General features: G+C 72.3%; 47 protein-coding genes and 2 pseudogenes (2 of these 49 cut by a window edge). 22 read left to right on the top strand and 27 right to left on the bottom strand.

Translation table 11 applies throughout. The features are described 5' to 3' along the window. The 3 genes in view from paaC to paaE are tightly spaced (each overlapping or abutting the next) and all read left to right on the top strand, a layout consistent with a single transcriptional unit that may run on beyond the window. Nucleotides 1-363 carry the end of a 1,2-phenylacetyl-CoA epoxidase subunit PaaC gene (gene paaC / locus IE275_RS02810; RefSeq protein ID WP_189707052.1) on the top strand. It extends 468 nt beyond the left edge of the window, so only the last 363 of its 831 coding nucleotides appear in the window; its start codon lies beyond the left edge, outside the window; the stop codon is at nt 361-363. Continuing rightward, entirely contained in the window at nt 357-872 is a 516-nt protein-coding gene (paaD, locus tag IE275_RS02815; RefSeq protein ID WP_189707054.1) for a 1,2-phenylacetyl-CoA epoxidase subunit PaaD, read from the top strand. The genes paaC and paaD overlap by 7 nt, the downstream gene beginning before the upstream one ends. After that, complete coding sequence (gene paaE, locus IE275_RS02820; RefSeq protein WP_189707056.1) at nt 872-1,975, top strand: 1,2-phenylacetyl-CoA epoxidase subunit PaaE; 1,104 nt, start codon at nt 872-874, stop codon at nt 1,973-1,975. Before paaD ends, paaE begins: the two co-directional genes overlap by 1 nt. Before the next feature lie 88 nt (nt 1,976-2,063). Here paaE and IE275_RS02825 read toward each other — a convergent pair whose 3' ends face one another. Then, complete coding sequence (locus IE275_RS02825; RefSeq protein ID WP_189707058.1) at nt 2,064-2,501, bottom strand: DoxX family protein; 438 nt, start codon at nt 2,499-2,501, stop codon at nt 2,064-2,066. Nucleotides 2,502-2,727: 226 nt separating this feature from the next. Here IE275_RS02825 and IE275_RS02830 point away from each other — a divergent pair, with 226 nt between their 5' ends. Then, the gene (locus IE275_RS02830) at nt 2,728-3,981 is read left to right on the top strand and encodes a serine hydrolase domain-containing protein (RefSeq protein WP_373299159.1); all 1,254 of its coding nucleotides are present in this window, start codon (nt 2,728-2,730) and stop codon (nt 3,979-3,981) included. A gap of 179 nt (nt 3,982-4,160) precedes the next feature. Continuing rightward, nucleotides 4,161-4,805, top strand: coding sequence for a hypothetical protein (locus IE275_RS02835; protein ID WP_189707060.1), 645 nt, complete (start codon nt 4,161-4,163; stop codon nt 4,803-4,805). A 29-nt stretch (nt 4,806-4,834) separates the two neighbouring features. On the opposite strand, the gene IE275_RS46750 is transcribed toward IE275_RS02835, so the two are convergent. The 3 genes from IE275_RS46750 to IE275_RS02850 form a co-directional block, all read right to left on the bottom strand. Beyond that, the gene (locus IE275_RS46750; protein ID WP_189707062.1) at nt 4,835-7,210 is read right to left on the bottom strand and encodes a serine/threonine-protein kinase; all 2,376 of its coding nucleotides are present in this window, start codon (nt 7,208-7,210) and stop codon (nt 4,835-4,837) included. Nucleotides 7,211-7,384: 174 nt separating this feature from the next. Continuing rightward, a complete protein-coding gene (locus tag IE275_RS02845) occupies nt 7,385-9,928 on the bottom strand; it encodes a discoidin domain-containing protein (RefSeq protein WP_189707064.1) in 2,544 nt (847 codons plus the stop codon). Nucleotides 9,929-10,226: 298 nt separating this feature from the next. After that, a complete protein-coding gene (locus IE275_RS02850) occupies nt 10,227-10,658 on the bottom strand; it encodes a MarR family winged helix-turn-helix transcriptional regulator (protein WP_189707066.1) in 432 nt (143 codons plus the stop codon). Nucleotides 10,659-10,794: 136 nt separating this feature from the next. On the opposite strand from IE275_RS02850, the gene IE275_RS02855 reads away from it, so the two are divergent. From IE275_RS02855 to IE275_RS02870, 4 genes are all read left to right on the top strand, one after another. Continuing rightward, entirely contained in the window at nt 10,795-12,201 is a 1,407-nt protein-coding gene (locus IE275_RS02855; RefSeq protein WP_189707387.1) for a DHA2 family efflux MFS transporter permease subunit, read from the top strand. Nucleotides 12,202-12,414: 213 nt separating this feature from the next. Further along, nucleotides 12,415-13,683 carry a PP2C family protein-serine/threonine phosphatase gene (locus tag IE275_RS02860; RefSeq protein WP_189707068.1) on the top strand — a complete coding sequence of 423 codons (1,269 nt, stop codon included), beginning with the start codon at nt 12,415-12,417 and terminating at the stop codon, nt 13,681-13,683. Then, nucleotides 13,676-15,301 (top strand): sensor histidine kinase, encoded by a 1,626-nt coding sequence (locus IE275_RS02865; RefSeq protein WP_189707070.1) that lies wholly within the window; start codon nt 13,676-13,678, stop codon nt 15,299-15,301. Before IE275_RS02860 ends, IE275_RS02865 begins: the two co-directional genes overlap by 8 nt. Further along, entirely contained in the window at nt 15,298-15,747 is a 450-nt protein-coding gene (locus IE275_RS02870; RefSeq protein ID WP_189707072.1) for a response regulator, read from the top strand. Before IE275_RS02865 ends, IE275_RS02870 begins: the two co-directional genes overlap by 4 nt. 75 nt (nt 15,748-15,822) lie before the next feature. On the opposite strand, the gene IE275_RS02875 is transcribed toward IE275_RS02870, so the two are convergent. Next, nucleotides 15,823-16,977: a Gfo/Idh/MocA family protein gene (locus IE275_RS02875; protein ID WP_189707074.1), complete on the bottom strand. Its 1,155-nt coding sequence runs from the start codon at nt 16,975-16,977 to the stop codon at nt 15,823-15,825. Between the two features lie 110 nt (nt 16,978-17,087). On the opposite strand from IE275_RS02875, the gene IE275_RS02880 reads away from it, so the two are divergent. Beyond that, a complete protein-coding gene (locus IE275_RS02880; protein WP_189707076.1) occupies nt 17,088-18,092 on the top strand; it encodes a LacI family DNA-binding transcriptional regulator in 1,005 nt (334 codons plus the stop codon). A gap of 219 nt (nt 18,093-18,311) precedes the next feature. Here IE275_RS02880 and IE275_RS02885 read toward each other — a convergent pair whose 3' ends face one another. From IE275_RS02885 to IE275_RS46760, 5 genes and pseudogenes are all read right to left on the bottom strand, one after another. After that, nucleotides 18,312-18,770, bottom strand: coding sequence for an SRPBCC family protein (locus tag IE275_RS02885; protein WP_189707078.1), 459 nt, complete (start codon nt 18,768-18,770; stop codon nt 18,312-18,314). Nucleotides 18,771-18,928: 158 nt separating this feature from the next. Further along, nucleotides 18,929-19,771 carry a hypothetical protein gene (locus IE275_RS02890; protein ID WP_189707080.1) on the bottom strand — a complete coding sequence of 281 codons (843 nt, stop codon included), beginning with the start codon at nt 19,769-19,771 and terminating at the stop codon, nt 18,929-18,931. Nucleotides 19,772-19,838: 67 nt separating this feature from the next. After that, nucleotides 19,839-20,681 (bottom strand): alpha/beta fold hydrolase, encoded by an 843-nt coding sequence (locus IE275_RS02895; protein WP_189707082.1) that lies wholly within the window; start codon nt 20,679-20,681, stop codon nt 19,839-19,841. Nucleotides 20,682-20,904: 223 nt separating this feature from the next. Beyond that, nucleotides 20,905-21,069: a DUF3237 family protein gene (locus IE275_RS46755; protein ID WP_268255248.1), complete on the bottom strand. Its 165-nt coding sequence runs from the start codon at nt 21,067-21,069 to the stop codon at nt 20,905-20,907. Between the two features lie 41 nt (nt 21,070-21,110). Next, a pseudogene (locus IE275_RS46760) lies at nt 21,111-21,236 on the bottom strand (DUF3237 family protein); the annotation flags it as partial. Nucleotides 21,237-21,377: 141 nt separating this feature from the next. Here IE275_RS46760 and IE275_RS45800 point away from each other — a divergent pair. Next, nucleotides 21,378-21,560, top strand: a complete 183-nt coding sequence (locus tag IE275_RS45800) for an amidase family protein (RefSeq protein WP_229870079.1) — start codon at nt 21,378-21,380, stop codon at nt 21,558-21,560. 75 nt (nt 21,561-21,635) lie between these two features. Then, nucleotides 21,636-22,133, top strand: coding sequence for a hypothetical protein (locus IE275_RS02915; protein ID WP_189707084.1), 498 nt, complete (start codon nt 21,636-21,638; stop codon nt 22,131-22,133). Nucleotides 22,134-22,196: 63 nt separating this feature from the next. On the opposite strand, the gene IE275_RS02920 is transcribed toward IE275_RS02915, so the two are convergent. Together IE275_RS02920 and IE275_RS02925 are read right to left on the bottom strand one after the other, a co-directional pair. Continuing rightward, nucleotides 22,197-23,756, bottom strand: a complete 1,560-nt coding sequence (locus IE275_RS02920; protein ID WP_189707086.1) for a mucoidy inhibitor MuiA family protein — start codon at nt 23,754-23,756, stop codon at nt 22,197-22,199. Between the two features lie 8 nt (nt 23,757-23,764). Continuing rightward, on the bottom strand, nt 23,765-25,900 hold the full coding sequence (locus tag IE275_RS02925) for a DUF4139 domain-containing protein (protein ID WP_189707088.1): 2,136 nt from the start codon (nt 25,898-25,900) through the stop codon (nt 23,765-23,767). Between the two features lie 460 nt (nt 25,901-26,360). Here IE275_RS02925 and IE275_RS02930 point away from each other — a divergent pair, with 460 nt between their 5' ends. From IE275_RS02930 to IE275_RS02940, 3 genes are read left to right on the top strand one after another with little or no spacing between them, the layout of a single operon-like run. Next, the gene (locus IE275_RS02930; RefSeq protein WP_189707090.1) at nt 26,361-27,308 is read left to right on the top strand and encodes a M48 family metallopeptidase; all 948 of its coding nucleotides are present in this window, start codon (nt 26,361-26,363) and stop codon (nt 27,306-27,308) included. A gap of 15 nt (nt 27,309-27,323) precedes the next feature. Continuing rightward, a complete protein-coding gene (locus IE275_RS02935; protein WP_189707092.1) occupies nt 27,324-27,647 on the top strand; it encodes a CU044_2847 family protein in 324 nt (107 codons plus the stop codon). Then, on the top strand, nt 27,640-30,102 hold the full coding sequence (locus IE275_RS02940; RefSeq protein ID WP_189707094.1) for an nSTAND1 domain-containing NTPase: 2,463 nt from the start codon (nt 27,640-27,642) through the stop codon (nt 30,100-30,102). Before IE275_RS02935 ends, IE275_RS02940 begins: the two co-directional genes overlap by 8 nt. Before the next feature lie 71 nt (nt 30,103-30,173). On the opposite strand, the gene IE275_RS02945 is transcribed toward IE275_RS02940, so the two are convergent. The 4 genes from IE275_RS02945 to IE275_RS02960 all read right to left on the bottom strand — a co-directional run bounded on the left by IE275_RS02945 (nt 30,174) and on the right by IE275_RS02960 (nt 34,366). Continuing rightward, nucleotides 30,174-31,994 carry a protein kinase domain-containing protein gene (locus tag IE275_RS02945; RefSeq protein WP_189707096.1) on the bottom strand — a complete coding sequence of 607 codons (1,821 nt, stop codon included), beginning with the start codon at nt 31,992-31,994 and terminating at the stop codon, nt 30,174-30,176. Between the two features lie 244 nt (nt 31,995-32,238). Beyond that, nucleotides 32,239-32,475: a hypothetical protein gene (locus tag IE275_RS02950; RefSeq protein ID WP_189707098.1), complete on the bottom strand. Its 237-nt coding sequence runs from the start codon at nt 32,473-32,475 to the stop codon at nt 32,239-32,241. Nucleotides 32,476-32,658: 183 nt separating this feature from the next. Then, nucleotides 32,659-33,423 carry an AfsR/SARP family transcriptional regulator gene (locus IE275_RS02955; protein WP_189707100.1) on the bottom strand — a complete coding sequence of 255 codons (765 nt, stop codon included), beginning with the start codon at nt 33,421-33,423 and terminating at the stop codon, nt 32,659-32,661. Nucleotides 33,424-33,898: 475 nt separating this feature from the next. Then, nucleotides 33,899-34,366, bottom strand: a complete 468-nt coding sequence (locus IE275_RS02960; RefSeq protein ID WP_189707102.1) for a winged helix-turn-helix transcriptional regulator — start codon at nt 34,364-34,366, stop codon at nt 33,899-33,901. Between the two features lie 108 nt (nt 34,367-34,474). Between IE275_RS02960 and IE275_RS02965 the strand changes: the two genes are divergently transcribed. After that, entirely contained in the window at nt 34,475-34,975 is a 501-nt protein-coding gene (locus IE275_RS02965; RefSeq protein ID WP_189707104.1) for a PaaI family thioesterase, read from the top strand. Between the two features lie 24 nt (nt 34,976-34,999). On the opposite strand, the gene IE275_RS02970 is transcribed toward IE275_RS02965, so the two are convergent. Both IE275_RS02970 and IE275_RS02975 read right to left on the bottom strand, forming a co-directional pair. After that, nucleotides 35,000-36,892, bottom strand: coding sequence for an AMP-binding protein (locus IE275_RS02970; RefSeq protein ID WP_189707106.1), 1,893 nt, complete (start codon nt 36,890-36,892; stop codon nt 35,000-35,002). Nucleotides 36,893-37,317: 425 nt separating this feature from the next. Next, entirely contained in the window at nt 37,318-37,983 is a 666-nt protein-coding gene (locus IE275_RS02975; protein WP_189707109.1) for a hypothetical protein, read from the bottom strand. A 292-nt stretch (nt 37,984-38,275) separates the two neighbouring features. On the opposite strand from IE275_RS02975, the gene IE275_RS02980 reads away from it, so the two are divergent. Further along, nucleotides 38,276-38,677 (top strand): hypothetical protein, encoded by a 402-nt coding sequence (locus tag IE275_RS02980; RefSeq protein ID WP_189707111.1) that lies wholly within the window; start codon nt 38,276-38,278, stop codon nt 38,675-38,677. A 160-nt stretch (nt 38,678-38,837) separates the two neighbouring features. Further along, a complete protein-coding gene (locus IE275_RS02985; RefSeq protein WP_189707113.1) occupies nt 38,838-39,770 on the top strand; it encodes an anti-sigma factor RsbA family regulatory protein in 933 nt (310 codons plus the stop codon). A gap of 122 nt (nt 39,771-39,892) precedes the next feature. Here the strand turns inward: IE275_RS02985 and IE275_RS02990 are convergent, their stop codons facing one another. The 3 genes from IE275_RS02990 to mmsA all read right to left on the bottom strand — a co-directional run bounded on the left by IE275_RS02990 (nt 39,893) and on the right by mmsA (nt 44,074). After that, the gene (locus tag IE275_RS02990; protein ID WP_189707115.1) at nt 39,893-41,002 is read right to left on the bottom strand and encodes a substrate-binding domain-containing protein; all 1,110 of its coding nucleotides are present in this window, start codon (nt 41,000-41,002) and stop codon (nt 39,893-39,895) included. Nucleotides 41,003-41,228: 226 nt separating this feature from the next. Continuing rightward, on the bottom strand, nt 41,229-42,527 hold the full coding sequence (gene mmsB / locus IE275_RS02995) for a multiple monosaccharide ABC transporter permease (RefSeq protein WP_189707117.1): 1,299 nt from the start codon (nt 42,525-42,527) through the stop codon (nt 41,229-41,231). Further along, nucleotides 42,524-44,074: a multiple monosaccharide ABC transporter ATP-binding protein gene (gene mmsA, locus IE275_RS03000; RefSeq protein ID WP_189707119.1), complete on the bottom strand. Its 1,551-nt coding sequence runs from the start codon at nt 44,072-44,074 to the stop codon at nt 42,524-42,526. Before mmsA ends, mmsB begins: the two co-directional genes overlap by 4 nt. Nucleotides 44,075-44,290: 216 nt before the next feature. On the opposite strand from mmsA, the gene IE275_RS03005 reads away from it, so the two are divergent. Then, complete coding sequence (locus tag IE275_RS03005) at nt 44,291-45,535, top strand: ROK family transcriptional regulator (protein WP_189707121.1); 1,245 nt, start codon at nt 44,291-44,293, stop codon at nt 45,533-45,535. 366 nt (nt 45,536-45,901) lie between these two features. Then, nucleotides 45,902-46,639: a DinB family protein gene (locus IE275_RS03010; RefSeq protein ID WP_189707123.1), complete on the top strand. Its 738-nt coding sequence runs from the start codon at nt 45,902-45,904 to the stop codon at nt 46,637-46,639. A gap of 36 nt (nt 46,640-46,675) precedes the next feature. Here IE275_RS03010 and IE275_RS03015 read toward each other — a convergent pair whose 3' ends face one another. The 5 genes from IE275_RS03015 to IE275_RS03035 form a co-directional block, all read right to left on the bottom strand. Further along, on the bottom strand, nt 46,676-47,065 hold the full coding sequence (locus IE275_RS03015) for a hypothetical protein (RefSeq protein ID WP_189707125.1): 390 nt from the start codon (nt 47,063-47,065) through the stop codon (nt 46,676-46,678). Between the two features lie 189 nt (nt 47,066-47,254). Next, nucleotides 47,255-48,676 (bottom strand): lamin tail domain-containing protein, encoded by a 1,422-nt coding sequence (locus tag IE275_RS03020; RefSeq protein ID WP_189707127.1) that lies wholly within the window; start codon nt 48,674-48,676, stop codon nt 47,255-47,257. A gap of 141 nt (nt 48,677-48,817) precedes the next feature. Then, nucleotides 48,818-50,470, bottom strand: coding sequence for a GTPase family protein (locus IE275_RS03025; RefSeq protein ID WP_189707129.1), 1,653 nt, complete (start codon nt 50,468-50,470; stop codon nt 48,818-48,820). Next, nucleotides 50,467-52,461 carry a dynamin family protein gene (locus IE275_RS03030; RefSeq protein ID WP_189707131.1) on the bottom strand — a complete coding sequence of 665 codons (1,995 nt, stop codon included), beginning with the start codon at nt 52,459-52,461 and terminating at the stop codon, nt 50,467-50,469. Before IE275_RS03030 ends, IE275_RS03025 begins: the two co-directional genes overlap by 4 nt. A gap of 91 nt (nt 52,462-52,552) precedes the next feature. Continuing rightward, a complete protein-coding gene (locus tag IE275_RS03035) occupies nt 52,553-54,565 on the bottom strand; it encodes a WD40 domain-containing protein (protein ID WP_189707133.1) in 2,013 nt (670 codons plus the stop codon). 453 nt (nt 54,566-55,018) lie between these two features. Here IE275_RS03035 and IE275_RS03040 point away from each other — a divergent pair. Both IE275_RS03040 and IE275_RS03045 read left to right on the top strand, forming a co-directional pair. Further along, nucleotides 55,019-55,486: pseudogene (locus tag IE275_RS03040) on the top strand (hypothetical protein); the annotation flags it as partial. 326 nt (nt 55,487-55,812) lie between these two features. After that, nucleotides 55,813-56,502, top strand: a complete 690-nt coding sequence (locus tag IE275_RS03045; protein ID WP_229870057.1) for a vitamin K epoxide reductase family protein — start codon at nt 55,813-55,815, stop codon at nt 56,500-56,502. 73 nt (nt 56,503-56,575) lie between these two features. Here the strand turns inward: IE275_RS03045 and IE275_RS03050 are convergent, their stop codons facing one another. Then, nucleotides 56,576-56,796, bottom strand: partial view of a GNAT family N-acetyltransferase gene (locus IE275_RS03050; protein WP_189707391.1) — the 3' end only. Its footprint extends 547 nt past the window's final position; only the last 221 of its 768 coding nucleotides appear in the window; its start codon lies off the right edge, out of view — the gene reads right to left on this strand; it ends in the stop codon at nt 56,576-56,578.

The raw sequence follows: 56,796 nt of genomic DNA on the forward strand, positions 1-56,796 counted from the left end.
GCCACCGCGGACCCGGTGCTCGCCGCCGTCGCCGTCAAGGGCGTGAAGGAGCTGGCCTACCACCGGCAGTGGGCCGCCGAGTGGGCCGTGCGGCTGGGCGACGGCACCGAGGAGTCGCACCGCCGCATGCGGGCCGCGCTGGCGGCCGTGACCCCCTACCTGGACGAGCTGTTCGCGGCGTACGACGTCCGCGACGACGTCCTCGGCGTCCTCGGCCAGGTCATGGACGCGGCCGGACTGGCGCTGCCCGAGGCACCGCCGCTGCCGGGATCGGGCCGGGACGGCGAGCACACCGAGCACCTCGCACCCCTGCTGGCCGAACTCCAGTCCGTCGCACGGGCCCACCCGGAGGCGGCATGGTGACCACCCTGACGGACCCCCGGCACGCCCGGCGGATCGCCGCGCACGTGCCGGACCCCGAGATGCCCATGCTCACCCTCGACGAACTGGGCGTCCTGCGCGACGTCGCGATCGACGCGGACGGGACGGTCGTCGCGAGCCTCACCCCCACGTACTCCGGCTGCCCGGCGATGGCCGAGATGCGCGCCGAGGTGGCCGCCCGGCTGACGGCCGCCGGCTACCCGCGCGTGGAGGTCCGCACGGTGCTCGACCCGCCGTGGACCACCGACTGGATCACACCGGACGGGCGCCGCAAGCTGGCCGAGCACGGCATCGCGCCGCCCGGCCCGGCGCCGCGGACCGCGCCCGGCCCGGTTCCCCTGGTGCTGTCGCCGACGCGCCGCGAGGTGCCGTGCCCGCGCTGCGGCTCGGCGGACACCGAGGAGACCTCCCGGTTCGGGGCCACGTCCTGCAAGGCACTGTGGCGCTGCCGTGCCTGCCGCGAGCCGTTCGAGTACGTCAAGGAGATCTGATGGCAGACCTGTTGAGCCCCGCCCCGGTCCGGGCGGCCCGGCGCCGGCCCGCCTTCCACCCGCTGCGCGTGGCCGCCGTCCAGCGGCTGTGCGAGGACGCAGTCTCCGTCGCCTTCGAGGTTCCGGAGGAACTGGCAGGGGAGTTCGCCTTCGCCCCCGGACAGTCGCTCACCCTGCGCCGCCAGGTCGACGGACGGGACGAGCGGCGCTCGTACTCCATCTGCGCGCCGGTCGGCGCACAGCCGCGCATCGGCGTGCGGGAGGTGCCCGGCGGTCTGTTCTCCTCCTGGCTGGTCCATGAGGTCGGGCCCGGCGACGTCGTCGAGGTGATGGCACCCACCGGCGCGTTCACCCCCGACCTCACCACGCCCGGACACCACGTCCTGGTCGCCGCCGGTTCCGGCATCACCCCGATGCTGTCCATCGCGGAGTCGGTCCTCGCCGCCGACGACCGCTTCCGGGTCACCCTCTTCTACGGCAACCGCCGCACCGACTCGGTGATGTTCGCCGACGATCTCGCCGACCTGAAGGACCTCCACCCCACCCGCTTCGAGCTGGCGCACGTCCTGTCCCGCGAGCCCCGCGAGGCCGAGGTGCTCACCGGCCGCCTCGACGGCGAACGGCTCGCCGCGCTCGTCGACGGCCTGGTCGACGTCACCGCCGCCGACCACTGGTGGCTCTGCGGCCCGCACGGCATGATCCGCGACGCCCAGCGCGTCCTGACCGGGCTCGGCGTACCCGGCGAACGGATCCACCAGGAACTGTTCTTCGCCGACGACGAGCCGGTACGGGAGGTGCGTCACCAGGACGCCGTCGCCGAGGGCCCGGTCACCCAGGTCACCATCACCCTGGACGGACGCTCCACCACCAGCCCGCTGCCGCGCACGGCGACGATCCTGGACGGCGCCCAGAAGACCCGCCCCGACCTGCCGTTCGCCTGCAAGGGCGGCGTCTGCGGCACCTGCCGCGCCCTGGTCGTCGAGGGCGAGGCCGACATGCGGCGCAACTACGCCCTCGAAACCGGCGAGATCGACGCGGGCTACGTCCTGACCTGCCAGACCTTCCCCGTCTCCGACACCCTCACGGTCGACTACGACAGCTGAGACGGCGCCGGACACGGGGCGGTCCGGCCCGTCGCCGTCGGGGGACACCCGGGGCGACGGGCCGCACGCGGGCCCGCCCCCGGGGCCGTCAGGCCGTCCCGCGGGCGGCCGAGGGCGACGGGGTCTCGCGGCCGAGCAGACCCGACAGGGACAGGGCGCCCGGACCGAAGAACACCAGGAGCAGGAAGCCCCAGCAGAAGAGCACCGGGGCGAGTCCGCCGTTCTGCAGGGGGAAGAGGCCGTCCTTCTGGTGCTCGGTGAAGTAGGCGAACGCCATGATGCCGGAGCTGAGGAAGGCCGCGCTGCGGGTCGCGACCCCGAGCAGCACGAGAACGCCGCACACCAGCTCGATCACCCCGGCGTACCAGAACGGCCAGTCGCCCACCGGACTGGCCTTGCGGTCCAGGATTCCGAAGACCGTCGCAGCGCCCTCACTGGTGAACAACAGGCCCAGGACCATGCGGAACAGGCCCAGCACGAGGGGCTGGCGCGTCGTCAGCCCGTCGCTGAGGCGCGAAGTGGTCATCGGTACTCCTCGAACACGTCGATACGGATGCGGAGGAGGACAGGGATCCTCCCGGTACTCCCTACGTCTGTGAGACCCGATGGGTTCAAGCCGGTCACCGAAAGACCGGACGGTCTCGCGGGGCGCGGGTCGCCGCCGAGTGGCCTGAACCCGGTCAACTCCCGGTCCACGGGCACGGTCCTTTCTGCCGACAGGCACGTACCGGCCCGGCGACGAGGGAGTCCCCATGCCAGAAGCACGTACGACCGCAGCGCGCCGCACCGCACGGCGCACCGGAGCCGTCGCGGCGGCCGCGGCCGGACTCATGGCCGCCACCACCGCCCTCGCGGGTCCGGCCACGGCGTCCCCGGAGGGGGCCGCCGGGGACGCGCCGCCCGCACCTCACGCCGCCACCCGGCAGGCCATGGACGCCCAGGTCACGGCGGGCGTCCCCGGTGTCACCGGCCAGGTCGCCGACGCCCACGGCGTCTGGATCGGCACCGCCGGGGTCGCCGACCTCGGGACCGGCCGTCCCCGCGGCGGCCAGGACCGCTACCGGATCGGCAGCATCACCAAGACCTTCGTCTCGACGGTCCTGCTCCAGTTGCAGGCCGAGGGCCGGATCGACCTCGACGACAGCGTGGACGAATGGCTGCCGGGGCTGGTCGAGGGCAACGGGCACGACGGCGGCCGCATCACCGTCCGCCAACTCCTCAACCACACCAGCGGCGTCTACAACTACACGGCCGACCCCGGATTCCAGCAGACGGTCTTCGGCCCCGGCTTCCTCGAACACCGCTACGACACCTGGTCCCCGCGCCGCCTCGTGCGGCTGGCGATGACGCACGCGCCCGACTTCCCGCCGGGCACCGACTGGTCGTACTCCAACACCAACTACGTGCTCGCCGGACTGGTCGTGGAGTCCGTGACCGGCAGGCCGTACGGCGAGGAGGTCCGGCGCCGGATCATCGGGCCGCTCGGGCTGCGCTCGACCGGCGTCCCGGGCACCGACTCCCGGATGCCGCGACCCGGCGGACGCGCGTACTCCAAGCTCTCCGAGGAATCCACCGGCACGACCTACGACGTCACCGAACTGAACCCGTCCATCGCCTGGGCGGCCGGCGAGATGATCTCCAGCTCGGCCGACCTCAACCGCTTCACCTCCGCCCTGCTGAGCGGCCGGCTCCTCACACCCGCCGGGCTGCGGGAGATGACCGCGACGATCCCGGCCGGCGAACAGCCGCCGGGCTCGGCGACCTACGGGCTCGGGCTCATGCGGCTGAAACTCTCCTGCGGCAAGGAGGTCTGGGGGCACACCGGCGGCATCCACGGCTCGCTGTCCGGCGCGGTGACCACGAAGAACGGGCGGCACTCCCTCGCCTTCAACCTCAACGGCGACTGGACCGGCGACCCGATCGCCCTCATGGAGGCCGAGTACTGCGGAACCACGGCGACCGCCCGGGAGGAAGGGAGCGCGGAGCGGCCGATGCCGCTGCTCTGAGCCGGCGCTCCGCCGGGCGCGGGGTGAGGGGGAGTCCGCGAGCGCCACGGCCGGGGCCGGGCCTCGCGGCCACTCTTCCGCGCCAGGCCGGGTGGCCTCCCTGGGCGGTGCGGGGCACGATGGACCCACCCGGCCAAAGGCCGCCAATCGTTGTGAAACCTGACGAAAGGCCTGATCTCATGAGCGACCGAGTGTCAGAGGCGAAGAGGAAGCCGCCGCGGACCCGCGTCGCCCATGCCCTCGCCGGCCTGGTCGTGCTCGCCACGGGTGCGGCGGGCCTGGTCTCGTGCAGTTCGGACGACGGCGGAGACGGCGACACCTCGGTCACCCCGCGCCCCAGCGCACCCGACACCGCGTCGTTCTCCGGCACCCTGCCGTCCGCCCTCAGCTCGCTCGGTGAGTCCGTCAAGGCGTCCGTCCGCGCGGCGGCCTCGGCCGCGGCCTCCTCCGCCTCGGCGAGGGCCTCGGAGTTCGAGGCGTCGGTGTCGGCGGAGGTCCTGCGCGCCAACCGGGCCGCCGAGACGGAACTCAAGGACGTCGAAGGCCGAGGGAACGCGACAGCCGACGTCTCCCTCAGCGGAAAGCCGAGAGCCGAGACGAGCGGTCTGCTCGCCGTCGTCGTGAACATCAGGAACAGCACGGACGAGACCGCGTCCTACGCCGTTCAGGTCGACTTCCGCGACTCCGACGGAAACGTCGTCGAGACCCGCTTCGTCGGCGCGGAGGACCTCGCGTCCGGCGGCCGCGCGACCCCCCTCGCGATCAGCCGCAAGCCCCCCGAGCCGCCACTGACCGCGGAGATCGCCAAGGCCCAGCGCTACTGAGCGACGGGCCGGAACTCCTCACCGGTACCTCAGGTGCGTACGGCGTAGACCTTCCCGTCGTCGGCGCCGAAGTAGACGACGCCGTCCGCCACGGCCGGTGTGGTCCTGACCGCGTCGCCGGTGGTGAACGACCAGAGCTTGTCGCCGGTGTCGAGGTTCAGCGCGTAGAGGGCGGAGTCGGCACTTCCGATGTAGAGGGCGTCCTCGGCGGCGACGGGGGACGACGCGACGCCGTCACCGAGGGAGAACGACCACTTCTCCCGTCCGCCGTCCACGTCCAGGACGTGGACGGCGTCGTCCCCGCCACCGACGCAGACGACGCCGTCCAGGACCAGCGGTCTCGTCTCCGGTACGCCGCCGGTGGAGAACTGCCAGTTCTTCTCACCGCTCGCGGCGTCCACCGCGTACAGATGGCCGCTGTCGGCGCCCATGTAGACGACGCCGTCGTCCACCGCGGGGGAGCCCGGTGCCGAGGAACCGCCGATGTGGAACGACCATTTCTGCCGGCCGGTCACCGAGTCCAGGGCGTAGAGGCAGCCGCAGTCGCTGCCGACGTAGACGGTGCCGTTCGCGACGGTCGGGGACGAGCGCACGTCGGCGCCGGTGTCGTAGGTCCATTCCTTGGTGCCGGTGGTGGCGTTCACGGCGTGCAGGTTGCCGTCGTCGCTGCCGATGTAGACGGTGCCGTCGGCGACGGTCGGGGACGAGCGCACGTCGGCGCCGGTGTCGTAGGTCCATTCCTTGGTGCCGGTGGTGGCGTTCACGGCGTGCAGGTTGCCGTCGTCGCCGCCGATGTAGACGATGCCGTTCGCCACCGTCGGCGACGACCGCACATCGGCGCCGATGTGGTACGACCACTTCTCGTCGCCCGACCCGGCGTCCAGGGCGTAGAGGCAGCCGCAGTCGCTGCCGATGTAGACGACGCCGTCCACCCACGCCGGCGACGAGCGCACGATGTCGCCGGTGTCGAAGGCCCAGAGCTTTTCACCGGCCGGCTCGGTGACGTCTTCGGAGGAGTTCACCGAAGGGGAACCGGAGGAGGGGTCCGGGGTCGGCTTCGTCGAGGGATCGCCGTCCCCGCCGAGCATCTTCCAGCCGGCGTAGGCGCCGCCGAGCCCGGCCGCGGCCGCGGCCGCCGACAGTCCGAGGAGCAGGCTCCGGCGTGAAGGGGAGCGGGACGGCGGGGGGACGGGCGGTCCGGCCAGGACCGGTGGGGGCCATCCCGTCCGGGGCGGGGACGGCATGCGGGGCGCCGGTGGCCCCCAGGGCTGCGGCGGCGCCCGGTGCACGACCGGAGCGGCCGGCGGTGGCGTCGTGGGAGGCGGCGGGGCCGGCGAGGCGGTCCTCTCGTGGCCGCTGCCGGCTGTTCCCGCGGCGCCCACCGGGGTTGCCGGGGCGGCGGGCCTGTCGGAGGCCGGCGGCCGGGGAACCGGCTCCGGCCCCGGTGTCGGCTCCGGTGCCGGTGCCGGCAGTGGGGGAGGGGTCCGGGGCAGGGCCGCGGACGTCTGCTCGCGCACCTCCTGGGCGACGGTCGCCGGCATCCACTCCGGCTCCTCGGTGAGCAGGCCCTCCCCGCCCGCGGCGCCGCCCGCCTCGGCCAGGCGTCCCAGGAGCGCGGCCACACCGGGGCGGCGGGCGGGGTCCTTGGCGAGGCAGTCGGTCACGATGTCGCGGAGTACGGGCGGCACCCGGGTCAGCTCGGGGGCCTCGTACACCGTGCGGAAGTTCAGCGCGTTGGCCGGGCCGGTGCCGAACGGGCCGGTGCCGGTGGCCACATAGACGAGGACGGCGCCGACGGAGAACACATCGCTCGGCGTGCCCACCGGTTCGCCGGTGAGCTGCTCGGGGGACATGAAGCCGGGGGTGCCGACCACCGTGCCCGCGTGGGTCAGCTGGGTGAGCATGGTGACCTCGACCGCGCGCGAGATCCCGAAGTCGATCACCCGCGGGCCGTCGACGGCGAGCAGGACGTTGGAGGGCTTCAGATCCCGATGGATCACGCCCGCCCCGTGGATCGCCTCCAGCGCCTCCGCGAGGCCCGCCCCCAGCGCCAGGGTCGGCTGCTCCGGCCACGGGCCGTGCTCGGACAGGGCCTCGCCCAGCGACATGCCGGGCACGAAGACGGTGGCCAGCCAGGGCGGTGAGGCCTCCGGGTCGGCGTCGACGACCCCGGCCGTGAACGCCCCGTTGACGCGTCGTGCGGCGGCCGTCTCCCGCGCGAACCGCCGCCGGAACTCCTCGTCGCCCGCGAGCTCCGGGCGCACCACCTTGACCGCGACCGGCCGGCCCCCGGGCGAGCGCCCCAGATACACCTGGCCCATACCGCCGGCGCCGAGCCGCGCCACGATCCGGTACCGCCCGACGAGTCGTGGGTCGCCTGCTTCCAGGTCTGCGAACGTCCCCATCAGCACTGTTCCTCTCCCCCGACGGCACGGCCCCGCCGGACCCTGCCGAGGAACAGCATCTTCCCGGATCACCGCTGCCGGCTCAATCGATTCCTGTGTTCGGGAAACAACTGCTGCGGGCCGAAGGATCGGCCCGCAGCAGGTCGGTGTCGGAGCGGGATCACCCGCCGGGGGTCACGGGAACTGGGTGATCTTGGACGGGACGGTGTCGGTGCCGGAGGTCGGTGCTCCGGTGTCGTTGACGACGTGGGCGTACTGGCCCTTGCCTCCCAGTGAGATCACCTGGAGGCTGTGCAGCCTGACACCGGTCCTGACGGGCACCTGGAAGCCGTGGTGCTGCACGATGGTGGGGTCGGAGGTGTAATTGCAGTAGCTGCCGAGACCCCACGCCTCGTGCTCGTTCACGGTGTCGGCGACCTTGTAGGCGGCGTAGCCGACGATGCCGTCGTGGGTGATGGCGGCGGCGTTGGGGGCGTCGTAGGCCTTCTCGTTCTGGAAGAAGATCGTTCGGCCGCGTTCGCCGTTCCACAGGACGTCGTACTTGTTGAAGTGTTCGACGAACAGGCCGGTGGCGAGGACGTCGTCGCCGTTGACCCGCAGTCCGTAGTCGGCTCGGTTGGTCTCCCAGCCGACGCCCTCGCCGTGGTCGGCGCGCCAGATCCAGGTGTGGTCGATGACGACGTCGTCGCTGTTGACCACCACGGAGTCGGTCGCCAGTCCCGGGCCCGCGCCGCCGATGCGGATGAACACGTCCTGCATCGTGGTGGGGTTGGCGGAGTGGTCCGCGGCCGCGCCGGCGGGGCCGATCCGCAGCAGGGTGTCGGACCTCGTGGCACCGGCGTCGATGAGGAACCCGGCGAGCCGGACGCCGTCGACGTCCGCCACGTGCAGGGCATCGATGCCGCCGTCGGGGATGATCGTGGCCAGGCCCAGTCCGAGCACCACGGTGTTGGCGCGGGTGACGTCGATCGTCTGGTCGAGGTGGTAGACGCCGGGCGTGAAGAGCAGGTTGAGGCCCTGGGCGAGCGCGGTGTTGATGGTGGCGGCGGTCGCGCCGGGCTTGACGACGTAGAACTGGCTCAGCGGGAGCGAGGTGCCGGCGTTGGCGGGCCAGGACACGCCCCGGGCGTTGGTGCGCTTGGCGGGGACGAAGACCTTGTAGTCGTTCCCGTCGAGGTAGAGGAACGGCTTCTCGCGGGAGATCGGGGTGGTGTCCAGCGTGGTGTAGGGGCCGCTGTCGAAGTTGGTGGCCGGGGCGCCCTGGACACCCGTGAACGTCATGTTCCACACGCCGTTGGTCCACCCGCCGACCGAGCTGTCACGGGTGTACCACTGCTGCTGCGAGTACGGGCCGACCGTGCCGTCGATCTTCGAGTCGGCGATGTAGCCGCCGGAGGCCCAGCCGTAGCCGTTGGGGGCGAGGTTGAGGCCGCCCTTGACGTGGATGCGGCGGAACGGCGCGGCCTGGGCGACGGCCCAGCGGTCGGTGCCGTTGGACGGCGTGATGGCGAGGTTCTCCGCCGAACGCCAGAAGTTCTGCGTCGCGTTGCCGTTGAACCAGCCCGCGTCGACGGTGATGTCACCGTTGATCTGGGTGTCGTCGGGGTTGAGCCCGAGGCCGGAGATCGAGGTGTAGAAGCCGAGTTGGGCGTTGATGCCGTTGTAGGTGCCCGGCTTGAGGAGGAACTGGTAGCGCCCGCTCCCGAACTGCGCGGACTCCTGCTGGGCGAAGACCTGGTCGAACTTCTGTTGCAGGTTGGGCGTGGAGGGGTCCACGACGATCACGTTCGGGCCCAGGTCGCCGCCGCCCTCGACCGGGGGCGTGCCGCCGCCTCCGGTGTGGACGGCGAACTCCCACAGGGAGTAGCCGTAGGGGGTCGCGCGCGCGGTCCCGAGGACGCGGACGTACCGGCCCGAGCCGCTGACGTCGTAGGAGGCCCGGCCCCCGGTCGCGCCGGTGACGGTCTTCAGGGTGGTCCAGTTCTGGCCGTCGGCGGAGGCCTGGAGCTGGAAGTCCCTGGCGTACGCCGCCTCCCAGTTCAGGTCGACCTTGCAGAGGTCCTGGACCGAGCCGAGGTCGACCCTGAGCCACTGGGGGTCCGACGCCTGGCTGGACCAGCGGGTGGAGTCGCTGCCGTCGAAGGCGGCCGAGGCGGGGGTGCCGGCGTTCTCCGTCGACGAGGCGGAGGAGGCCTTGCCCTGGGCCGCGTTCGCGGTGCCGCAGGTGCCGGGCTGGGTTCCGCCGGTGGTCCCGAACACCTGGAACTCCCAGAGGGAGTAGCCCCAGGGGGTCGCCCGGTGAATGCCCTGCATCCGCACGTAGCGGCCCTGTCCGGAGACGGCCAGGGTGTCGGTGCCGCCGTCGCCGTCGGTGACGGACCGCAGGTCGGTCCAGGAGCTGCCGTCGGCCGAGGACTGGATCTTGTAGTCCTTGGCGTAGGCCGCTTCCCAGGTGAGGACCACCTGGTTGATGGAGGCGGTGGTCCCGAGGTCCACCTGGAGCCACTGGTCGTCGGTGGCGGCCGAGGACCAGCGGGTCCCCGTGTCGCCGTCGACGCCGGCGGCCGCGGGGGTGCCGGCGTTCTCGGTCGAGGAGGACGTGGCCGTCCTGCCCTGGGACAGGTTGGTGTCGGCGGCCGCTGCCGACGGCGCTATGACGGGCAGGGTGATCAGCGCCGCCGTGCTGGCGAGCGCGACACCCAGGGATCTGAGTCTCATGCCATGTTCCCTTGCGGGTGCGAGGAGGGATGGTCGCGTACGGGCGCCGTGCCGGGACCGTTGTGCGCGTGCGGGAGGTGGGGAGGAGCGACGACGTGGGCACAGCACTTAGTTCACGACTTGATTTAAATGATGACCTCAGTGATCCGGCAAGCCCTCGGACAGCAGAATTCCTGCAAGTTGTGCACGCCGTCGGCGTGTTGACACGGCGTCCGCGTTCAGTGCGTGACGTCGGGAAGCGGGGCGGCGCCGGTGCGGGGCGCGGTCCGCACCCCGCGGATCCGGCCGCGGACCGCCGTCAGGCCGTGGCCTCGCGGATGCGGGCGAGCAGGTCCCGCAGGAGAGCGCGGTCCTGTGCGCCGAGCCCCGCCGTCGCCTCGGCGAGCGCGCGGCCGTCCACCTCCTCTGCCTCGCGATGGCACTCCAGGCCCTTGTCGGTCAGCCGCAGCAGGAACGCGCGGCGGTCGTGCGGGTGGCGTACGCGCTCCACCAGGCCGTCCCGTTCCAGGCTGTCGACGATGCTGGTCGTGGTCCGTGGCGCGACGCCCGTCATCTCGCTCAGGTCCCGCATCCGCAGCGGCTGTTCCGCCCGCGCGAGCATCCGCATCGCGCGCAGCCGGGCGACCGAGGCGCCGCCGGTCCGCAGCCGGGCCTCCACGAACTGGCGCAGCTGGTGGGTCGTCTCGTACAGCTCGTCGACCAGGACGTCGCTGCTGCCTTGCACTGCCATTGCCGCTCCCGTGCTCCGAAAAACCCGATTCTATGAGTACCCACATAGTGAGTATGCTCAGCATGTGCCGTTCATCAGTCGCCTCCGCCTGCCCGTCCGTTCCCGCCCGCTCAGTCAGCGGCTGGTCGTCCCCGTCATGTGTGCCAGCGTCACCTTCATCGCGATCGTCGACGGAGCGATCACCACGGTCGCGCTTCCCTCGATCGCCGGCCAGTTCCGGCTGACGACGGCCGCTCTCGACGGAGTGGTCGTCGTCTACCCGGTCTGCCTGGCCATGGCCATCCCGGCCTCCGCCTGGCTGGTCGAACGGTTCGGCGGCAAACGGGTCCTGCTCACGGCACTCGGCGCCTTCCTCGGCTCGTCACTGCTGTGCGGGGCCGCCGCCGACCTCACCCAGCTCGTCGCCTTCCGCGCCGTCCAGGGACTGTCCGCGGGTGTGCTCTTCCCGGCCTCGGCGGCCCTGCTCTTCGCCACCTTCAACTCCTCCGAACAGGTGCGGATCTCCCGCTACATGATCATTCCGCAGCAGATGGCCCCCGCCGCGGCTCCCGTCCTCGGCGGGTTGCTGGTGGACCACCTGTCCTGGCGCTGGGTCTTCTACGTCAACCTGCCGGTGGGCATCCCGGTCGTGCTGTTCGGCGTCGTGTTCCTGGCGGAGCACCGCGGCCGGCCGCCCGGCCGCTTCGACCTGACCGGCCTGCTGCTGACCGCCGCCGGACTGGGCGCCGCGATGTTCGGCATCAGCGAAGGCCCCAACCGCGGCTGGTCGTCCGTCGCCGTCGTCACCGCCCTCGTCCTCGGCGCGGTCCTCCTAGCCGCCGCGGTCGTCTTCCAACTGCGCACCGCCGAACCGCTCCTGAAGCTCCGTCTCTTCGCGGACCGCCTCTTCCGCGACACCAACCTGATCAACCTCGTCGGCCTCGTCCCGATCCTCGGCGCCATGTACCTCGGCCCGCTCTTCCTCCAGCAGGCCCAGGGCCGCACCGCCGTGGAGTCCGGCACCAGCACCTTCCCCGAGGCCTTCGGTGTGCTCCTGACCGTCCAGATAGTCGGAGTCCTCTACGCCCGCGTCGGTCCCCGGATCATCGTCGGCTGCGGACTGGCCGGCGTCAGCGTGGTCCTCCTGCTCTTCGCCACCTGCGACGAGGACACCAACCTGTGGACCTTCCGCGCCTACATGTTCCTGCTCGGCGTCGCCATGGGCGGCGTCTTCATGCCGACGACGGTGGCCTCGCTCGCCAACATCGCCCGGCAGGACCTGGCGCAGGCGTCCACGCTCAACACCGTGGTGCGCCAGACCGGAGGCGCCCTCGCACCGGCGGCGGTGACCACGGTCCTCGTCCTGAGCACCCCCGCGGCCGCCGTCGCCGATCCGCCGGTCGGCGCCTATCAACACGCGTATCTCGCCCTGGCGTTCGTCGCCGCGGTGACCGCGGTCTTCGCCTTCACCCTTCCGGACGCCCCGGCCCGCGCCGCGGCGGGAGGCACCGCCGCGTCGAGCCGGTCCGCCCTCCGACGGCCCCGGCACGAGAAGACCGGCTGAAGGACGCCGCACGGGCGCCCGCCCGCCGGGCACCGGGGCACACGGGAGGCCACGGGCGGGAGTCGGTCCCCGCGGCCCCAGGGGCCGGCATCCCGCCCGCGCGCACGCGACCTTCGGAACGGGGCCGAACGGCTGATAGCGTGACGGCGCTCATGACGGGTTGTCGGCCGGCAGCGGATGGGGGCAGGCGCGCAGGGTGGGGAAACCAGGGCGATGGTGAGGCCGGAAGCGGAGACCGTCGGTTCGTCCTCGCCCCGGCGCGAGGACACCGACGTGGTGTGGCAGTGGCGTGAGCCGTCCGTCCTGCTGGTCGAGGACGACTCGGGCGACGCCCTGCTGGTGGAGGAACTGGTCGCCGACAGCGCCTTGAAGATGCGCCTGCGGTGGGTCCGGTCGATGGCCGACGCGCGGGAGGTGCTGGCCCGGGAGACACCGGACTGCGTCCTGCTGGACCTCAACCTCCCCGACGCCCACGGCGTGGAAGCGGTCTCGCAGATCCGGACGCACGCCGACCAGGTCGCGGTCGTCGTCCTCACCGGTCTGGCCGGGGAGGAGACCGGCCTCGCCGCGGTGGCGGCCGGCGCCCAGGACTACCTGGTCAAGGGGCGGGTCGAGCCGGACCTGTTCGGACGGGCCGTCCGCTACGCCATCCAGCGCAAGCAGGCCGAGCAGGCGGCGGTGGCCCTGCGGGCCAGCCAGATGCAGGCCCGGGAGAACGCCCGGCTGGAACGGGGCCTGCTGCCGCGTCCACTGCTGCGCGGCGACGGCGTCGAAGCCGTCGCCCGCTACCGCCCCGGCCGCTCCCAGGCCCTCCTGGGAGGCGACTTCTACGACATCGTGCAGAGCACGGACGGCACCGTGCACGCGGTCGTCGGGGACGTGTCCGGGCACGGTCCCGACGAGGCGGCCCTGGGCGTGGCCCTGCGGATCGCCTGGCGGACCCTGGTGCTCGGCGGTGTCGCGGGGGCCGAGCAGCTGACCCGGCTCGAGGAGATCCTCGTGGCCGAGCGGGCCCGGAGCGAGGTGTTCGCCACGCTCACCAGCCTCACCGTCGCACCGGGCGCACGCCACGTCAGGATCACCCGGGCAGGACATCCGGGGATGCTGCTGCGCACCCCCTCCCGGGTGCGCTGGGTGGAGGTTCCGGGCGGGCCCGCGCTCGGCGTCGTGCCCGGTGTCGCCCGCTGGCCGGTCGAGGAGCTTCAGGTGCCGGACGGGGCAGCCGTGGTGCTGTTCACCGACGGTCTGTTCGAGGGGTACGTCGGCCGGGGCAGGGAACGCCTGGGCGAGGACGGGCTCCTGCGCCTCGCGCGGGACATCGCCGCGCCGGCCGCCGAGGACTTCGTCGACGAGCTGATCGGGCGGGCGGAGGAACTCGCGGAGGGCCAGGGCGGTCTGGACGACGACGTCGCGGTCCTGCACCTGCGGTGGAACGGGAACGCGCGACCGACGCGGGACGGGGCCGGAGAGCGGAATGGATAGGCGCGAAACCGGCACACGGTGGAGCGGCAGCCGGCTGACCGTGCAGGGCTGGTTCCATCTGGCGCTGTCCGTGATGGTGCTGCTCGTGGTCGTCGGCACCGTGGTCGGGGCGCGCCTGCTGAGCCAGACCGGGGACACCAGTGACGAGCTGGCCGATCGCGTCCTGCCCGCCCAGACGGAGGCGTACCGGTTGCAGTCCGCGCTGGTGAACCAGGAGACGGGCGTACGGGGCTACGCGATCGCCGCCGACCCGCAGTTCCTCGAACCGTACGCGCAGGGCAAACGGGACGAGACCCGCTCGGCCGCCCGGCTGCGCCGCCTCATAGGCGACCACGCCACGCTCCGCGCGAATCTGGACGCGGTCGGGAAACAGGCCGCCGACTGGCGCCGCACCTACGCCGAACCCCTGGTCGCCGGCGTCACCGTGGGCCGGCCCGGGAAGATCGACGCGGCGACGGCAGAGCGGGGCAAGAAGGCCTTCGACCGGCTACGGGCCCTGGTCGCCGTGCAGAACACCGACCTCGCGCGGGCCGTCCGCGACGGCAAGGACCGACTGGAGCACGTACGGACCCAGCGCACCGTCATCCTCAGCGCCATGGTGGCGATGTTCCTGCTGACCGGCGCGGTGCTGGCGGTGCTGATCCGGCTGCTGGTCGCCCGCCCGCTGGCGGAGCTGCGCGCGTCCTCCCGGAGAGTGGCGCGCGGGGACTTCGGCCATGTCATCACCGGCGGGGGACCGAGGGACCTGACCGCCCTCGCGCAGGACGTGGAGTACATGCGGCTCCAGATCGTCACGGAACTCGACGCCTCCCGCGACCAGCAGGAGAACCTCGCCCGGCAGACGGCGGCCCTCGACGACCAGGCCGTGGAACTGCGCCGTTCCAACGCGGAACTGGAGCAGTTCGCCTACGTGGCCTCGCACGACCTCCAGGAACCGCTGCGCAAGGTGGCCTCCTTCTGCCAGCTGCTGGAGAAGCGGTACGGGGACGAGCTGGACGACCGGGGACGGCAGTACATCGACTTCGCCGTCGACGGCGCCAAGCGCATGCAGGTCCTCATCAACGACCTGCTCACGTTCTCCCGCGTCGGGCGCGTCAACGACGCCCGGCTGCCCGTCGACCTCGACGAGGCCCTCGGCAGGGCCCTCACCAACCTGGACACCGCCCTGACCGAGACCGGCGCCCGCCTCGAACGGCCGGAGGAACTGCCCGAGGTCGTCGGGGACCCCATGCTGCTGGCCATGCTCTGGCAGAACCTGGTCGGCAACGCCGTCAAGTTCCGTCATGCCGACCGCACCCCGCACATCCGCATCACCTGCGACCGGCATCCCGAAGAGCCCGACACCTGGCTCCTGACCGTCACGGACAACGGCATCGGCATCCCCCAGGAGTTCGCGGAGAAGGTCTTCGTCATCTTCCAGCGGCTGCACGGCCGCGACGCCTACGGCGGCACCGGCATCGGGCTCGCCCTGTGCAAGAAGATCGTCGAGTACCACGGTGGGCAGATCTGGATCGACACCGCCCACAGCGAGGGCACCCGCTTCCGCTTCACCCTGCCGGCTTCCCCCGCCGAGAAGCCGGCCGCCCCCCACGACACCGACGAGAAGGCCCTGACATGACCACTCCCGCCGCCGCCCCCATCGACGTCCTCCTGGTCGAGGACGATCCGGGCGACGAACTGATGACGCGTGAGGCCTTCGAGGACAACAAGATCGGCAACACACTGCACGTGGCCCGGGACGGGGAGGAGGCGCTGGACTTCCTCTACCGGCGCGGCGGGTTCACCGACGCGCCGAGGCCCGACCTCATCCTCCTCGACCTCAACCTGCCCAAGTACGACGGCCGTCAGGTGCTCGAGAAGATCAAGTCCGACCCCGACCTGTCCCACATCCCCGTGGTGGTGCTCACCACCTCCGCCGCGGAGGAGGACATCCTGCGCAGCTACAAGCTCCACGCGAACGCCTACGTCACCAAGCCGGTCGACCTGGACCAGTTCATCGCCGCGGTACGCCAGATCGACGACTTCTTCGTCCAGGTCGTCAGGCTGCCCCGGACCGGCCTCTGAGCCGCTCCACCCGCCGCGGGCGTACCGTCGCGAGGGCACCGGGCACGGCGCCGGCCGTCCACCGGTGCCGGTCCGTCACGGCAGGTCCACCCATGCTCCCCGCTCGGCCGAGCGGCTCATCGCGTCGAGTGCGAGGGCGCTGTGCACCGCGTCCGCGAGCGTCGCCCCGTACGGGACGCCCTCGGCGACCGAGCGCAGGAAGGCGTGGGCCTCGATGACCTTGAGGTCGTCGTACCCCATGCTGGACGCCGCGCCGGGCTGGAACGCCGCGTACTCGCCGTGTCCCGGACCCACGTACACGGTGCTGACCGGCTGGTCCTGGTAGGTGGTCCCGCGGCTGACACCCAGCTCGCCCATGCGCCGGAAGTCCCACAGGACGGCGCCCTTGGTGCCGTGCACCTCGAAGCCGTAGTTGTTCTGCTCGCCGACCGAGACCCGGCACGCCTCCAGCACACCCCGGGCGCCGGAGGCGAAGCGCAGCAGACAGTTGACGTAGTCCTCGTTCTCCACCGGGCCCAGCTCGCCGCCCGTGGCGCGGGTGTGCCCGGCGGTGGCCCCGGTGGGCCGGGCCCGCTCGGGGATGAACACGGCGGTGTCGGCGGTCAGGGAGGTGATGTCCCCGAGGAGGAAGCGTGCGAGGTCCACCCCGTGCGAGGCCAGGTCGCCCAGGACCCCGCTGCCGCCGCGGTCCCGCTCGTAGCGCCAGGTCAGCGCGCCCTCGGGGTGCGCCGCGTAGTCGCTGAACAGCCTGATGCGCACATGTGTGACCGTGCCGATCTCGCCGGAGGCGATCAGCTCGCGGGCGTACGCCACGGCCGGGGCGTTGCGGTAGTTGAAGCCCACCGTCGCCTGAAGGCCGTTCTTCGCGACGGCGTCGGCCACCGCGCCCGCGTCCTCGGCGGTCAGCCCGACCGGCTTCTCGATCCAGATGTGCTTGCCCGCCTCGGCCATGGCGACGCCGATCTCGCGGTGGAGGAAGTTCGGCGCGGTGATGCTGACCGCCCGCACCCGGGGATCGGCGGCCACCTCCCGCCAGTCGCGGGTGGTCGACGCGAACCCGAACTGCTCCGCCGCCTCCTGCGCCCGGCCCGGCACCTCCTCCGCCACCATCACCAGTTCCGGGCGCACGGCGACCTGCGGGAAATGGTGCGCGATCCGCTGGTAGGCCTGGGTGTGCACCCGTCCCATCCAGCCGAAACCCACGACGGCGACGCCGAGTGACCTCACCATGCCAGCCCTCCTTTGGACCGATCCAGAAACTGGAAGCTCACCCTGAAGTCCATCCATCCAGCTGTCAAGGGCCTTTACAGGGCCGTCCACCGTATGGAACGGTCCATGGCATGAGAACTCCGACCATCCGGGACGTGGCCGAGCGGGCCGGCGTGTCCAAATCGCTGGTCTCGCTGGTCCTGCGTGGCGCGGAGGGGGTGCGACCGGAGAAGCGGCAGGCGGTGCTGGCCGCGGTGGAGGAGCTGGGCTACCGGCCGAACGCGGCCGCCCGCAGCCTGAGCGAGCGGCGCACCCGCACGGTCGGCGTACTGCTCAACGACATGCGCAACCCCTGGTTCGTCGATCTGATCGACGGTCTGCAAGCGCGGCTGTACGACAGCGGACTGCATGTGCTGCTCGGCGACGGCCACCTCAACCGGCGCCTCGGCGAGGATCTCACCCGTACCTTCACCGAACTCCGCGTCGACGGCCTGGTGGCCGTCGGGACCCTGCCCGACCCGGACGCGCTGCGCACCGCCGCCCGGCACGTCCCGATGGTCGTCGCCGGCACCCGCGAGCCGGTGCTGCCGGGCGTGGACATCGTCGCCAACGACGACGAGCACGGCGCCCGGCTCGCGACCGAGCACCTCATCGGCCTCGGACACCGGCACATCGCCCACATCGCGGGGCTCGGTGCGGTGGGCGAACTGCGCCGGCGCAGCTTCGAGGCCACCATGCGCGAGCACGGCCTCGCCGGCACCGCCGTGGTGGAGCAGGGAGACCTCACCGAGGAGGGCGGCTACCGCGCGACCGTTCGGCTCCTCAACCGCGCACGGCGTCCCGATGCGATCTTCGCCGTCAACGACATGACCTGCGTGGGCGCCCTCTCGGCGGCCGAGGAGACCGGTCTCGTCATTCCCCGGGACCTGTCCCTCGTCGGCTACGACAACACCTACCTCGCCCGGCTGCGGCACCTCTGGCTGACCACCGTGGACAACGCCGGCCATGACGTGGGCCGGCGCGCCGCCGGGCGGCTTCTGGACCGGATCGCCGACCCGTCCCGACCCGCCGAGGTCGACCTCGCGGTGCCGCGGCTGAAGGTGCGGGGCTCGACCGCGCCCGCGGGGGCGGCCTGACGCCGAAGGGCTCGGCCCGGCCGGGGGATCACCCGCTCCGGCAGCGACGGAGTCCGCCGGCGAACGCGCTGCATCCGATCGCGCCCGCGGTCCGGAAGAAGGTGGTGGGGCCCCGTCCTGTGATGTTCCCCCGAGCCGGGACGGGTCCCCTCCCAGACAGCACGGCACCGGCCGGCCGGGTGGCAGGCCGTGCGCGGCGCGTGGGTCCGCCCGCCGGGGTCAGCGTGCGGCGATCGCGGCCTCGGCCGCCGCCTTGATCCGGCGGCCGAACGCGTCGGCGTCCTTGCGGGCGGCGCCGAGCGCCAGGCCGACGAGGAGCTTGCCCAGTCCGTGGCCTTCCAGGACGTTGAAGATACGGACCCGGGTGCGGCCGCCCTCCAGCGGTTCGAGGTCGTAGCCGCCCTCGCGCGCCATCACGATGTTCTTCGAGACCTCGGCCCAGCGGATCTTCCCCGGGGCTTCGAGGGCGGTGATCCGGAACTCCCTGCCGGTCTTCATCCCGGCATCCTTGACCGTGCTCCGGAACACCGTGCCGACCGCGGTCGGGCCGTCGGGCATCCGGTCGATCCTGAGCACCCGGGGGCTGAACTGCGGATCGTTGCGCCCGTCGGCGAGGTAGGCGAACACCTCCTCGACCGGCCGGTCGACCTCGACCGTCGCTTCGAACTGTCCCGACATGGACCCTCCCGTCTCTTCGGTCGCGCCGGCGCCCGCGCGTGGTGACGCGCCGCACCGCCCGTCCTGCCGTAGCGACATCGCGACCCTACGCGAGCGGCGGGCGTCGCGCGCGGCGAGTGGCGTAATCGCCGAGCCGGACGGGACTTTGCGGACACGGCCTAAGGGCGTTCGAAGAGCTGGAGGAGGCCGGCGAGGGAGAAGCAGAGGGCGCCGGTGAGGGTGCCCCAGTTGGCGATGTCGGCGTTGACGAGACTGCCGGTCGTGGGGCGGGTGTAGGCGGTGACGGCCGAGACCATGAACAGGACGGAGCCGAGCTGGTTGACGGCGACGATCCACCAGCCCAGGCTGCGCGGCCGGACGCAGCGACGGCCGTGGCAGATCTCGGCGAAGCCCAGATGCCCGGACACCAGGAAGAGGAGGCAGCCGACGATGTCGGGCACCCAGATCAGCCGGTTGACCTGCTGCACGCTCAGGCCCTGGAGAAAGGAGTCCAGCAGGTCGACGGCGAAGACGAGGGTGCCGGTGAACAGGACGAAGGCGCTCAGCCAGTCCACCCGCATGGGTTCGTAGCTCCACCACCGCCAGGACGGCGTGACCAGCCGGCCCTCGCCGCCGCCGACATGACGGGGCGCGTCGATCACCTGGAGCAGCGAGACGTACCCGCCGGTGTTGAAGAACAGGCCGCCCGCGAAGTAGATCGAGGCGCACTCCAGGGCGTCGCCGGAGCCGAACTGCGCGACGGCCGCCCCGGTCGCGAACAGCGCACCGCCGAGGATGAAGGCGGTCGCGGCGATGGCGTTGAGCCTGCGCAGCCGGCGCAGGCCCACGCTGTCCGCACGGGTGCGCCGGCTGGTCGTCGCCCCGGGCGGACGGACGGCGAGAACGCCGCGCCGTCGCGCGAGTCGTGACTCCCACACCGCGGTGCCGCCGTCGGGAGGATGCCAGGTGAGCCTGGTCGTGAACGGTCCCGCACCTTCGGCGCGCTGCTCGGGCTGCCCCACGGGCCGAGCCTAGGGCGCACCGGGGCCGCGACCGCGGCCGAAACGCCGACCGCTTGCCGGGCAGGCCCTAGCCGCGGAAAGCCTTCCGCAGGGCTTCGCCGAACTCGGTGGGGTGTGTGGTGAGGCCGACGTGCCCGCCGGGGAAGTGCTGGAGTTCCGTGCCGAGGCGCTCGGCCAGGAAGGCGGCCGGGCGGTAGGGCAGTTCGCCGATCGACTCCCGGCCGCCGGCGAGCACCAGCCGGTCCGACAGTGTCTCCAGCCGGTGGAGGTCGGGGGTGTAGGACATGAACGCGGGCGCGATGCGTCCGATGAAGTACGGCAGCCCGGCCAGTGTCTGCTCGGCCCGGGCCGCGGCCTGCGGCGGGAGCTCGACCTCGGACTTCGAGGCGCCGGTGTCGGGGTCCTCGTCCTTGCTGAGCCCCGCCGCGAACACGGCCATCGCCGGCATGAGCCCCCGCGTGCGGAACGTCTCCTCGACGCGGGCGACGAGCGCGCGGTGCTCGGCGGCGTCCGGCAGGACCTCCACCACCGGGGGTTCGTGCGCCACGACGCGTTCGAGGCGTTCGGGACGGGTGAGGAGCAGGTGGAGGGCGGCGATCGCGCCCGAGCTGGAGCCGAACACCCGGGCGGGCTCACCGGGCGACAGCAGATCCAGCAGGCGCAGCGCGTCGTCGGCGTGTTCGGCCACGTGCTGCTCGGCGTCGGGGTCGTCCAGGGTGCTTCGGGAGATGCCGCGCGGGTCGTAGGTGGCGACGGTGTACTCGGCGGCCAGGTCGTCGGCGATGCCGGTGAGGGAGGCCGTGCCGCCCGTGCCGCCGGGGATCAGCAGCAGGAGCGGGCCCTGTCCGCGGACTTCGTGGTGGAGCGTCGCGCCGTCGACACGCAGCCTGCCGATGGTCGGAGCGGTCATGGGGGTCTCCTTCTCGGGATGCGCGCCGTCCGGCGCGTACGGCCGCCACCTGATGGCCCGTCAGCCTGTCGGGCCCGGCGGTCGGCCTTTCTGCGTTCCTAGGGTCCCTAGGTATAACCTAGGGACCCTAGGAACGGCAAAGGAGTATCGGCCCGGCGACGCCCGCGGCCCGGAACCGCGGGCAGGGCGGCCCGGAACCGACGGTTCTCCGTGCCCATGCCGCTCAGTCCACCGTGTAGCAGCGGATCACGATGTGCCCGTCCTCCTCCCGGGCGAGGCCCACGAAGGCCGTTCGCGCGAGCCACCGGTGCCGCTCGGCGTCCGTGCGGAAGACGGGCGCGGTGCGGAAGTACGTGCCGGCCTCGGCGAGCCGCGGGTACTGGACCAGTCGCCCCCGCCGGCCAGGACGGTGCCGTTCAGACGCGGGCCGTGGACCGTGCCGCCGGTGATGGGGGTGAACTCGGTGCGCTCGCCGTCGCCGTGTCCGATGTGCAGGCTGGGGGCGATCGCCGCCCGGATCTCGAAGGCGTGGGTCAAGGAGGGGACGACGGTCATGCCAGGTGTCCGTTCTGTGCGGTGTGGCGGGTCGGCTTCCAGCCCGGGCGCGGCACGGAGTCGCGCAGCCGCCGGGTGTAGGGGTCTTCGGGGGCGGTCAGGACCGTCTGCGCGGGGCCGGGCAACGACATCGGGGGGTCCATCCGCTTCCCGGCCGCCTGCTGCGGCGTCGTCGGGGTACGTTCCACGGTCGGCCGGATCGCCGACTGGGCCCCGCCCGCGAGGAGGACCTCGTCCTCGACGCCGCGCAGGCCGTCGAGGACCGGGCCGGGGTGCCACGACCGTGGTGACTCGCCCCCCCCAGTGGCCACTTGTCGCCGTTGACCCGGCCCTGTCGCCGTGCGAGCGTCACCGGGACGCCGCCCTCGCTCCGCAGGGCGACCGACAGGAGGGGAAAACATGCACACACCACGGTCCCGTCACACACCACCGTCCCGTCCCACGGCGGCGGTCGCGCTGGCGGTCGCCATGACGCTCGCGGCGGCGGGCGTGGCGGGAACGGCGGGACTCGCCCAGGCCGCGGAACCCCGGCACGCCGCGGGCGCCCCGAACGTCCTCGTGATCCAGAGCGATCCGACACCCGAGGAACAGGCGCAGTTACGTGAGGTCGCCGGTGCGATCTGGACGCCGGAACTGGCGGCCGGCTGGAACATGAACACCGATGTCGCCGCCGTCCTGTCCGATGCCACCGGTCAGATCCTGCGCTGCTCCGAGGCGTTCGCGCTGGTGCCCAAGCCCCCGGGCTTCCTCCCCGGCATCGGCTACCTGGTCAGCTACGCGCAGCAGCTGAGGAACTACTTCCTCGCCGTCCGCGACAACCGCACCTACCGCGCCTGCGTGGTGACCGCCGCCGCGAACTACCGCACCGCCGTCGAACTCGCCTCCATGGGGATCTGAGACCGGCGCCCCGGCGGCCCCGCACCGGCAACGGGGCGGCGGGCGGGCGCGGTTCGGCCGGGCTCAGATCCCGGAGACCTTGGCACCCGCCGACACCTCGTAGACCAGGGTGACGGTGCGCCGGCCGCCGGCCGGCAGGGCGAGATTCCAGCGGGCGATGCCGTCGGCGTCGACCGTGTCCGGGGCCGGGGAGCAGTACTCCTTGCTCAGACGGACCTCCACCGCCGAGACCTCGGAGACCGGAATCCGTTCCCGCAGGACGATCACCCGTTCGTCCTGCTCGCCGGGGGCGGAGAACCGGGACAGGTGGAGCCGGACGGTGCGGGTGAGCACGGTCTTCTGGGTGAGGCCGGTGGTCTCGCGGGACTCCTCGGTGTGCCGGACGACCCGGTGGTCGTCCCGGCTGCCGTAGGCGAGTTCGACGGGAGCGCCCGGGGCGGTGAAGTCCAGGGTGCCGCGACCGGTGAAACCGCTGCCGCGGACGAGGTCGACCGGTCCGGCGAGCAGGGCGTGGCCGGACCGGTTCTCGAACCGCACCACCTGGGTGACCAGCGGCGACAGCTCGGGGGTGCAGGCGTACTCGATGCCCGCGGGCGTGGTGAAGACGGAGAGCGGCACGCGGTGGGCGCGGCCGTCCGAGGGCACCGAGACCGGTGCGGGGGAGTGCAGCACCCGTACCTCGCCGCCGTCGTCCACCCCCGGCAGACCCGGCACCGGGGCCGGCCCGAGGTCCGCGATCTCCTCCTCGCGCAGCTCGACGTCGACGCTGCGGCGCTCCGCGGCGGTACGGTCCTGGAGTGCCAGCCGGTCCTCGCCCAGCCGGGGCGGCTCGGTGGCGAGCGCCGAGCGGGCCGTCGACAGCGTCAGCCGTACACCGGACCAGTCCTCGCCCGTGCGCTGCCAGACCGTCGCCTCCGTCTCCAGGGTGAGGGAGTCCCCGTCGAGCACGGCCCGGTAGGCGGGCCGCCACAGCGCGCACGGGGTGAGATGGCTCAGGCGCAGCCCGGCCGGTCCGGCGGCCGCGGCCTCCACGGTCAGCTCGATGTGGCCGACCAGTTCGGCGGGTTCCTCCTCGGCGAGGTCCATGGCCCGCTCGACCTCGCCGAGTTCGGCGTCGACGGCGGTCAGCCGGGCGTCCACGGTGCGCAGTTGCTCGGCGTACGCGTCGCGCTCGTCGTCCACCCGGTCCAGCTCGCCCGTCCAGCGGTCCCCTTCGGACTCTCCGGAACCGGCGCCCTCCGCGATCTCCCTCAGCAGATCGGCGCAGAGCCGGCCGAGCGCGTCGAGGCGGGCGTGCAGCCGGTCGCGCCGTCGGCCCAGGGCGAGCCGCTCCTCGTCGAGGGCATGCGCGCGGTGCCGCAGGGCGGAGTCGTCGGCGGCGGGCCGCGGCCCGCGCGGCGTCCAGCTGCGGACGATCCGCACATCGAGTACGGCCGCCGGGCCCTCGGCGGTCAGCTCGGCGTGCAGGGTGCGGTCGACGGCCAGCGCGCTGACCGGCCCGAGGCGCAGCCGCTGGACGCCGGCCTCCAGGTCGAGCACGGCGGTGCGCTCGACGTGGGCGCGGTCCTCCAGGCAGGTGACGGCGGTGACGGGGAGGGGAATCGGCTCCGGTGCCGTGGACATGAGGTGTGTCAGCTCCTGCGGTTGCCGCCGACCAGGGTCTTGGCGGACGGGATACGGATCTCGTAGCCGCCGTCGAGGGCGGTGGTGCCGCCGGCGGGCAGGTCCACCCGCCACAGGCGGGTGCCGGGTGCGTGGTGCTCCGGTTCCGTGTCGTCCGGGGGCGCTGTCCAGTCGGCGCGTTCCGTGATCCGGACGTCGGCGTCGGAGGTGACCGGGACCCGCTCGTGGACCTCGACGGTGACGGGCCCGGCGAGCCCGTTGGCCAGCTCGACGTGGACGCGGTGGTCGAGCACGGTGGTGCTGTTGCGCATCCCCGACGTCGACTCGTGCAGGTTCGTCCGCCGGGTGACCCGGATGCCCTCGGCCGGCCCGAGCCCGACCCGGCGCACACCGCCGGGGGCGAGCGTGGGCAGTGCGGTCGTCAGCAGGAAGTCGTCGCCGACGGTCACCTCCACCGGGCCGGCCAGCAGCGCCTGGCCGGTGGAGTTGGAGAGCACCAGGGTCGCGTACACGGTCTGCTCCACGGACGGCACGCAGAGGTACTCGGTCCGCAGGCCGACCGGGATCTCGCCGACGGTGACGGTGTGCCAGGTGCCGTCCGAGGGAATGTCGGCGCGGGCGACGGCGTCGAAACGGTGGTCGAAGGAACCGGCCGACTCGCGGGGCCGCACGGCGTGTCCGGGCAGCGGCAGCGTCGCCACCGCTTCGGCGCGCCGGCGGTGCTCGGCCGCCACCGGGTCGAAGGGGGTGTCGGGAAACAGCCGGCCCCGGCGACCGTCCTGCTCGTCCGGACCGCTCAGGACGAGCGCGCTGTAGTCGAGTTCGGCGCCGCTCGGCCGCGGCGGACCGACGGGCGGTGCGGGCGGTGCGGCCCCGGCGGAGGCCGCGGGTGCCGGCGGCGGGGGCGGCGCGGCCCGGCCGGGGGCCGCCGGTGCCAGGGCGGCGGGGGCCGCGAGGGGCATGCCGCCGGTCCGCGGCCTGCCGCCGGGCCGGGCGGGCGCCGCGCGATCGCGCGCCGCACCGCCGAAGGCCTCCGGATGTACGCCGCCGGGCTGGGGCAGGACGGGCGCCGCTCCGTACGCCTGGGGCATGGGCGGTGGCGGTGGCGGTACGGGACCGTACGCGGCCCCGTCCCCACCGGATCCGGGACCGTACACGGGCCCGCCCGCGACCGGAGCCGAGCCGGCACCGACCGCCACGGGCACGGCGCCCGTGGCGGGGCGCGGGCGCGGGCCCGCCGCGCCGTAGCCGGCGAACAGGTCGGCCAGACCCGCCGGGGGCTCGCGCCAGCCGGACGGCGTGGGGGCGGGCTGACGGCGTCCGATCCGGATCGAGCGCAGCCTCGGCAGATCGGTGCGGCGGCGCAGATCGGCGGTCGCCAGGGCGATGCGCACGCCCGTCCAGTCCTCCCCGGTGCGCTGGGCGACCGAGGCACGCAGCACCAGGCGTCCACCGCTCTCGCCCTGACGGTGGGTGAGACGGTAGGTCGGCACCCAGACGGCGCCCGGCACCCCGTACTCCAGCTCCACCTCCGCGTCGCCCGTGCCGTCGAGGGTCAGGACCGCCGAGACCGTGGCCGTCAGGTGGGCCTGCGGTGCGTCGGTGGAGGCGCGGGCGAGCCGGTCCTCGGCGACCGAGAGCGCGTGCTCGGCGCGGCTCAGTGCCTCCTCCAGCTCGACGAGACGGGTGTGCAGCCGCTCCAGCCGCGCGTCGACGAACTCGGCGAGCTCCAGCCAGGCGTCGACCGGGGTGCGGCGGTGCGGGTCGTCCCGTCTGCGGGCCGGCGGGACCGGGCGCAGCGCCCCGACCTCCTTGATCAGGCCCGACTGCCGGTCCCGGCGCCCGCGCGCCGCCGCGCACGCGTCGGTCAGCCGCTCCACCTCGTGCCGCAGGGTGTCGGGCACGGACGTGCCGAGCGGTTCGGCCTCGACCTCCACCCGGGCCTCGGTGACGCGCACCCCCGCGGTGCTCGTGACACGCGCCCGCAGGGATCCCGGGTCCATGGAGCGGGGCAGTCCGCTCACCCGCACCCGGCCGTCCGGCGGGACGCTGCCCCGGGCCACGCGGCGGCACAGGGCGCCCTGCGCGTACACCACGACCGAATCGAGGGTCGATCCCCACCGTTGTGCTGTCTCAGCCGTCATGTGCTCCGCCCCCCGGCCGTGTCTGTGCTGAGCGAAGCCTACGCCCGGGGAGCGGCTGGCGGCGGGGCGGCCCGGGGCCACCGGTTCTCCGGGTCCGTCGACGGACGGCGGCGTCCCTTGTGCCGTGGCAGGGGTGAGCGGTGGCCGTCCGCATGCGACGCGATCGCACCGTACACATGGCGGAACTGTCCGATTTCTTATCGGTCCTGACCGCTTCGGGGGAATTCGGCCGGACATCACAATTCCGAAGATAATCTGACAGAAGCTCGGTGATGATCGAGGCATTCACGTGCGGTCCCCGTATTCGGCCGCTCAATTCCCTGCGCGGTTTCCGTCTCTTCCGCCGTCCGCACGCACGCCCGGGGAACGCACCGCACACCTGCCCGGAAGAAGAGGAGTACGGCCGTAGATGAGGAATGACCGGCAGAGGCTGCCCGGGGCGAACGGGGAAGGTTCACGGGTGTCCTTCCCCGGCGTTTCCTTCCGGACCTACGAACACCCGGCGGCCCTCACGGCGTTGATCGCCATGAAGCGCGCCAGGGGATTCGACCTGCTGCTGAAGAAGGTGCACGGGGCCGTGGGCGAGCCCGTCGTCCGCATGCAGCACCTCACGTCCGCCGTACGCGTCGGCCCCCGCCAGTTCCCTAGGCTGCACGGGCTCAAGGAAGAGGCCGCCGGCGTCCTCGACCTCCCGGAAACCCCGGAGCTGTATGTGCGCTCGATGGGGGAGGTGAACGCCTTCGCCGTCGGAATGGACCGGCCCTTTCTCGTGCTGAGTTCCGAACTCGTGGACGTGATGAACGAGGACGAGATCCGCTTCGTCCTCGGCCATGAACTGGGCCATGTCCTGTCCGGCCACGTCCTCTACCAGACGGTGGCACGCATCATCGCGAGCATCGGCCTGGCGTCGTTCCCGGTGGCCGGTCTCGCGCTGGAGGCCGTCGACGCGGCCCTCAAGGACTGGACGCGCAAGTCGGAACTCTCCTGCGACCGGGCCGGACTGCTGGTGGCGCAGGACCTGGACGTCGCCGTCCGCGCGCTGATGAAACTGGTCGTGGGCGCACGCGCCGAGGAGATGAACCCCGCGGAGTTCCTCCAGCAGGCGGCCGAGTTCGAACTCGACGCGACCGGCTGGCGCAATCGTGTCTACAAGCATCTGATGCCCTCGGGAAGTCACCCCATCCTCGTATTGCGGGCCTCGGAGCTGGACCGGTGGGTGCGGCACGGGGACTACGAACGGATCCTGCGGAGCGGCGAGTACGAGATGCGTTCCGAGGACGGGCAGGCCACCTTCCGCGGAGGCCTGCGCGATCACATCCGCGAGATGAAGGACAAGCGTGACCAGAAGGCGGCCGATCGCGCACTGCGCGGCTACGCGCCGCCCGCGCAGCGCGGCAACGACGACTGAGGAAGGCGGAACGACGTGGAGTTCGTCGAAGTCCACACCACGGGTCCTCGCCCGCTCCTGGTCCAGGTCGACGGCGCGGACGCCGTCGTGGAAGCGGGCCGGGCGGCGGACCTGCTGGCGCGTGGCACCGAATCGTTCGAGTCGGCGATGGACGCGGTGCGCGACGCGGCCCGGACCGCCGTCACCCGCGTCCGCGAGCTGTCCCAGCCGCCGCAGGAGGTGACGGTCCAGTTCGCCGTCCAACTGGCCGCCGAGGCCGGGGTGGTCGTCGCGAAGACTGCGGCGACCGCCAACATGAGCATCAGCCTGACCTGGCGGTCGAGCGACCAGCATGAGTGACATCAGATCGTCGATCGTCCGGGTGTGGGACGCGAACGGCCGCGTGGTCGGGGCCGGCTTCCTGGTGGGCGCCCGCCACGTCATCACCTGCGAACACGTGGCGCTGAGAGCGGCCACGGGGAGGGCCGGTGGCCCGCCGCGCCCGGGGTCCGGCCCTTCCGCACGCCCGGCCCCGGCATCGGCTGCTCCGGCATCGGCCGCCCCCGCACCGGCCGACCCATCGCCGACTGAGCCGGTAGCGACGGGCCCGGTAGCGACCGGCCCGGTACCGGCCGACCCGATACGGACCGACCCCGTACCGACCGCCCCCGTACAGATCGACTTCCCCTTCCTGGACGTCCCGGGGCCGCCGCTCCGCGCCCGGTTGCGGCGGCTGGGTTCCGCCCGGCTGCGCGGCCTCGATGTCATGGGGCTCGTCCTGGAGGAGGACCCGCCGGCCGGCGCCGTACCCGCGCGGCTCAGCATGGCCGAGTCCCCCTGGGGCCGGCGGTTCCGGACGGCGGGCTTTCCCACCGGCCGCGATCACGGCGAGTACGCGACCGGCCGCGTCCGTGACCTGGTCGACGGCGACTGGCTCCAGATCGAGGCCGAGCACCGGACCGGAGCCCGGGTCCGGCAGGGCTACAGCGGAAGCCCGCTGTGGAACGACGACCTGGGCGCAGCGACCGGCATGGTCGTGGCCGCGGACCGCGAGGACCGGGACCGCATCGCCTACGCGATCCCGGCAGCCCTGCTCGTCGAGGCCTGGTCCGAGGTCCTTCAGGCGCGCTCCGTTCCTCCCTGCCCGTACCGCGGCCTCAGCGCCTTCGACGAGGGCAGCGCGGCCCACTTCCACGGCCGCGAGGACATCGTCCACCGACTGGTGCGGCGGGCCGAGGAGTTTCCCGTCACCGCGCTCGTCTCGCCGTCCGGCACGGGCAAGTCGTCGGTGCTGGCCGCCGGGGTACTGCCGGCCGTGCGGGCGAACGGCTCCTGGCTCCCGCTGCGGATGCGGCCAGGTCGTGATCCGATCGCGAGCCTGTCGTTCGCCGTCGCCAACGCGATGGAGGCCCATCCGGACGCCGCCCGCTGGACGAAGACCCCTTCGGAGGTCGTCGCGGCGCTGCGCGAGCAGTCCTTCGCCGATCTCGCGCACCAGCTCCTCCAGCAGTCGGGACGGCGACGACTGCTGCTCGTCGTCGACCAGTTCGAGGAACTGCTCACGCTGTGCCGGGACGCGGCGGTGCGGGACGGCTTCATCGAGATCGTCGCCGAGGCCGCACGCCGGGGCGGCGGCGCGCACCGACCGGTGACGGTACTGCTGGCGTTGCGTGCCGACCGCGAGCAGGAGGCCGTCGGCAGGTCGAAAGCGCTCGGACTGCTCCTGGGATCGAACGCCGTCCGGCTCGACCCCCTGAACGACGAGGCGCTGCGGCAGGCCCTCGAACGGCCCGCCGCGGCCCACGCGGTCGCCTTCGAGCCCGGCCTGGTGGACCGCATCCTCACCGACCTGAGGGGCCGAGGCGGCGCCCTGCCGCTGCTCGAGTTCCTCCTGCTCCTGCTGTGGGAACAGCAGGAGGACCGGACCCTGACCTGGTCGGCGTATCACCGGCTCGGTGGTGTCGGCGGCGCACTCACGCGCTACGCCGACACCATGTACGACCACCTCACCGGCCAGGAGGCCCGCAGCGCGCGCAGGGTGCTGCTGCAACTGGTCGGCCTGGCCGAGGGGTCGGCGGACACCCGTCGTCCGCTCCTGGAACGCGAGGTGCGCCCCGGCGACTGGGCACTCGTCCAGCGGTTGGCGGACGAGCGGTTGCTGTGCCTCGACCGCAACGAGAAGGGCGAGGAGGTCGCCGAACTGGTCCACGAGTCGCTGGCCTGGAACTGGGACCGCCTGCACCTGTGGATCACGGACGCGGACCGTCGCCTCAAGGAGTCGGACCGCAGAGCCGACCGGATCGGAAGGCGCTTCAGCATCGGTGCCGGAGCGGCCAACCTCCTGCCGCCGCCGATGGACGCGATCATGGTCGGGGCCACCTTCGCCCGCATGGGCCAGCAGATGGCCAAGGCGTACGACGTCGAGATCAGCTGGCAGGTGCTGCGCACCGCCGGGATCGCGATGGCGGAGGGCATCGCGGCGGTCGCGGGTGCCATGTGGGGCGGAACGGCACTGCTGAAGGCCGTCCCCACGATGAGCGTGTGGGTGGCGCTGCTGATCCAGCCGCCCCTCGTCGCGGCGATCGCCTACTCCGTGGCGACCACATGGAAGTACTACTTCCATGTGGTCTGCGCGGGAGGTCGGGGTCCCGACAACGCCGAGCTGCGCGAGTTCGTCACCATCGCGCTGCGCGGCCGGCTGCACCAGGCCAGAACCAAGTCGCCGTCCAGCACCGCGAAGTGGCGCAGCGCCCCGGGGCCGGCCAGGACCCCGAGGCCTGACGAGTCCCCGAGGCCCGAGGACCCGGAGACCTGACGACACCGGGACACAGAGACACAGAGACACCGGGCGCCTCGGTGGACGACCGTTCCGTGCGCGGACGTCCGCTACTCGGCCGTGACGAACCGGAGGCGGCGGCGGGCGCGGGACGGGGCGTTCCGGCGGGCGCGGATCTCCTGGACGACGGCGATCAGTACGACCACGCCCCAGCCGATCGAGAACGTGCCGACCTGGTCCCCGGAGCCGAAGGCCAGCCAGCCGACGCCCAGGCCGCCCAGGGTCAGGCCGCAGGCCGCGGCGAGCGGCGAGAGACGCCGGCGGCTCAGCGCCCGGACCAGGCAGAGCGCGCCGAGCGCCAGCACCGGAGCGGCGAGGATCTCGATGTTGTCGTGCGCCGTGTAGTCGTAGTCGACCTCGGCCGACGCGGGCGTGTACCCCCCGCTGTAGTCGTCCTCGAAGAGCCGGTAGCCGGAGCTGTCGGACTCCAGCTCGTAGTAGTCGCCGTAGGTGGAGTCGTAGTGGTAGAGGGTGCCGAAGTCGGACTCCGACACGTAGTCGTAGTCGTAGTCGTCGACCGCGCCGCCGATCGCGACGCTCGCGATGACCAGGGCCCCGGCCCCCCACCACAGGAGGGTCGAGGTGAGGGGAAGCCAGCGGAACAGGGCGAGCCCGAGCACGGCGGTCACCACCCACACACCGATGTAGGCGTCGGAGGAGTCCTCGTAGGCGTCCTGGTAGCCGAGGCTGACCACCCCGGAGACGACGATGCCCAGCAGGGCGACCATCCTGCCGGTGGACAGCGCGAAGCGCCGCCGGCCCGGCCGGGCGTCGCCGCTCGCGGGTGCGGCCCCGGGCGGCGGCGGTGTCCGGCTGTCGCCGGTGGCACCGGGACCGGCCGCGTCGACCGGCTTGGCAGGTGGCGGGACGACGGGCCGGGGCGGTGTCGGCGCGGTGCGCGTCTCCTGCTGGGCCAGCGCCGTGTGCCCGGGGCCCGGCGTGGGCTCGACTGCCGCGCGGGCGGGCGGTACGCCGGGCGCGGGCGGCGTGACCGGGGCCGGGGCGCCGGCCGGGGTGGCGGCGGGAGCGGCCGCCGGAGCGCTCAGCGCGGCGAGGGTCGTCGCCAGCGCGTCCCGCAGCTCCGCCGCGCTGCCCCACCGCTGCTCGCGCTCCTTCGCCAGCGCCCGCAGCACGAGGTCGTCCACCACGGCCGGGATCTGCGGGCGCAGCCGGGACGGGGCGACCGGCTCCTGGCTGATGTGCTGGTGCATCACCGCGAAGGGGGAGTCGCCGACGAACGGCGGGCGCCCGGTGAGCAGTTCGTACAGCAGGCAGCCCGTGGAGTACTGGTCGGAGCGGCCGTCCACCGGCTTCCCGGTGAGCTGCTCGGGGGAGAGGTAGGCGGGCGTGCCCACCGTCATTCCCGTGGCGGTGAGGCGGGTGGTGGTCTCCGCGACGACCTTGGCGATCCCGAAGTCGAGGACCTTGATGCCGCCCTCGGAGGTCAGCATGACGTTGGAGGGCTTGATGTCGCGGTGGATGAGGCCCTGCGCATGGCTGTGGGCGAGCGCGTCGGCGACGTCCCTGCCGACCGCCAACGCCCGTTCGACCGTGAACGGGCCGTCGGCCAGCACATCGGTCAGGGTGCGTCCCTCGATGAACTCCATGACCAGGAACGGCGTCGTCTCGCCGTCCGTGGTGTCCTCGCCGACGTCGTGCAGCACCGCGACGTTGCGGTGGTTGAGCGAGGCGACGGTGCGCGCCTCCCGGCGGAACCGGATCCGGAACTCCTCGTGCCGGGTGAGTTCCGGCGGCAGCACCTTCACCGCGACCGTGCGGCCCAGCTCCCGGTCCGTGGCGCGCCAGACCTCCCCCATTCCGCCGCGCCCGACCGCCTCGGCCAGTTCGTATCTCTCCGCGAGCACCCGCATGGTTCTGCCCCCCTGGGCACATAGGGCAGCCCGACAACAGCTCGGCTGCCCGAAGTCTCCGAACAGCGGCAGGCGGACGGGCGGCACACCCGGACCTCCCCGGTACCGGTGCGCCGTCCGCTCAGCCGCCCGCCCACCATACTGGCGAAAATCCGCTCAGGGGATATTCCGTATCTTTCCGTACAAATGTGCGCCTTTTGTGCGCCCTTCACCACCGGTCCCGGGGCTTTTCTGTCGAGGGTGATCAGCGCGTCCAGGGCCCGTCCTGGCCGGATTCACCCTCCAGGACGCGGCGGGCCGCCTCGGCCTCGGCGGCCGGCGGGGACAGCTCGTCGAGGGTGTCGAGTGCGGTGTCCGTCTCCAGTTCGCGTTCCCAGGCCGCGGCGAGCCGCTCCTGTTCCTCGCGGGGCCGGGCACCGACGGCATCCCGGTGCTCGGGGTCCAGAGCCGTCAGGAATCGTTCGACCGCGTCCTTCGGCATGCCGTGCTCCTCGTCGCTGGGAAGGGTGCCGTTCCCGGCCCAGCATGGCGAACCGCGCCCGCACCGGCCCCTCGACACGGCCCGGTGGCCCCCCTGATGGCCCCTCGGGGGCACCCTCGGTGAGCGTGCTGCCGCCGGTCGCCTTGCGGTGGCCACGGAGGCGCCGTGACCGGCCCGGCGCCGTCACCGATGCGTGGCCGCCCCCGGCCGGCGACCGGCCGCGACCCGCCGTCCGGCGAGCGCCGTCAGTTGCTCGGAAGGGGGCACGCCCAGTTCCGTGCCGAGCAGGTTGCGGAACCACTCGTAGTGCCGGACGGCGTCGACGGTGTTCCCCTCCGACAGGTGCACCGCGATGACCGCCCTGCTGGCGCTCTCCCGCAGGGGTTCGAGACGCACGGCCTCGAAGGCCAGGTCCATCGCCCCGGCGTGCCGCCCCTTCGCGGCCATCCGGTAGGCCCCCGCCTCCAGGGCGTGCAGCCGGAGTTGACGGGTGCGCTCCTGGTCGAGCAGCACCCAGTCGTCGTACCACCCGGGCAGCAGGTCGCCGTTGAGCAGCCAGGCGTAGCCGTCGTCGTCCGGGACCTGCGGCTGCCGGCCGTCGGGCGGCTGGAGGACGCGCCGGATGCGGGCGGTGAACTCCCGGTTGTCGACGAACGTCTCCCGCGCCAGGCGGACGTGTATGCCCTGGGCCACCACCAGACCCGGTACGGCCCGGTTCACCCGCCACACGGCGGTCCTCAGGCTGGCCCCCGACCTCTCCTCGGAGGCCTGTGGCCACAGCGTGGCCGCGGCCACGGATCGACTGGCGCCGATCCGCAGCGCGAGAAAGGCGACGAGCCGCTGCCCGCTCGGCGGCAGGGCGACGGTACGGGCGCCGCGCTGCACGGCGAACCCGTCCAGCAGCCGGACGGCGATCTCGGACAGGGCGGCATCACTCGGTGCGGACATCGACTTCCTTACGCAGGGTGACGTTGCCGGGCGACTGGATCGCGGAGGGGCGAGCCGGGCCGGCAAGGACGATCGCGGATGACGGTCGGCACTCAGGGGCGCTGTTCTCCGAGGCGGGTACCGGGACTTACAGTCGCGGAATTCCCGTACCGGGGCAATATGCCCGCCGGGGCGCTCGGGGGCGGATCCGGGGCGGGCGGGAGACCGGCCCCGATGGGTCGAGCACGGGGGGTTTCAACCGTGACGCGACGTGTTCGGAGGGAGAGCCGGGCGGGGGAGAGGTGCGACGCGTCCGCGGGGCCGCCCGGGGCAGGAGTCGTCCACCGGGGTGACCGGGCCCCGTGGTCTCGGACCATGCCCGAGAACTCGGCGGCCCGCTTCTACGACGCGCCGGCGTCCCCGGGGTGTCCTCGACCCGCGACGGCGGGGCCGGGGCCGCCTCGGTGTCGCGCGGGCCGCGGGCCTTCCGCCGGGCTCAGGACCGGAGGCGGGCGTCCGGTCCCGGCCGGGCCGTGACGTCCCGGGGGGTGAGGGCGGTGTGTTCCGTGGTGCACTCGACGACGACGCGGACCGGGGCGCCGCAGTCCGTGTGGTGCACGTCCAGCACGGGGCCCGTGGTGCCGAGGGTGTACGCCTCGCCCCACTGGCCCAGTGCCATCAGGACGGGCCACAGGTCCCAGCCCTTGCGGGTCAGCCGGTACTCGTTGCGGGAGCGGCTGCCCGGATCCTGGTAGGGGACGGTCCGCAGGATGCCGGCCGAGGTCAGCTTCCGGAGGCGGTTGCTGAGGACGGCCTCCGACAGGCCGATGTGGCGGTGGAAGTCGTCGAAGCGGCGCACCCCGTTGACGGCGTCGCGCAGGATCAGCAACGTCCATCTGTCCCCGATCACGTCGAGCGTGCGCTGGACGGGACAGTTCTCCGTACTCGCCTCGAGCCACTCCATCCGGCCATCGTAGAGCGCCTGGCTTCGCCATTGACAGTCAGACGGGCACACGGCTAGCTTCACTTGAAAAAGTCAGAGGGAAACGATCAGAGGGAAGGGCGCCGGGCCGTGGGGCGAACACGTACGTATCAATGGGACGATCCCGAGATCCTGGCGGAGGCCGCCGGGCGCATGGCCGGCATCGACTTCCTGCGCGAGCTGCGGGCCGGACGGCTGCCGGGACCGCCCGTCAGCCACACCCTCGACTTCACCCTGGACGAGGTCGAGCCCGGCAGGGCGGTCTTCACCCTGACGCCGGGCGAGGAGCACTACAACCCGATCGGCAGCGTGCACGGCGGTATCTTCGCCACCCTGCTCGACTCGGCGGCGGGCTGCGCCGTCCAGTCCACCCTCCCGCAGGGCATGGCGTACACCTCGCTCGACCTGACCGTGAAGTTCCTGCGGCGGATCACCGTGGACACGGGCCCGGTGCGCGCCATCGGCACGGTCGTCAACCAGGGTCGTCAAACCGCCCTCGCCCAGGCGCAGTTGGTCGATGCGAAGGACCGCCTGCTCGCCCATGCCACCAGCAGCTGCATGCTCTTCCCGGTGCCCACCCCTCAGGGCTGACGCGGCCCCGGGGCGGTGCTCCGCTCAGCCCGCCGTGCCCGACGCTCGGCGGAGAACCGGCCGCAGGGCCTCGATGACGCCGGGGTCGTCCACCGTGGAGGGGATCGGCTCGTCGTGCCCGTCGGCGATGCCGCGCATCGTCTTGCGCAGGATCTTTCCCGAGCGGGTCTTCGGCAGGGCGGCCACCACCGCGACGTCCTTGAGCGAGGCGACGGCCCCGATGCGCTCGCGCACGAGCCGGACCAGTTCCGCCTCGACCTCGCCCGGATCACGGCCGGTGCCCGCCTTCAGGACCACGAACCCGCGCGGTACCTGTCCCTTCAGGGCGTCGGCGACGCCGATGACGGCGCATTCGGCGACATCGGGGTGGGCGGCCAGGGTCTCCTCCATGCTGCCGGTGGACAACCGGTGCCCGGCGACGTTGATGACGTCGTCGGTGCGGCCCATGACGAACACGTAGCCGTCGTCGTCGATGTGTCCGCTGTCGCCGGTGAGGTAGTAGCCGTCGTAGGCGGAGAGATACGACTCGACATAGCGGTCGTCGTCGTTCCAGAGGGTGGGCAGCGCGCCGGGCGGCAGGGGGAGCCTGACGACGATCGCACCGTCGACGCCCGCGGGCACCGGCTCGCCCGAGGCGTCGAAGACACGGACGTCCCAGCCCGGCAGCGGGCGGGTGGGGGAGCCGGGTTTGACCGGTGCCGCCTCGATACCGACCGGGTTGGCGACGATGGGCCAGCCGGTCTCGGTCTGCCACCAGTGGTCGATCACCGGGATGTCCAGGAGAGCGCTCGCCCACTGGTAGGTCTCGGGGTCGAGGCGCTCGCCCGCGAGGAAGAGATAGCGCAGGCCGGACAGGTCGTGGTCCGCGGTGAGCGAGCCCTTCGGGTCCTCCTTCCGGATGGCCCTGAAGGCGGTGGGCGCCGTGAACATGGTCTTGACCCGGTACTCGGCGGCGACCCGCCAGAACTGGCCCGCGTCCGGTGTGCCGACCGGCTTGCCCTCGTAGAGGACCGTCGTCGCCCCGGCCAGCAGCGGCCCGTAGACGATGTACGAGTGCCCGACGACCCAGCCGACATCGGAGCCGGTGAACATCGTCTCGCCCGGACCCACGTCGTACACGGCGCCCATCGACCAGTGCAGGGCCACCGCGTAACCGCCGCAGTCACGCACGACACCCTTGGGCTTCCCGGTCGTTCCGGACGTGTAGAGGATGTAGAGCGGGTCCGTGGCGGGGACGGGGACACAGCCGGCCGGTGACGCGGCGGCGACCAGGTCCGCCCAGTCGAGATCGTCGGGCCCCAACTCGGCCCGTTCCTGGGGGCGTTGCAGGATCACCCGCTTCTCCGGCCGGTGGGCGGCGAGTTCGATCGCCCGGTCGAGCAGCGGCTTGTACGCGATGACGCGCTTGCCCTCGATGCCGCAGGAGGCGGAGACGACCACCTTGGGGGCGGCGTCGTCGATACGGACCGCGAGTTCGTGCGGGGCGAACCCGCCGAAGACGACCGAGTGGACCGCGCCGATGCGTGCGCAGGCCAGCATCGCGATCGCGGCCTCGGGGACCATCGGCATGTAGACGACCACCCGGTCGCCGCGCCCCACGCCGAGGCCCGCGAGCGCCCCGGCGAACGCCGCGACCTCGTCCCTGAGCTGCGTGTAGGTGTAGGTGCGCCGGGTGCCGGTCACGGGGGAGTCATGGATGAGGGCGGGCTGCTCGCCCCGGCCGGCTTCGATGTGCCGGTCGATCGCGTTGAAACAGACGTTCAGCCGCCCGTCGGGGAACCAGTGGTAGAAGGGCGCGCCCGAGGAGTCCAGGGCCCGCCGTGGAGCGACATCCCAGTCGATGCCCTCCGCCGCCTTCAGCCAGAAGGTCTCCGGGGCTTCGGTGCTGGAGCGGAAGACATCCTCGTAGATTCCCATCGCGCACTCCTTCGTGGCATCCAGGGGCCGGGGCGTGGCGGCGTACGGCGCATGTCGGACGAGTACCCATGATGGCCGACGAGGCCGGCTTGGCGCCGAAGGACATGCCCATGCCCATGTCGCGCGGTGAGCTCGTCGTCACCGCGGGCCCGATCCTGCCGACCTTCGGTCCGGGCCGCACCGACCGGCGGCGATACGCCCCCGTGGCCGGACTCGGGCGGAACGGTGACGGGCAGGTGTGCCTCATGGGTCCGGAGCAGCGCGGACCCCGCCGCCTCCCCCGGGCTGCCCGCCTCGTTCCTGTGCCGCGACCCGCAGCCGCCGGGGGATCGCCGGGGCGGTACGGGACGGGATGAGCGGGCATGGTGGGCAGCCGGCGCGGCACGACACTCGATCGCGGCTCTCCGGGGTGGTGGCCCGTGACGTCAGGCGGAAGGCTGCGGGGCCTGCTCGCCGTCCGCGGCCGGTCCGGTGGCGTCGGTGGTGGTGTAGAAGACGGAGGTGCCCTGCTTGGTGCGCTGGGCCTGGTTCTTGGCCACGAGGCCTTCGAGGGTCGTACGGACCACGGTCGTCTTGACCGCGCGCTCGGGGTGTTGCTGCTCCAGCGTGGCGGTGATCTCGGCGGCGGAGCGGGGCTCGCTCTGACCCACCAGGTGTTCGCGAACGAGTTCGACGAGTGTGCGCTGGGCCGCCGGTGCGGCCGAGGCCTTGGCGGCGCTCTTCCCGGCCGTCCGCTTCGCGGGCGTGGCCGTCGTCTTCCTGGCCTTCGTCTGCTTGGCGGACTTGGCGGTGGTGGCCGCCTTCTTGCGCGGCGCGGGCACCGCCGCGACGGGCTCGGCCGCGGGCGCGGCGACGGGTTCGGCGACGGGCTCGGCAGCGGGTTCGACGGCGTCCGCTGCCGTGACACCGAGAGCCTGCCGGATGTTCACCAGGACCGCGTGGTCGTTCCCGAGGGCGGTCAACTGCTCTTGCAGTGCTTCGATTTCGTCGGTGAGGCGTTGCTGCTCCTTGAGGTTGCGCTCGAGGTCGTTCGCCACCTGTGAGCTGTACTGGGAGGTCAACTCGGAGGTTTTGACGGTTGTTTCGGACATGGTGCCCACACCCTTTCCCGGGTCCCGCAGCCGCCGGGCACAGGGCCCGCAGCGTATGCGAAATCTAATTGCCTGAGCTTTCCTGCCTGGTGTCGCGTGAGCGGCAGTAGTTACTGTCGCACAGGCGTGATGTAGCGATAGTACGGAAGGCAGGCGCATTGTTCTCCGCCCCACGACTGAAATTCCGCCGCAGGTGCCCGGCCCCTCGTGCTTTTCCCCGGCGCCCGGGGGTAATTCGACGGGGCCGGGTCGAGCGGGACGGATCTGTCACGATCGTCGAAAGCATGGGGCCATGAACTCGGATCAGCCGGTGCCGCGTGAGCTGAAGGTCCTGGACACGGCTTCCCTGCTGGAGGTGGAGGAGCGAGCCTGCCGGCTCGGTCTCCGTCAGCGGCTGGACCCGGCATGGTTGCGGACGAATGCGGCGCCCGAAGGAACGCACCACGTGTGGCCGGTCTTGTGGCACAACCTGTCCCATCGCCCCGATGTTCCCCGGCAGTTGCGGTGCGAGCTACTGATCTCGCTCCGTACCGGAGAGCGGGTGCGGAGTCTGTTGGACGTTCTGCCCGATGACTTCACCGCTCTGCCGAAAGCGACCTCGCGTGATGAAGGCATACGGGCCGGCCGACTTCTGGACGATGCCCGCACCGTCAGGGAATGGCTGGGCGGTGACGGTGCTGTGGGTCACCTGTGAGAGCGGCGCGGGGGCGAAGTCGCCGGGTAGCCTGGCGAGATGACGGGGTGCGAGGGGCGAGAGGAACGGGCGAGGGGCTCGTCGACGTCGTGTGCGGCCCCGTCGGCGGGTTCCTTGCAGGTGTCGCCGCTGCGCGACCGTCCGCCGACGTGGTGACGCGATGACGTCACCTGCCGGCGCCGAGGCGTTCGCGCATCCTGCCCTGTTCTACCGCGGCGAGCAGGAGTATCTGGACGGCACCGTCCCGTTCGTCCGGGAAGGGCTGGAGGGCGGTGAGCCCGTGGCCGTCGCGGTTCCCGGCCCCGCACTGGACGTCCTCAAGGACGCTCTCGGCGCGGACGCATCGGCCGTGCACTTCGTCGACATGACCGTGGCGGGCCGCAATCCGGGCCGGATCATCCCGAACGTTCTGCGTGCCTTCACGGACCGGCACCGCGGCACACCCGTACGCATCATCGGAGAGCCGATCTGGCCCGGCCGCAGCAGCCTGGAGTACCCGGCCTGCGTACAGCACGAGGCGCTGATCAACCCCGCCTTCGAGGGGCGCGACGTGACGATCCTCTGTCCGTACGACGCCGACCGGCTCGACGAGCGGGTGCTCACCGACGCGTACGCCACACATCCGGTGATCCTCTCCGGCGGCGGCGGGCGTCCGAGCCCCTCCTACGCGCCCGAGAAGATCGTGGCGGCGTACAACCGGCCTCTGCCGTCGCCGCCCGCGTCGGCCGAGCGCACTCGCTTCGGTGCGCGGGAACTGTCCGACGTCCGGCATCGAGCGGTCGCCCGGGCCGCGCGGCTGGGGCTTTCCGACGGCCGTCTGGGGGACTTCGCCCTGGCGGTGGCGGAGCTGACCACCAACAGCGTGCTGCACGGCGGCGGTTCCGGCACCCTGCGCATCTGGTCCGAGGACTCCCAGGTGGTCTGCGAGGTTCGTGACCGGGGGTATCTGAGCGACCCCTTGGCCGGCCGCCGCCCACCCGCCGGTGGCCGGCCGGGCGGCCGAGGGCTGATGCTGGTCCATTCCGTGGCCGACCTGGTGCGCATCCACACCGGACCGGGAAGCACGGCCGTTCGCTTCTATCTGGGGCCCTGAACCGGTCTGTCCGAGGCCCTGAAGTCGTCCGATCACTCCTTGTGCCGTCCGTTGCCCGGGCGTGCGAACGCCCTCGCCCGCCCCGGAGCGTTCTTCGGGGCGGGCGAGGGCGGAGGCCGGTGCTACTTGGTGAGCGGCGCCAGCTTGGGGTCGTTCGCGTAGGCCTCGGCCGCGTTCTCCTTCGTCACGATGACGGGCGGGAGGAGGTAGGACGGGACGACCTTCTTGCCGTTGTCGTACGACTTGGTGTCGTTGATGGTCGGCTTGTCGCCCTTCTGGACGGACTTGACCATGTTGATGGTCTCCGCGACGAGCTTGCGGGTGTCCTTGTTGATGGTCGAGTACTGCTCGCCGGCCATGATCGACTTGACCGACTCGACCTCGGAGTCCTGACCGGTGACGACCGGGACCGCCTTGCCGGCGCCCTTCACCGAGGTGAGGATCGCGCGGGCGAGGGTGTCGTTCGGGGACAGCACACCGTCGAGGGTCTTCTTGCCGCCGTAGGCGGAGGTCAGCAGCGAGTCCATGCGCTGCTGGGCGTTCTCGGCCTTCCAGCCCTGGGTCGCGGTCTGCTTGATGTCGGTCTGCCCCGATCCGACAACGATGTCGCCCTTGTCGATGAGGGGCTTGAGCACCTCCATCGCGCCGTCGAAGAACACCTTCGAGTTGTTGTCGTCCGGCGAGCCGGAGAACAGCTCGATCGTCCACGGGCCCTTGGCCTTCTTGGCCTTCATGCCGTCGATGAGGGCCTGGCCCTGGAGCTGGCCGACCTTGAAGTTGTCGAACGCGATGTAGTAGTCGACGTCCTTGGTGTTGGTGATCAGGCGGTCGTAGGCGATGACGGTGGCGCCCGCCTCCTTGGCCTGCGACACCTGGGTGGCGAGCTGCGAGGCGTCGGTCGCGCCGATGACGATGACCTTCGCGCCCTTGGTCACCATGGAGGAGATCTGCGCCTGCTGGTCGGCGACCGTGGTCGAGGCGCCCGCGTACTGGACGTCGGCCTTGAAGCCCGCGTCCTTCAGACCGTCGGAGAACAGGTCACCGGCGAGCACCCAGTTCTCGGAGGTCTTGGCCGGCAGGGCGACACCGATCAGGGAGTCCTTCGCGAAGCCCTTGCCGTCGGCGCTGTCGCTGCTGGTGGAGCCTTCGCGTTCGTTGGAGCAGGCCGTGCCCAGGGTGAGCAGGGCGGCGGCGCCGACGGCGGCGATGCTTCTGATGACGAGTCTGCGCATGGTGGAGGTGAACCCTTCGTGTGGTGCTGGTTTCCGGAACGTGCTGCGCCGTCGAGCGCGGCGAAGGCGGTGCGGGTGCGACCGCCGGACCGTGAGCCGATGCCCGGTGGTGCCGGGGGAGACCGGACACCCGGTCGTCAGGGGACCGGGTGCCCGGTCGTCGGGGGGAGGGAGGAAGTGAGGTGGCCGGAGTGCGGGGCCGTCGGTCGGTGAGCGGACCCGGTGGTCAGCCCGCGACCTTGGCCTTGTCGGCGTCGGAGGCCGGGGCCGGCGGTGCGGCCGGTTCCGCCGGGTCGTCCCGCCGGAACGGACGTGTCAGCGTTCCGATGATCGAGAAGCGCCCCTGGCTCTTGTTGTAGACGTCGAAGGCGACGGCGAGCAGGAGGACCAGGCCCTTGATGATCTGGACCATGTCGGAGCCGACGCCCTCCAGCTGGAGGCCGTTGTTGAGCAGTGCCATGACCAGACCGCCGACGATCGAGCCGCTGACGGTGCCGAGGCCGCCGGAGACCGCCGCGCCGCCGATGAAGACGGCCGCGATGGCGTCCAGCTCCCAGCTCAGCCCGTCCTGCGGGCCGGAGGCCGAGGACCGGGCCACGAAGATCATGCCGGCCAGCGCGGCCAGTACCGACATGTTCATCATGACGAGGAAGTTGACGCGCTTGAGCTTCACACCGGACAGTTCGGCGGCGCGTGCGTTGCCGCCGACGGCATAGATGTGCCGGCCGCCGATGGTGTTGCGGGTGTAGTGCGAGTACGCGATGACCAGCACGATCAGGATGATGCCGGAGATCGGCAGGCTGGTGCCGATCCGGCCGCCGGCGAAGCGGAGCGTCGCGAAGACGATGACGCCGAGCATGACGGCCAGGCGGATGCCGGTGACCCACAGCGGCGCCACGTCGGCGTTCATCTCACGGCGGGTCTGCCGCGCCTTCCACTCGCGCCACACCACGCCCGCGCAGGCGGCCGCACCGAGCAGCAGCGTCAGGTTGTTGTACCCGGTGTCGGGCCCCACCTCGGGCAGGAAGCCCGCGCCGATCTTGCGGAAGCCCTCGGGCACCGGAACCGTGTCGGCGTTGCCGATGTACTGGTTGCCGCCGCGGAACAGCAGCATCCCGGCGAGCGTCACGATGAAGGCCGGCACACCGATGTAGGCGACCCAGAAGCCCTGCCAGGCGCCGATCAGCACGCCGACGAGCAGGCCGAGCACGATGCCGAGGGGCCAGGGGAGCGAGTACTCCTCCATCGCCTTGGCGACGACGATGCCGGTGAACGCGGCGACGGAGCCGACCGACAGGTCGATGTGCCCGGCGACGATCACCATCAGCATGCCGATGGCCAGGATCAGGATGTACGAGTACTGGCTGACGACCGCGATGAGGTTGCCGGAGGTGAGCGTCAGGCCGTCGGTCCAGATCTGGAACAACAGGACGATCGCCACCAGGGTGGAGATCATGCCGAACTGGCGGGCGTTGGAGGCCGTGCCCCCGAAGAGGTTCTTCTGCAGATCAGTTATACGGCTCATGGTGTCGGGCTCTTCTTGGTAGCGGTCATCTGCTTCATCAGGAGTTCCGGCTCGGCGTCGGCGCGCGCCACATCGCCGGTGATGGTGCCCTCGAACACCGTGTAGATGCGGTCGCACAGGCCGATCAGTTCGGGCAGCTCGGAGGAGATGACGATGACTCCCTTGCCCTGGGCGACGAGCCGCTGGATGATCCCGTAGATCTCGAACTTGGCGCCCACGTCGATGCCGCGCGTCGGCTCGTCGAGGATCAGCAGGTCAGGGTCGGTGAACATCCACTTCGCCAGGACGACCTTCTGCTGGTTGCCGCCGGAGAGCTTGACGACGCCCTCGTCGACGCCGGGGGTCTTGATCCGCAGGCTCTGGCGGTACTCCTCGGCCACCTGGTGCTCGCGCACCGGGTCGATGACGCGGCGCCGGGCGATCTTCGACAGCTTGGCGGCCACCATCGACGTCTTGATGTCGTCGAGGAGGTTGAGACCGATCGACTTACGGTCCTCGCTGACATAGGCGAGTCCGTGCCGGATGGCGTCCGACACCGTCTTGAGCTGGATCTCCTCGCCGTCCTTGAACACCTGTCCGGACAACCAGGTGCCGTAGGAGCGGCCGAAGAGGCTCATCGCGAGTTCGGTGCGGCCCGCGCCCATGAGTCCCGCGAAGCCGACGATCTCGCCGCGGCGGACGTGGAACTCCGACCCCTTGCACACCAGCCGCTCGTCCGAACTGGGATGCCGCACCGTCCAGTCGCGGACCTCGAAGAAGACCTCGCCGATGTCGGGCGTGTGGTCGGGGAAGCGGCTGTCGAGCTCACGGCCGACCATGCCCCGCACGATGCGGTCCTCGTTGACGCCGTCGGCCCGCACATCGAGGCTCTCGATGGTGCGGCCGTCGCGCAGGATCGTGATGGTGTCGGCGACCGCCTCGATCTCGTTCAGCTTGTGCGAGATGATGATCGAGGTCACGCCCCGCTCGCGGAAGCCGCGCAGCAGGTCGAGCAGGTGCTGGGAGTCGTCCTCGTTGAGGGCCGCGGTCGGCTCGTCGAGGATCAGCAGCTTGACGTCCTTCGCGAACGCCTTGGCGATCTCGACGAGTTGCTGCTTCCCGACGCCGATGTCCTTGATCAGGGTGTCCGGGTCCTCACGGAGCCCGACCTCCTCCATCAGCTCGACGGCGCGGCGCTGGGCCGTCTTCCAGTCGATGGCGCCGCGCCGGCGCGGTTCGTTGCCGAGGAAGAGGTTCTCGGTGATCGACATGCCGGGCACCAGGGCCAGTTCCTGGTGGATGATCACGATGCCGGCCTGCTCGCTGGCCCGGATGTCGCCGAACCGGACCTGCTCGCCCCGGTAGACGATGTCGCCGGTGTAGCTGCCGTGCGGGTGCACGCCGCTCAGCACCTTCATGAGGGTGGACTTGCCGGCGCCGTTCTCGCCGCAGATCGCGTGGATCTCGCCCTCCCGCACGGCGAGGTTGACCTCGGCGAGCGCGGTGACGCCGGGGAAGGTCTTGGTGATCGACCGCATCTCCAGCAGGGTCGTGGCGGTGGGACTCATGAGCGGGGCTCCCCACCGCCGGGAACGCGCCGTGGCGCCCCCGACCCCTCGGGCCTGCGGCATTGCATGGACATCAACTTGCCTCCGATGGCACTGCCCCGTGCCTTCGTGTCCGGGGTGTTTCGTCTGCGGGTCCGGACACTAAATCCATTTGTTTTACTAAGTCAATGGGCCGTGAAGGATATGTTGGCGGGGGGCGACGAGAGAGGACCGCGCGTGCGGCAGGCAGGAACGAACCTTCCCAAGGTCGGGCGATACAACCGGGCTGTTGTCCTGGACCAGATCCAGCTGGCCGACGGCATCAGCCGGGTCGAGATCGCCCAGCACACCGGCCTCACCCCGCAGAGCGTCTCGGGCATCGTCCGCCGCCTGCTCGACGAGGGCATCGTGCGGGAGGACGGCGCGAGCAGGGGCTTCAGCGGCGGGAAGCCCCGCACCACCCTGCGACTCAACGCCGAGGCCGGCAGCGCGGTCGGCCTGCACTACGATCCCGTGGAGCTCAGCTGCACCGTTGTCGACCTGCTCGGCCGGCCGCTGGTCGTCAAGCGACGCCCCACGCACCCCGGCACCGACCCGGCCGAGGTCGTGAAGTCCATGGCCGAACTGGTCGCCGACGTGCTGGCCGAGACGGGTGTCGCCCGTGACAAGATCCTCGGGCTGGGCCTCGCCACGCCCGGTCCCGTCGACCTCAAGCAGGGCACGATCGTCGGCGCGCCCCAGCTCGCCCACTGGACGCGCGTACCGGTGCAGCTCATGCTGAGCGAGGCGACCGGCCTGCCGGTGACCCTCGACAACGACGCCACCGCCGCCGCGGTCGGCGAGCGCTGGTCGGGCGCGGGCAGGGGCGTGGCGGACTTCGCCTACTTCTTCTTCGGCACCGGCATCGGTGGTGGCCTCATCCTCAACAACCAGGTGTACCGGGGCGGTTCACTCAACGCGGGCGAGTTCGGGCACTCCTCGGTGCTGCCGGACGGCCCGGAGTGCTACTGCGGCAACCGGGGCTGCCTGGAGCGGCTCGTCAACCCCACGGCGATCGTCGCCGAGGTGCACCGTAGGCTGGCCGCGGGACCGCCCGCCGACAGCGTGCTGGCGCGGGCCTTCGCCCAGGATCCCGACACGGTCGATCATGCCGCCATCCGGGTGGCCGCGGCGGCCGGCGATCCGGTCGCGGCGGCGGTCGTCGACGAGGCCGCGGAGCACGTCGCCTCGGTCGCGGTCAACATCGCGAACTTCATCGACGTGGACCTGATCGTCCTGGGCGGCCACGGCATCCAGGGCGTCGAGTCGCGCTACGTCGACGTCGTCGCCGCCGCCCTGGCGAGCCGCCCCCTGTCCCGCCACATCCGGGTCGTCGGGGTCGAGGCGTCCCCGCTCGGCACGGACGCGGCGGTGGTGGGCAGCGCGGCACTCGTCCTCCACGCCACGTACTCCCCGCAGCTGTCGGCTCTGCTGGCGGAGTGACTGCGGGCCGAGGCACGCCGGCCGGCTCGGCGTGCCCGCGCCGGCGGAGCAACGGGCCGACGGGGGAGGGCCGTTGACCATGTCCGCCGTCGCCACCTTCGACCGGGCGGCTTCGGCCAGGATCGGCGGCCGCGTGGCCCGCCCGGCCGAAGGTGACGACCGGGCCGACCGCGGCGAGTGAGGACACCGCCGCCAGGAGACGGTGACGATGTCGGCGCCGGGCAGGCCGAGTTCGGGACGGCGTATGCCCCCTGACGGGGTGTGAGGACCCTGTTGCCCGCAAAATCGTTCGCCCGTCATGGTGCGAGCCGTTAGGCTCCGGCCGCGAAACAGGCGTGCGACACGCGACCGTCGAGGAGAGCCGGCATGGAGATCCCGAACGTGCGGACCGACCGTCTGGGCCTGCTGATCGACCAGTTCGACCGCGCCAGAGAGATGGCCCAGGTCCGGCTGGCAGGCCTCGGCGACGAGGAGTATCTGTGGGAGCCCGTGCCCGGCTGCTGGTCGATCCGGCGCCGGGGCGAGGAGACGACGCCCAGGGCGTTCGGGCCGGGCGCGTGGCTGCTCGACCAAGGCGCCCCGGAGATCCCGGCGAACGAGTACGACGAGGTCGCCCGGCAGGCCGCCGGCGGGATGACCGTCGCCAAGATCGCCGATGACTGGAGCGTGAGCGTCGAGCGCGTCGAACAGATCCTCGCCCACACCGGCCCACTGCCGCCCGACGACGCCCCGTTCACCACCCTCGCGTGGCGGCTGGGGCACCTGCACTTCTGCTTCGCGGGCCAATGGGAGTGGGCCTTCGGCGAGCGACGGCAGGACCCGAAGCTGCTGGTCGACTTCAGCCCCTTCGCCGCCGTGGCGACCGAGCGGTTCTGGACGTCGATGGACCGCTGGCGGGACAGCGTCGCCGCCATGACCGACGAGCAGCTCGACACGGTCGGCTTCTCGCAGTACCCGTACGGCTCCGACGCCGACGAACCGTTCATCAGCGTGCTGTGGGGATCCATCCTCGAGTTCATCCACCACATGGCCGAGATCGCCCTCCTCCGCGACCTGTGGCGGGCACGCTTCGCGGGCGAGAAGGAGCAGCGGCTCTCGCCGTGACCGGCGATCCCACGACCCGTCGCCCGCGCCGGGCGGTCAGGCAGGGATGAAGCCCGGCCACCACGGCGGGACATTGCCGCGGCACAGGGGGTCGGGGTAGGAGTCCGGCATGCCGAGCCAGGTCACCACGAACCAGGTGAAGCACACGGTGACGACGAGCCCCGCCGCCACCGCCGAGCCCCGGTGGTGCCTGCCGAGAGTGCCGTACAGGACGACCCAGGGAACGGCCGCGGCGACCCAGATGACAGGGGCGAGGAAGAGCAACGTCATGGAGTTCGCCGCTGCGTTGACCCCGACGTCGCACGCGGCCCATGCCCTGCCGATGGCCATGACGGAGACCACCGAGGAGAACGCCCCGAACAGGGCGCCGAACCGGATCCCCCTGGACCAGGGCCTCGGAGGGCTGGTCGGCCCCGCTTCCGTCATCGCCGCACTCCCGTCGTCGGAGAGCAGGGCACACGCGCGCGGCACGGCCCGGCTCACGCAAGCCGAACCGCCTTGCACCGTCATGTGGAGCGCATCGTGTCACGGGAGCGGACGAGCCGCCTGCCACGCCGTCGGGTCCGGGCACCAGGTGGGGTGCCGGTGGCTTTCTGTGCCCGGACCGGACGGGTCTCAGCAGCTGAGGGTTCCCCTGCGCAGCGCGTGGCCGCCGTCGTTGCTGTCGTCGGACCAGTAGACGGGCTTGGAGCCGGCGACGCATTCGTCGGCACCGGCCAGGGAGAATCCCTCGTTGTTGTAGTCGGGCATGCCGGCGGGCCGGTTGTGGACGGCGGTGGTGACGAAGGCGCCGGCGGTGCCGACCTGGAGGGTGCGGTGCTGTCCGTCGCACGTGTCGTCGCAGACGGCCCACAGACGAGAGGCCTGCGGCTCCCACTGGAGTTCCATGACGCCGCTCATGCCGCTGCCGAGGGAGGCGACACGGGTGAAGGCGCCCGAGTCCTGGAGGACGTAGCCGTAGACCATGCCGGTGCCCTCGACGCCCACGAAGAACACTCCGCCGCTGTGGGCGCCGTAGCGGGCCGGGTCGTAGACCGCGTTCGTCGAGGCGTCCTTGAAGGCGGCGCCGGTCAGGTACGTGTCGGGAATCCAGGTGATGGCCTCGACACCGAGGTTGGAGCCCACGGCCGGCAGGTCGGAGGTGAGGTTCCACTCCTTGGCGGCGGTCAGCGTGGACCCCGTGCCGCTCACGTCGTACTTCAGGACGGACAGCCGGCTGGTGCCGGAGGCGTCGCCGTTGCGCTCGCTGCCGACGAACACCCCGCCCGCGGAGCCGGCGCCGGTGAGGGTGACGCCCTCGCCGTCGGGGGTGCCGGAGCCGCCCGGGAAGCGCAGCGTCCTGCCGGAGGCCCAGCCGTTGCCGCTGTCCGGTGTCCAGCCGCCGGAGCCGTCCCGGACCAGACGCCACAGCTTGCCGCTGTTCTGGGCGCCCCACATCACGCTGCCCTCCTGGTAGAGGCCGCTGAGGTCCTCACCGAAGACGTTGGAGGCGTCGGCGGTCGTGACGGAGCTGCCGCCCGGCCACGCCACCGGCGTCGTGGTGCCCCCGCTTCCGCTTCCGCAGTTGTTGGGGGCGCCGAGGGTCAGGGCAGCCGCCTTGAACGAGCCGGTGCCGTCGGGGCAGCGCGACCAGGAGGGGTCGGAGTGCTTGCTCCAGGTGAAGCTGTCGACGAGGGTCTTGCCGTCGGCCAGGTACAGGCGCGCTTTGTCGCCGGACCCCAGGCCGAACGCGCCGTGCACGTCGAAGGCGCGGAACGCTCCGGGCGCCATCGTGGCCCCGGAAGGGATCTTGTACGTCGAGTCGTCCTTGTCGTCCTTGAGGATCCAGCCCGAGACGTCGATGGTGGCGGCGCCCTTGTTGTACAGCTCGATGGAGTCGTCGACGTCGCCGGTGGTCACCACCTCGTTGATGCGGATGTCGTCGGCGGGGGCCGCGTGGGCGGGGGCGGCGGTGACGGCACCGACGGCCAGCGCCGATCCGGCGACGAGGGAGAGGGCAAGTTCACGGCGCCGACGGCGGCCGGTCGATGCGGTCACGATGTCCGTCCTGGGGTTGTCACGACAGGGCGGCACGACGCTCCCGGTGCCGGCCGAACGAGAGTCCTCGGACAGGGGGACGGTCCGTGAACGATGGCGGAAGCGATCATGGTTCTGCCAGGCCGTTCACGGGGCCGCGGTTCAGGGAGCGGCGGTGCCGCCGTCGAGGGTGTGGAGGATCTCGTCGCAGGCGCGTTGCAGGGTCGCGATCGCGTTTCCGGCGGCGAGCCCGGATCCGGCGGAGGCGGCGGCCCACCGCGCCGACAGCGCCACGGCCGCCGTACGCAGTTCCGCGGGGGACGCGTCGGACGGCAGACCCAGACGGTCGGCGAGTGCGGGACCGCGCTCTCCGGTGAGGTGCAGCAGATCCCTGGTCTGTGCGGGGCGCGGTCTCCACTCGCCGCGGTAGTACAGGCCGAGGACGTCGATGAGCCGGAGCTCGATGGCGTGCCCGCGCTGGAAGGCGTCCAGCCGTTCGCCGACGTCCACGAGGACCTGCCGGTCGGCGTGGCTCTCGGGCATCCGCATGCGGTGGTTGCGGTTCAGCCGCAACAGGTGCTGGAGGGCGTCGTGGACGCGCACGGCGCCTGCCCGCGCTCCGAAGTGGTTGCGGACCAGGTCCCGCAGACCGGCGACACCGGAACGTTCGTCGAGGATCCGGCGCAGCTCGGGCACCGAGGGCCGGTCCCGGGCGGCCCGCACCCCCGCCCACACCCCGTACGGGCTGAACGTGGCGAGCAGCCGCTGCCGTACGGCCGGATCCAGCGGCAGGCCGGGGTGGACGGCGAAGCGCCTGGGCCCCATGGCCATCACCAGGGAACGGGTGAGCACCGCGTCGTCCACGGCCGTGAACGCGCTCAGCGCCACGAGGTCGTCGTCGGGCGCGAGCGCGGCCCCCTCGGCCATCAGCCCGGCGACCGGGACGACGGTGTGGAACAGCCCGCGGCCGCCCCCGGTGGTCAGCAGCGTGTCGATCTCGCTGCGGGCGCGGGCGAACGGGTCCGTGTCCGTCTCCGGATCGCGGAAGCGCTCCTGCACGAGGGACGGCCAGATCTCGTTGATCCGCGGCATCACCCCGATGGCCTTCATGGGGGTGAGGGTGGTGCCGCGGCCGCCGACGAACCGCTGGGCGATCTCCTGGCCGATGCCGGTCAGCCCCTCGTTGCCGATGGTGTACACGATCGCGTCGGCACGGTCGCACTCGGTGCTGGTGAGCAGGTTCAGCGACGCGGCCGCGTCATGGCCGTACACCGAGTTGAAGCCGGGGGTGTCGATCAGCCGGAAGTCCGCGAGCAGCGGCGCGTGGAGGACGGCGACCACCCGGTCGATCTCCTTGAGAGTGGCGTCGGCGGGGTCGCGGCGCACGGTCAGCTCGTGCAGGGCGTCGAGCGGGGCGGACCGGGTGGTGCCGTCGCGGTGGTGGACGACGAGCCCGGGCGGGCTGCCGTGGACGAGCTCGGTCAGCACGTACGTGGTCTCCAGCTGGCCGGTGGCCATGGCCCGGTTCCCGGCCTCCTCCATGGCCCGGTCCTGGGCGTCGTCGGACACGCTCAGCGCGACCTCGGCCCCGACCAGGCCGTTGACCAGCGTCGACTTGCCGCACTTGATCTCCCCGGCGACCGCCACCCGCATCGGTTCGCCGAACGTGGCCACCCAGGCCGCGGCGTCACGCGCCACGGGGTGACAGCCCGGCCGGGACGACGTGAGCCGGACCACGTCCTCGAAGAGCGCACGGGCCTGCTGCTGAAGGGGCTGAAGGGACAGAGGAGGCCCTTGGGACTGAGGGTCGGTCATGAAGCCGTGCTCTCCCGGCCGTCCCGCTCGCCACCCGCGCCCTCGCCCCAGCCGCGCAGGCGCCCCCGCTGCTGCGCCACCCGGGCCCGCAGCGCGGCGGTGTCCTCGGCGAGAGCCTTCAGCGCGGTGAGCGCCGGCCTCAGCCGCACCGCCTCGGCGTCCGCCTCGGCACGGGTGCGCTGCAGATCCCGGCTCAACTGGGCGACGCGGGCGCCGACGTCGTTCTTCTCCCGGGCCAGCGCGCTCCGCAGGGCCGCCAGCGCACCGTTCTGGAGCGTCGGTACGACCGACCGCAGCCGGGCCCGCGCTTCCTCCTGGTTGGGGGCCAGCGCCTCGATGACATGTTTGCGCAGCCGGGACCTGCGGGTCTCCAGGTCGGCCCGCTCCATCTCCTCCAGCTCGCCCCGGAAGCCGAAGGCCGCGTCCGCCAGCCCGCCGGCCGCCGTGCCCGCCGCCGCGGCCGCGACCGCCCCGAGCAGCGGGGCCGCGGCGAACGCGGCGGGCGGGAACAGCAGCGTGGCACCCACCGCCAGTCCGGCACCCAGTGCCTTCCAGAACCCGCCCTTGCGTGCCGCACGGCTGCCTGCCTCCAGGGCGCGGCCGGCATCGCTCTTCGCCCGGCGGGGGACGACGGGCTCGTGGAACGAGGCCGCCCGCGTGCCGTGGAAGGAGTCGTCCACCTGGAGGCGGCCCAGGTCCAGGTCGAGGGCGACGGCGGTGGCCTCCAGCGCCTCGTTGGCCCGCTGTTCCAGACGGCGGGCGGCCGTCGTGTAGTGATCGTGCACCTGGTTGACGACCGTGGAGGTGAAGGCGTTGGCGTCGAGACCGTGCCCGGCGCCGTCCAGCGCCGCCTGGGCACGGGACTTGACGCCGTGCAGTCCGCTGTCGAGTCGCATGGTCTCGTCCGTGCAGATCCGTTCCAGTTCCCCGCGCATCCGTGCCGTCCAGCCGGCCTCCGAGGCGGTGACCTCGTCGAGGTGGCGCCGACGGTCGTCCAGTTCTTCGCGGACGGCCATGATCTCGGGTGAGTTGCCGTCGGTCAGCGCCTTCAGGCGCAGCCCCAGCCGCTCCTGGGCCGACCCCAGGGCGGCGTCCAGTCCGGTGAGCGTCGCGGCGGCCAGCAGGGACCCGGCACGGGCGGCGATCGCGGTGTCGATGCTCTCGGCCAGGGACGGGATCCCCGAGGCCTCCTCCTCTTCGGGGTCGCCGAGCGCCATGAGGGACGTGAGGGCCGACACCGGCACGACCACCAGATCGCCGGGGGCCGTCCGCAGCGCCTCGGCGGCCTTCGCCCGGACGTCGGCGACGGCCCGCGCGACGCCCTCCTCGCCGTACTGGGCCACCAAATCCGCCTTGCTGCGGGCGATCACCAGCGCGTCCCCGACCCGCTCGGTCACCCGCCGCAGGAACGCCAGCTCCGACTCGCCGACCGTCTGCGCGGCGCTCACGAACAGGGCCGCGTCGATGCGTTCGAGGTAGGCGTTGGTGACCAGGGCGTGCGCGGCGTTCGTGGATCCGATCCCGGGCAGGTCGACGAAGTGGACGCCGTCGCGCAGCAGGGGGACCGGCAGGCCGATCCGTACCTCCACCACCTGCCGGGCGTTGCCGGGGTTCCCGGCCTCGGTCACATGGCGGGTGAGGTCGGCCGCTCCCACGAGCACCCCCTCGGGCTGCTCGCGCGTGATCACCCGCACCTGTTCTCGTTCGGCCCAGCCGACGACCGTCGGCACGGATGTGGTCGCCCCGACATCGGCCGGGAACAGCTCGGGACGGCCGAGCAGCGCGCCCAGCAGTGTCGACTTGCCGCTGCTGAACTCGCCGCACACCGCGATCAGGAAGGCACGACCGCGCAGCCGCTCACCCGTGCGGGCGACCTGCTCCCAGCCCTCGCCGTCCGCCGTCAGCTCGGGCACGGCGGCCGCGCGGTCCAGCAGGGCGAGGACGGCTTCGACGAGGCCGGCGAAGTCGGAGGAAGGGGGTGCAGGGGTCATCGTGGCTCCCCGGGGACGGGCGCGGGTGAGGTGGACGTGGAGGTGGCGGACTCGGTGGGGGTGGGGGTTGGGGCGGTTCCGGGACGGGACATCAGCCGACCCTCCAGATCTCCACGGAGTTGTCGTCGGTACCGGTGGCAAGCACGGCTCCGTCGGGGGAGAAGGCCAGAGCGTTGACCCAGTCGCCGTAGTGGTCGAGCTTCTTGACGAGGCTCCCGTCGGAGGTACGCCACAGCCTGACCTTGGCGCCGTCCGAGGAGCCGGTCGCCAGCAGGTCGCTCGACGCGGAGTAGGCGAGCGAGTCGATGCACTTCTTGTGTGCGAGCGAGTGCAGTTCCCGGTGCCCGTAGGCGTCCCAGATCCGGACCTCGCCGTCCTTGTCCGCGGAGGCGTAGGTGCGTCCGCCGGGCGAGAAGGCCACCGCGCGTACGTCGATGTGGTCGTCGTCGCCGTAGGACAGCACCTCGCCCGTCGAGGCGTCGACGAGGTGGACACCGGAGCCGGCCCCGATCACGAGCAGGTCTCCGTACGGGGCGAACGCGACGCCGCTGACCGCGTGGTCCATCGAGTCGAGGCACATCAGATGGCGGCCGGTCGCCCCGTCCCAGAGGTTGACGGTCTCGTCGTCGCTGCCCGTGGCCAGCAGGCCGCCGGAGGAGAAGGCCACCGTGTTGACCGAGTCGTCGTGGCCGGACAGCACGAAGCGCTGTGTGCCGTCCACCGCGTCCCAGATCCGGACCTTCTTCTTGTAGCTGCCCGAGGCCAGGGTCCGTCCGTCCGGGGCGAAGCCGACCGTGGTCACCGAGTCGTTGTGCCCGGCCAGGATGTGCAGCAGCGTTCCGGTGTCGCCGTCCCAGACCCGGACGGTCTCGTCGTCGCCGGCGGTGGCGATCAGACGGCCGTCGGGGGAGAAGGCGATCCCCGTGACCTCGTCGGTGTGGCCCGTGAGCGTCGCGACCGGTTCCAGGTCCCAGGCCGTGGAGGCGGTGATCGGCGTTCCGCGGACTCCCGCCCACGCCGACAGCGGCCCGGTGGGGGTCTCCGCGACCGGCGGCGCGACGGGTTCCGGTTCCGGGTCCGGGGGCAGCAGACCGTGTGCCGTGACCAGTTCCGGTGGCTGGCCGCTGAGGGCGAGGGTGCCTCGGGCCCTGAGCCGGTCGAGGACGGCGGGGCTGCGTGAGGCGCCCCCCGTGGGGACGATTCCGGTGAGGTCGGCCCACCACAGCCCGTTCGCCGCCAGCAGCGCCTCGCACGTCAGGCATGCGGCGTCCACCACGGGTGCCACCAGCTCGCGCAACTGCTCCAGGGTGAGGGTGAACTGGCGCGGTCGCCCTCCGAGGGGATTGCGTGCGTAGGCGGTCGCCGCGTCGCTGAGCTGGTGCTTGAGCGACCGTGCCGCGGCCACCAGATCGGAGAGATCCGCCGGGTCCGCCTCGTCCGGACCGGCGATTCCGTACGTCTGTGCCAGGTGTTCGACGACGGCGTCGTCGACGGCGAATCCGCCGAGCGCGGGGTCGCCCGCCGTGTCCAGGACCACCTGGCCGCCGTCCGGTTCGATGCGCACCAGGGCCAGGTCCAGGGTGCCGCCGCCCAGGTCGAACACCAGCCATGTCCCGGGCTCGGCGTTCTCCCCGAGGGCTCCGCGGGCCGCCGCCACCGGTTCGGGGACCAGCTCCACCGGCCCGCTGAACCCGGCCAGGCCCACCGCCTCCCGCACCGCCTGCTGCCGCCCGGCCTCGAACGTCACCGGTATGCCGAGCGCGAGTGCTTCGATGGGCTCCGCGGTGAGTGTCCGCGCCTGCCGCAGAGCCCGCTCGACGAGCAGCGCGAGCAGGCGGGACGGCTGATGGGGCGCGCCGCCGAGGTAGACGGGCCGGTCGGAGTCCAGCAGCCGTTTCAGGTCGTCCCGGTAGCGGTCGGGATGAGTGGCGCGAAGTTCCTCGGCGCTCCGGCCGAGCAGCCAGTCGCCGTCCGGTGCCAGGGCCACCGCCGCCCGGGACCAGAACTGCCCCGAGACCGGGTCCGGCACCAGGCGTCGTCCCGCACCGTCGGCCAGCAGTGTCGCCACCGACCAGGTGCCCAGATCGATTCCCAGCCGCGCCATCAGCACACCCCCGGAGTCCGGGTGGTGGCGCGGTGACCCGACGCCCTCTCGTTCAGGACCATGTCGCTCCCCCTGTGTCCCCACCCGGTGCCGCCGTGCGGCCATGAGCGGCCGCGGGGCACCGGTTGCTCCCCATCAGCCACGGAAGGCACCTCTCGTCCCCCAGCGGTCCCTTTGCGGCTCTATGGGCGTCGGTCGGTGATCCTAGGGTGAGATCCCGGTCACGGGGGCGTGATTCACCAGATGTCGTACGCAGGCGACCGGACGCTCACTCGGGGGCCATGTGCCGGTCGCCCGCGGTCGGGCCGCCCGGCGTCGCGGGGGCCGTTCCCCGTGCCGTTTCAGGGCCGTTCGGCTCTAGTCGGGTGCCCGTGGCGCTGACTTCACTGATCCCGGCCGTGTGTCAGGACGCGGACGAACGGAAGAGCGCCGTACGGCGGGATGGAGTGGCGGATGATCGCGGTGGTGGGCCACGCCGACGTGACCTCGGAGACCTCGCGGCTGGTGGAGGCCGGGCTGGCGGCCGTGCTGGAGCGTGAGCCCGACGGTGAGCCGGGTGTGGTGCGTGCCGGGGGCGGTGTCGCGGTGGCGTTCGGGCGGGCCGCGCACCGGGCGGGGCGGGATCTGGTCGTGGTGATTCCCACGTCGGGGATGGTGCCGGCGTTGCTGCCGGAACGGGATCGTGGCCCCATCGGCGAGTTGCTGCTGCTCGCCCGGTGGGTGCGTCTGCTGGCGTACGACCCGGGCGACCGCGACGCGTGCGTCGGCGCGGACGAGGAGATCGTCGCGGGGTGCCGGCGCATGGTCGCCGTATGGGACGGATCGCCCTCCGACGGCCGGGACGCCACCGCGCACCTCGTGGCCTACGCACGCTCCCGCGGCGTCCCCGTCGAGGTGCTCTGGCCACGGGGCGCCACCCGCACGGGCCGAGGCACTGAGCGCACCCGGACGGGCCCACGCACTGATCGCACCTGCACCGGCCCAGCCACTGATCGCACCCGCACGGGCGCACGCACTGAGCCCACCCGCACGGGCGCACGCACTGAGCCCACCCGCACGGGCGCACGCACTGAGCCCACCGGCACCGGCCCATCCACTGATCGCACCCGCACGGGACCGCACACCGCACGCACCCGCACCGGCCCGAGCACCGCGCTCCCCGAGGGCCGGCCGCCCGCCGTCCTCGACCGTCCGGTCTCCCCGGGTACGGAGCCCGGCCGGAGCGACAGCGAGACGGGCGCCGTCCGATGACCGGCACGAGCGGCAGCGAGATGACCGCCCCCGTCGCCCACCTGCGCCGGCCGGCCACCGGGCCCCGGGAGCACGAACCGGCACGGCAGATCCCGTCGGCGGGTGCGACCGGCGGCTCCCGCGCCCTGGCCTGGCTGCTGATCGTGACCGGGGCCTTGTGCGTCCTGGCCTCCTTCGTCATCACGGTCGACAAGTTCGCGCTCCTGCAGAACCCGGACTTCGCCCCGTCGTGCAACCTCAGCCCGGTGCTGTCGTGCTCGAACGTGATGCGCAGTCATCAGGCGTCCGTGTTCGGCTTCCCCAACCCGCTGCTCGGCCTGGCCACCTACCCGGTCGTGACGTTCACCGGCTTCGCGCTGCTCGCCGGAGCACGCTTCCGCCGCTGGTTCTGGCTCGGACTGAACCTGGGGACGCTGTTCGGCGCGGGCTTCTGCATGTGGCTGATGACCCAGGCGCTGTACGAGATCGGCGCGCTGTGCCTGTGGTGCTGCCTGGCCTGGGCGGCGACCGTCGCCATGTTCTGGTACACCACCGTGCACAACCTGCGGCACGGCGTCGTCCGGGCTTCACGCGGGGTGGTCGCGGGGGTGCGGGAGTTCCACTGGGTGGTGCCGGTCACCTGGTACCTGTGCATCCTGCTGCTGATCGGGACACGGTTCTGGACGTACTGGCGGACCCTGCTCTGATGCCTCCTCACCTCATCCGGTGGCACGCCGGCCCGGCCCGGCCCGAGCGGGGCGGGCCGGGCGTCGCGGCGGACTACCGCAGGCCGAAGAAGTGCAGGGGCGAGTTCGGTGCGAAACCGATCCGCGGGTAGACGGGTGCGCCCGCGACGGTCGCGTGCAGGGTGGCGCGTGTCAGCCCGGTGGCCCGGCCACCCTCGTACAGCGCCATTCGTGTCACGGCTTCGCCGTAGCCCCTGCGTTCCCATCGCGGGTCCGTGGCGACGAGTACGACGAACAGGCGGCCCTCGGCCTCGA

The organism is Streptomyces phaeofaciens (genome assembly GCF_014648915.1).
Taxonomy (GTDB): domain Bacteria; phylum Actinomycetota; class Actinomycetes; order Streptomycetales; family Streptomycetaceae; genus Streptomyces; species Streptomyces phaeofaciens.

Bases quoted from the DNA above. Each gene is read 5' to 3' on its own strand.
- IE275_RS02975 (WP_189707109.1), bottom strand. From the start codon at position 37,983: ATGTCCGAAACAACCGTCAAAACCTCCGAGTTGACCTCCCAGTACAGC.
- IE275_RS02845 (WP_189707064.1), bottom strand. From the start codon at position 9,928: ATGAGACTCAGATCCCTGGGTGTCGCGCTCGCCAGCACGGCGGCGCTG.
- IE275_RS02955 (WP_189707100.1), bottom strand. From the start codon at position 33,423: ATGTCCGCACCGAGTGATGCCGCCCTGTCCGAGATCGCCGTCCGGCTG.
- IE275_RS02960 (WP_189707102.1), bottom strand. From the start codon at position 34,366: ATGGAGTGGCTCGAGGCGAGTACGGAGAACTGTCCCGTCCAGCGCACG.
- IE275_RS03025 (WP_189707129.1), bottom strand. From the start codon at position 50,470: ATGACCGACCCTCAGTCCCAAGGGCCTCCTCTGTCCCTTCAGCCCCTT.
- IE275_RS02985 (WP_189707113.1), top strand. From the start codon at position 38,838: ATGACGTCACCTGCCGGCGCCGAGGCGTTCGCGCATCCTGCCCTGTTC.
- IE275_RS46750 (WP_189707062.1), bottom strand. From the start codon at position 7,210: ATGGGGACGTTCGCAGACCTGGAAGCAGGCGACCCACGACTCGTCGGG.
- IE275_RS02980 (WP_189707111.1), top strand. From the start codon at position 38,276: ATGAACTCGGATCAGCCGGTGCCGCGTGAGCTGAAGGTCCTGGACACG.
- IE275_RS02920 (WP_189707086.1), bottom strand. From the start codon at position 23,756: ATGTCCACGGCACCGGAGCCGATTCCCCTCCCCGTCACCGCCGTCACC.
- IE275_RS03015 (WP_189707125.1), bottom strand. From the start codon at position 47,065: ATGACGGAAGCGGGGCCGACCAGCCCTCCGAGGCCCTGGTCCAGGGGG.
- IE275_RS02940 (WP_189707094.1), top strand. From the start codon at position 27,640: ATGAGTGACATCAGATCGTCGATCGTCCGGGTGTGGGACGCGAACGGC.
- paaE (WP_189707056.1), top strand. From the start codon at position 872: ATGGCAGACCTGTTGAGCCCCGCCCCGGTCCGGGCGGCCCGGCGCCGG.
- IE275_RS02990 (WP_189707115.1), bottom strand. From the start codon at position 41,002: ATGCGCAGACTCGTCATCAGAAGCATCGCCGCCGTCGGCGCCGCCGCC.
- mmsA (WP_189707119.1), bottom strand. From the start codon at position 44,074: ATGAGTCCCACCGCCACGACCCTGCTGGAGATGCGGTCGATCACCAAG.
- paaD (WP_189707054.1), top strand. From the start codon at position 357: ATGGTGACCACCCTGACGGACCCCCGGCACGCCCGGCGGATCGCCGCG.
- IE275_RS02950 (WP_189707098.1), bottom strand. From the start codon at position 32,475: ATGCCGAAGGACGCGGTCGAACGATTCCTGACGGCTCTGGACCCCGAG.
- IE275_RS02825 (WP_189707058.1), bottom strand. From the start codon at position 2,501: ATGACCACTTCGCGCCTCAGCGACGGGCTGACGACGCGCCAGCCCCTC.
- IE275_RS03045 (WP_229870057.1), top strand. From the start codon at position 55,813: ATGACCGGCACGAGCGGCAGCGAGATGACCGCCCCCGTCGCCCACCTG.
- IE275_RS03010 (WP_189707123.1), top strand. From the start codon at position 45,902: ATGGAGATCCCGAACGTGCGGACCGACCGTCTGGGCCTGCTGATCGAC.
- IE275_RS02945 (WP_189707096.1), bottom strand. From the start codon at position 31,994: ATGCGGGTGCTCGCGGAGAGATACGAACTGGCCGAGGCGGTCGGGCGC.
- IE275_RS02895 (WP_189707082.1), bottom strand. From the start codon at position 20,681: ATGACCGCTCCGACCATCGGCAGGCTGCGTGTCGACGGCGCGACGCTC.
- IE275_RS02855 (WP_189707387.1), top strand. From the start codon at position 10,795: ATGTGTGCCAGCGTCACCTTCATCGCGATCGTCGACGGAGCGATCACC.
- mmsB (WP_189707117.1), bottom strand. From the start codon at position 42,527: ATGAGCCGTATAACTGATCTGCAGAAGAACCTCTTCGGGGGCACGGCC.
- IE275_RS02915 (WP_189707084.1), top strand. From the start codon at position 21,636: ATGCACACACCACGGTCCCGTCACACACCACCGTCCCGTCCCACGGCG.
- IE275_RS03035 (WP_189707133.1), bottom strand. From the start codon at position 54,565: ATGGCGCGGCTGGGAATCGATCTGGGCACCTGGTCGGTGGCGACACTG.
- IE275_RS02870 (WP_189707072.1), top strand. From the start codon at position 15,298: ATGACCACTCCCGCCGCCGCCCCCATCGACGTCCTCCTGGTCGAGGAC.
- IE275_RS02850 (WP_189707066.1), bottom strand. From the start codon at position 10,658: ATGGCAGTGCAAGGCAGCAGCGACGTCCTGGTCGACGAGCTGTACGAG.
- IE275_RS02835 (WP_189707060.1), top strand. From the start codon at position 4,161: ATGAGCGACCGAGTGTCAGAGGCGAAGAGGAAGCCGCCGCGGACCCGC.
- IE275_RS03030 (WP_189707131.1), bottom strand. From the start codon at position 52,461: ATGACCCCTGCACCCCCTTCCTCCGACTTCGCCGGCCTCGTCGAAGCC.
- IE275_RS02830 (WP_373299159.1), top strand. From the start codon at position 2,728: ATGCCAGAAGCACGTACGACCGCAGCGCGCCGCACCGCACGGCGCACC.
- IE275_RS02875 (WP_189707074.1), bottom strand. From the start codon at position 16,977: ATGGTGAGGTCACTCGGCGTCGCCGTCGTGGGTTTCGGCTGGATGGGA.
- IE275_RS02885 (WP_189707078.1), bottom strand. From the start codon at position 18,770: ATGTCGGGACAGTTCGAAGCGACGGTCGAGGTCGACCGGCCGGTCGAG.
- IE275_RS02865 (WP_189707070.1), top strand. From the start codon at position 13,676: ATGGATAGGCGCGAAACCGGCACACGGTGGAGCGGCAGCCGGCTGACC.
- IE275_RS02925 (WP_189707088.1), bottom strand. From the start codon at position 25,900: ATGACGGCTGAGACAGCACAACGGTGGGGATCGACCCTCGATTCGGTC.
- IE275_RS02970 (WP_189707106.1), bottom strand. From the start codon at position 36,892: ATGGGAATCTACGAGGATGTCTTCCGCTCCAGCACCGAAGCCCCGGAG.
- IE275_RS02860 (WP_189707068.1), top strand. From the start codon at position 12,415: ATGGTGAGGCCGGAAGCGGAGACCGTCGGTTCGTCCTCGCCCCGGCGC.
- IE275_RS02880 (WP_189707076.1), top strand. From the start codon at position 17,088: ATGAGAACTCCGACCATCCGGGACGTGGCCGAGCGGGCCGGCGTGTCC.